Genomic DNA, 56,575 nt, shown 5'->3' on the forward strand with positions numbered 1-56,575 from the left:
TGCTCGTCATCTCCTTTGCCTACGGCATCTTCCACGCCGCAGGGCCCGGCCACGGCAAGGCGGTGATCGCCTCCTATCTCGTCGCCAATCGCGAGACTGTCAGGCGCGGCATCGTGCTGTCGTTTGCATCCGCGTTGATGCAGTCGCTGGTGGCGATCCTGATCGTCGGTATCTCGGCCTGGGTGCTGAATGCGACCGCCAGGACCATGTGCAAGGCGGAAGGCGCGATCGAGATCGCAAGCTACGCCCTGATCGCGCTTTTCGGCCTGCGCCTGGTCTGGGTCAAGGGCCGCACCTTCATCCGTGCGCTGCAGGCGGTTCAGCCGGTGTCGGCGATCGCGGGCGTGCCGCATGACCATCATGATCACGGTCACCACCATCATGATGCGCATGATCATCATCGTCACGATCATGCGCACGCCCATCATCACCACGCGCATCACCACGTCCATGACGAGCATTGCGGCCATTCCCACGGCCCCATGCCGAGCGAGCTCGCCGGCCTCGGAGGCTGGGGACGCGGCTTTACCGCGATCCTGACCGTCGGCATCCGTCCCTGTTCGGGCGCGATCCTGGTGCTGGTGTTCGCGTTGGCCCAAGGCCTGTTCTGGGCCGGCATCGCCGCAACTCTGCTGATGGGGCTCGGCACCGCGATCACCGTCGCGGTCATTGCCGTGGTCGCCGTCTCCGCCAAGGACATCGCCGCCCGCCTGAGCGCCGGACGCGACGGCAACGGCGCGCTGTTCATGCGCGGCATCGAATTCGCCGCCGCCGGCCTCGTGCTGCTGTTCGGTGCAGGCCTGTTGTTGGGTTACATCGCGGCCGAACGGACGACGTGTTTCTGAGTTTTTCCCTCTCCCCTTGTGGGCGAGGGTGGCTCGCCGCGTAGCGGCGAGACGGGTGAGGGGTTGTCTCCGCGAGCGATCCTCTTGCAGCTGCGTTCGCCGATAGAACCCCTCATCCGGCGCTTCGCGCCACCTTCTCCCACAAAGGGAGAGTCACACCGGCAAGAACTGCTTCAACGCCGGCATGAAGAAGATCCCGAGATTGATCGCAAAGCCGATGCTCCAGAGGATGGAGCGCAGCGTCGGGCGGTTCCCGAGATAGGTCAGCACATAGGCGATCCGTACGATCAGGAACAGCACCGCGAGCTCGTCGATCATCCGCTGCGGCGAGTCCCGGAATTCGGCCAGCAGCACCGCGAAGGCGAAGAACGGAAAGGTCTCGATACCATTCTGGTGGGCGCCGAGCGCGCGCTGCGCGATGGCCTCTTCGTAGAAGGCGGGATCGCGCGGGCGTGAATTGTCGAACCCGCGAAACCTGATCCATTTGACCGAGACGATCGTCACCAAATAGAGCAGCAACGCTCCGGAGACGCACCATTCCGCGAGTGTCATCTTTCCTCCCCCGCCTCGGTGCGACCCTAGCGAAACCGGCCTGATCTTGACAAGCTCGGGGCAACGCGCGACCCAACGAGCATGACAACCCTAGCCCCTCTCAAGACCACGAAGCCGCTGCCTCAGTCCGGCCAGCCGCGCGTCGGCGTACTCCTGGTCAATCTCGGCACGCCCGATACCGCCGACGCGCGCGGCGTGCGGGTCTATCTGAAGGAGTTCCTCTCGGACGCCCGCGTCATCGAGGATCAGGGCTTGATCTGGAAGCTGGTGCTGAACGGCATCATCCTGCGCACCCGCCCCCGCGCCAAGGCGCGCGATTATCTCAAGATCTGGAACACCGAGAAGAACGAGTCGCCGCTCAAGACCATCACGCGCTCGCAGAGCGACAAGCTCGGAGCCATGCTGTCGGACCGCGACCAGGTCACGGTGGAATGGGCTATGCGCTACGGCAATCCCTCGATCAAGTCGGGCGTCGATGCGCTGATTGCGAAGGGCTGCGATCGCATTCTTGCCGTCCCCCTCTATCCGCAATATTCCGCCGCGACGTCGGCCACCGTCTGCGATGAGGTGTTTCGCGTGCTTGCGCGGCTGCGCGCGCAGCCGACGCTGCGGGTGACGCCGTCTTACTACGAGGACGAAGCCTATATCGAGGCGCTCGCCACCTCGATCGAGACGCATCTGGTGAGCCTGTCGTTCAAGCCAGAGCTGATCGTCGCCTCCTTCCACGGCATGCCGAAGGCCTATGTCGACAAGGGCGACCCCTATCAGGACCAATGTGTGGCGACCACCGAGGCGCTGCGGCGCCGGCTCGGCATGGACGAGACAAAGCTGCTGCTGACCTTCCAGTCGCGCTTCGGATTCGACGAGTGGCTGCAGCCCTACACTGACAAGACCATGGAGCGTCTGGCGAAAGAGGGCGTGCGCCGTATCGCGGTGATCACGCCGGGTTTTTCCGCCGACTGCCTGGAGACGCTGGAGGAGATCGCGCAGGAGAATGCCGAGATCTTCAAGCACAATGGCGGGGAGCAGTTTTCCGCGATCCCCTGCCTCAACGACAGCGACCCCGGCATGGATGTGATCCGAACGCTGGTGCTGCGCGAGCTCCAGGGCTGGATATAGTGAGCCTGGATCCGAGGAGCGCCCCATGAACCGCCGCGAGGTTCTGGCGCTTCTTGGGGTGACCACGATGCTGCCGGCCTCGGTGCTGGCGCAAGCGAATGCGACGCGCCGGCTCGGCGTGCTCTCGGTCACTGCGGCGGACGATGCGATCGGGCAGACGCGTAGCGCGGTCCTGGTCGAGGCGCTTGCCGGCCATGGCTGGAAGGAGGACGGCAGCCTTGAGATCGATTGGCGCAACGGCGGCGGCGACCGCGCGCGGATCGCGCAACTCGCCGACGAACTCGTGGCGCTCAAGCCCGACATCCTGCTTGCGGTCGGCACGCCCTCAGTGGAGGAGCTGCGCCAGCGCACGACGACGATCCCGATCGTTTTCGCCGTCGTCACCGATCCTGTCAGCCAGGGCTTTGTCCAGAATCTCGCCCATCCCGGCGGCAATATCACCGGCTTCACCGATTACGACGGCCCGCTGGCCGGCAAATGGCTGGAGATGCTTACGCAGGTCGTGCCAAAGCCGTCACGCGTTTCCGTCGTCTACAATCCCGCCACCGCGCCGTTCGCGCCGCTGATGCTGCGGACGATCGAAGACGCCGGCCGCGCGCTCGATGTGACGGTGGTGCCCGCGCCGGTCCATGACACGGCCTCGATCGCCGCCCTGGCCTTGCGGAAAGACGGCGGCCTGCTGGTGCTGCCGGATTTCTTCACCATGTCCAACCGTGCGCTTCTCCTGGCAGCCATCAATGAAGCGCGCGTGCCGGCGGTGTTCTGGAGCCGGACCTTCGTCGACGAGGGTGGCTTGATGTCCTACAGCACCGACAGCGCCGAGCAGCTCCGCCGCGCCGCCACCTATATCGATCGCATCCTGAAGGGTGCGCGAGCGGCCGACTTGCCGGTCCAGAATCCGACCACGTTCGAGCTGGCGATCAACTTGAAGACGGCCAAGGCGATCGGCGTCACGCTTCCGCCAAGCCTGCTCGCAACCGCGAACGAGGTCATCGAGTAGGATTTGGCTGCGACCGCCGGATTCGTTAACGTCGTCGCTAGGTGTGCGCCAGCACGCTTTCAAGAGCGCCTCGCAAATACATAATCGCGACCATTCCCTCTCCCGGTGTCTTGTGTAGAATCCTACCGATGCCGAAATCAGGCACGACCGCTGAGCCTTGAATCCTTCTGAACTCTTTACTGAATACTTTACTGAACCCTTGGGGTCGTGATCCCGACCAATGACAGCGCGGAAAAGGCCTTTTCCCGCCAATCTTTTCCGCCTTGGAGGAAATATGAGCGGTTTCGACATTTTCGCGATTGTTCTGGTCTTGCTCGTCATCGTCACGCTGGTGGCCGGCGTGAAGACGGTGCCGCAGGGCTATGACTGGACCATCGAGCGGTTCGGCAAATACACCCAGACGCTGAGCCCCGGGCTCAATCTGATCGTGCCCTATTTCGATCGCGTCGGACGCAAGATCAACATGATGGAGCAGGTGATCGACATTCCCGAGCAGGAGGTGATCACCAAGGACAACGCCACCGTGACGGTCGACGGCGTCGCCTTCTTTCAGGTGTTCGATGCCGCCAAGGCGAGCTACGAGGTCTCTAACCTGACCCAAGCCGTCACCGTGCTGACCATGACCAACATCCGTTCGGTGATGGGCTCGATGGATCTCGACCAGGTGTTGTCGCACCGCGACGAAATCAACGAGCGCCTGCTGCGTGTAGTCGATGCCGCCGTCTCGCCCTGGGGCCTCAAGGTCAATCGTATCGAGATCAAGGACATTGTGCCGCCGGCGGACCTCGTCGAAGCCATGGGCCGACAGATGAAGGCCGAGCGCGTCAAACGCGCCGACATCCTTCAGGCCGAAGGTGCACGCCAGTCCGAGATCCTGCGCGCAGAGGGTGCCAAGCAGGGCCAGATCCTCCAGGCGGAAGGTCGCCGCGAGGCCGCCTTCCGCGACGCCGAAGCACGCGAGCGGTCGGCGGAAGCTGAGGCCAAGGCGACGCAGATGGTCAGTGAAGCCATTGCCAAGGGCGACGTCGCGGCGCTGAACTACTTTATCGCCGACAAATATATCAAGGCGTTCGGGCAGTTTGCGGACTCGCCGAACCAGAAGATCATCATGCTGCCGATCGAGGCCACCAGCATGCTCGGCTCGCTCGCCGGCATCGGCGAGATCGCCAAGGCGACGTTCGGCGAGAGTGCTGCATCCGCCGCTGCCGCCGCTCGTCGCGGTTCGGTGCCGACGACTGGGAGCACGCCCCCGGCGGTGCCGCCGCGGCAGGGGTAAAGCGCATGCCCCGGAAAAGTGGACACCGGTTTTCCGACAAGGGCATGCGCCATTTCAAAGAGGTCGTGTCATGACCGACATGTTCGTATCGCTCGGCACCTGGAACTGGCTGATCTTCGGCTTCATCCTGATGGCGCTGGAGGTGCTGGCGCCGGGAGTCTTCCTGTTCTGGCTCGGGCTCGCCGCGCTGCTGGTCGGGCTGATCTCGTTCGGAGTGGCGATATCTTGGCAGATCCAGCTCGTGATGTTCGCGATCTTCGCCGCCGCCGCCGTGCCGGTTTGGCGTCGGCTCGCCCGGCCGAAGCCGGATGCAATTGCCGCCAGCCCCTTCCTCAACAAGCGCGCGGATGCGCTGCTCGGCCGCGAGTTCACGCTGGAGAAGCCGATCGTCGACGGCAACGGCACCATGCGCATCGGCGACACCGTCTGGCGCGTCGCAGGTCCCGATACGCCGGCGGGCACGCGTGTGAAGGTGGTGCAAGTGGACGGCGCGAATCTGACGGTGGCGGCGGCTTAGTCCACCGTCATTGCGAGCGCAGCGAAGCAATCCAGACTGCTGCCGGTGGAAAGATTCTGGATTGCTTCGCTTCGCTCGCAATGACGAGCTAGTCGGGACGGCATCGCCAGACTTACGCGCCGCTCTTGCTGCGCCACCGCTCCGCAAACCTATGCAGCGGCATGAACGTCTCGCACAAGTCCCGCCCGAGCGCCGTCAGCGCGTAACCGCCGGCTTCGCCGAGCTCCACGAACCCGGCCTCGCGCAAATCGTCCAGCCGCGCCTGCAGCACCGTCGGCGAGGCCTCGTCGCAGGCGGTGCGCAATGCGCGCGAGGTGAGGGGGGCGTCGCGCAGCTCCCACAGGATTCGCAGGCTCCAGCGTCGTCCGAGGAGGTCGAGCAGCACCATGATCGGCCGCCCGCTGCGCGGGCCACGGACGCCGCGCGATCTCGAAGTGGTCTGTTTCGCCATCGTCGCCCCCTTGCGCGGTGCTACAAATAGTGTAGCTTCATGCTACGTTAAATGTAGCAAGAGAGGCGGCCAATGTCCCCGGTCACAGCGCGCATTGCCCCGCTCACCCCGCCTTATCCCCCGGAGATCCAGGCCCAGTTCGACCGCATCATGCGCGGCGCGCCGCCACTGCTGCTGTTCCGGGTCATGGCGGGCCACACCCGCGCCTGGGACAAGTTTCGCGCCGGCGGCTTGCTCGATCCCGGACCGCTGTCGCTGCGCCAGCGCGAGATCGTGATCGACCGCACCTGCGCGCTGAACAAATGCGAATATGAATGGGGCGTGCATGTCGCGGTCTTTGCCGGGCCGGCGAAACTCACCGAGGAGGAAGTGCGCGCCACCGTGCAGGGTGATGCGGCGTCGTCGTGCTGGTCCCCGGCCGAGCAGACGCTGATCGCCGCCGTCGACGCGCTGCATCACAGCGCGACGTTTGACGACGCTGAGTTCGCTGCGCTGTCGGCGCATTACGACGAGGCGCAGATCCTGGAGATCATGCTGCTGTGCGGCTTCTACCGCACGGTCTCGTATCTGGCGAACGGACTGCGGTTGCCGCTGGAGGAGACGGCGGCAAGATTTCCTGCGCCGCTCTAGCCGCCGTCGTTGCGAGCGTAGCGAAGCAATCCAGAGTCTTTCCGCGGTGGCACTCTGGATGTTTCGCTGCGCTCGCAATGACGGTGAGTGGCTCCCTACGCCACGCCTGCCCGCAGCAGATCGTGCAGGTGCACGATGCCCACCACCTTGTCCGCCTCGGTCACGACCAGCGTCGTGATCTTGCGGGTGTTGAGCACCTCGATCATCTCGGTGGCCAGCATCGAGGGCGGTACGGTTTTCGGCTGCCTGGTCATGACGTCGTCGACCGACGCCGTCAGCAGGTCGGGCCGCATGTGGCGGCGCAGATCGCCGTCGGTGATGATGCCGAGAGCCTCGTTCGCCTCGTTGACGATGCAGACGCACCCCAAACCCTTGGCGGACATCTCCATCACCGCGTCCGACATCTTGGTGCCGAGCGGCTTGACCGGGATTTCCGCACCGGTGCGCATGTAGTCGCGGACGAATTTCAGCATCGCCCCTAACTTGCCGCCGGGGTGGAAATGCGCGAACTCCAGCGCGGTGAAGCCGCGGCCTTCGAGCAGCGCGATCGCAAGCGCATCGCCTATCGCGGCCTGCATCAGGGTCGAGGTGGTCGGCGCCAGATTGTGCGGGCAGGCCTCGCGCGCCTTCGGCAGCTCGATCACGACGTCGGCCGCTTGTCCCAGCGAGGATGCCGCGTTCGACGTCACCGCGATCATCGGGATTGCGAATCTTGCGGAATAGTTCACGAGAGTCTTCATCTCCGGCTGCTCGCCGGACCAGGACAGCGCCATGATGACGTCGTCGGTGGTAATCATGCCGAGGTCGCCATGGGCGGCTTCGGCGGTGTGCACGAAGAAGGCGGGCGTGCCGGTCGAGGCCAACGTTGCCGCGATCTTGCGGCCCATATGGCCCGACTTGCCGAGCCCGGTGACGATGACGCGGCCCTTCGCGTTGCGGATCAGATCGACCGCCTGGGCGAAGCTCGCGCCAAGCGGGCCGCGCAGGGCGGCGGCGAGCGCGTTGATACCGCCGCTCTCCGTTTCCAGCGTGCGGAGTGCGGATTCGACGCTGTCGGGAATGGGGCCGGATGATTGGGTCATCAGCGGTTTCGAACTCGGCATGTTCTGGTCCAGGAGGAGGGGCCTTCGCCCGTTGGCGCCTGCTTAACACGCCGCGGCCTTCGAGGCGACGAGCCCGACCCGACCCTCAACCGGTCGTTAACCATAATTGTTTTAACTCCATTAACGATAGTTCCCGCCGATCGGTGGGGACAATCGCGAAAGTGTTTGATTTCGTTGGAGTTCTTCCATCGTGGGGTCGTCTCCAGGCACGAGCCGGAGCAAACGCGCGCATTTCCTGCGCGCGGCTTTGCCGTGCTTTGCGCTGACGGTCCTCGGAAGCGCCCCCGTGGCCGCCCAGAGCCTCACCCCCGACCTGTTCAGTCCCAACCGCGGTGGCTTCGCTTCGCCCGACACGCTGCCGACGCGCCGCACCGCGGGCGTTCCGCAGGCACCGTCGGATGCGCTGCCGGCGCTGCCCGATCCCAACTCCGACTTTCGCAAGCGCCAGCAGACGCCGGCGCGCCCATGGCAGAACCCGACGAACCAAAACGCGACCAGCCAGGTCCCGACCTATGGCCTGCCGGCCGCCAACGGTGCGAGCAGCTCCGGCTACGACTCGCTGAACCGCAAGCGGCAGCAGCCGAAGTTCTATCCGGGTCAGCCCAAGCCGAAGCGCCCTGCTGGTCCCGGCTCGCGGGCGCCGACCACTACGCCGCCGCCATCCACGCTCGGTTCGCCGAAGATCGCGCCGCCCCCGTCCGCCTCCGCCAACAAGGCGCCCGTGCCGGCGGCGATGGCGGGCACCGTGCCCGGCCAGCCGCTACGCCGCCGCCTCAAGGCCGATGACGATGCGTTCGGCGCGGTCGGCGACTATGCCGGCAGTTTCCTGATCAAGGGCGGGCTCGAGCTCTCCACCGGTTACGACACCAATCCGGCGCGTCTGAACAAGCCGGTCGGCTCGCCGGCCTATGTGGTTGCACCCGATCTCCTCGTGGCGTCCGATTGGGAGCGCCACGCGCTGGTCGCGGATCTGCGCGGCTCGTTCTCGGGCTACACCAACAACATGCCGGCGACGATCGACGGCTTTGCCTCGCCTTCGCCGGTCGAGGTCGACCGCCCCGACTTCAACGGCCATGTCGACGGCCGCCTCGACGTCAATCGCGATCTCAAGCTGACCACGCAGCTGCGCCTGCGGCTCGCCACCGACAATCCCGGCAGCCCGAACGTGCAGGCCGGCCTGCAAAAATATCCTGTTTATGCCGCCTATGGCACGACCGTCGGCTTCGACCAGAGCTTCAACCGCTTCCAGATCGCGGCCGGCGCCACTGTCGATCGCACCGCCTACACCAACTCAAAACTGACCGACGGCTCGACCTTCAGCAACGACGATCGCGACTTCAACCAGTATGGCGGCGTCGGACGCTTCTCCTACGATCTCAAGCCGGGGCTGAAGCCATTCGTCGAGATCCAGGGCGACACCCGCGTCCATGACCTGGCCGCCGACCGCAACGGCTATTTCCGCGATTCGAACGGCGGCTACGCCAAGGTCGGCACGTCCTTCGAGTTCTCGCGGATCCTCATCGGCGAGGTCTCGGTCGGCTATTCCGCGCGCAACTATGTCGACCCGCGCCTGAGCCAGCTCGCGGGCTTCCTGACCTCGGGCTCGCTGATCTGGAGTGCAAGCGGCCTCACCACGGTGAAATTCGCCACCGACACCCAGATCGCCGAGACCACCGTCCCCGGCTCCTCCGGCGTGCTGGTGCACACCTACGGGGTCGAAGTCGATCACGATTTCCGCCGCTGGCTTACGGCAGTGGGCAAATTCACCTACGGCACCTACGACTATCAGGGCCAGAATCGTAACGACAAGACCTACTCGTTCGAAAGCAATCTGATCTACAAGCTCAACCGCAACATCTGGATCAAGGGCACGCTCCGCCACGACATCCTGGATTCGAACCAGCCGGGGTCAAGCTCGCAGGCGACGGTGGTGATGGTCGGGGTGAGGTTGCAGAATTAGAGGGGAGGCCCCGTGGCGGCTCGGATTACTTTGGACATCAACTCGGCTGGAGTATTCGAGCTATGGCTCAATCCCGAAGGCCGAGACCTTCTCGTCAAGGAACTGCTCGCCCTGAGCGAGACCAACGACCACTTTCACCTGATGCCCAGTGAAGTAGCCTCGGACGTCGAAGTTTCGGCGCGTCCCTATCGGCCGAACGACAAGCTTCTCGAATACGGTAAGGTGCTGTTCCGGCTTGACGAGTGGGACGCACAGCACTTTCCGCACGTCTTGGGCTAAGGCCCCGTCGCTCTCGCCATCTACTCCGCCGTCATGCCCCGCGAAGGCGGGGCATCCAGTACGCCGCGGCTTCTCGGTAAATCACAACTGTTTCGGAATACTGGATCGCCCGCTTTCGCGGGCGATGACACCGTTTGTAAATCTGACAGCGAGCCAAGCAACTACCGCGGCAGATCCGTCTTCCCCATCAGGAACGTATCGATCGACCGGGCACACAGCCGGCCCTCGCGGATGGCCCAGACCACCAGCGACTGGCCGCGGCGCATGTCGCCGGCGGTGAACACGTTGGGGCGTGAGGTCTGATAGTCCAGCGTGTTGGCCTTGACGTTGCCGCGGGGGTCGAGCTCGACCGAGAGCATCTTGAGCAGGCCCTCGTGCACGGGATGGACGAAGCCCATCGCGAGCAGGACGAGGTCGGCGTCGAGTTCGAACTCGGTGCCGGCGATCGGCTTGAACTTGTCGTCGACGCGCACGCAGTGCAGCTTCTTGACCTTGCCGTTCTCGCCGGTGAACTTCTGCGTCAGCACGGCGAATTCGCGGATCGCGCCTTCGGCCTGGCTGGAGGACGTCCGCATCTTCAGCGGCCAGTTCGGCCAGGTGAGGCCCTTGTTCTCGTGCTCCGGCGGGGCGGGCATGATCTCGAGCTGGGTCACGGAGAGCGCGCCCTGGCGCAGCGAGGTGCCGATGCAATCGGATCCGGTGTCGCCGCCGCCGATGACGACGACATGCTTGCCACCGGCCAAAATCTCCTGGACGCCGTTCAACGGTTCCTCCGACACGCGGCGGTTCTGTTGCGGCAGAAAGTCCATGGCATAGTGGATGCCGGCAAGGTCGCGGCCGGGAATCGGGAGGTCGCGCGGGGCTTCGGCGCCGCCGGTCAGCGCCACGGCATCGTACTCGTTGAGCATCTCGCGTGGGTCGACATTGCCGTCGGCGCCGACATGGCTGTTGTAATGGAAGGTGACGCCTTCGCCTTCCATCTGCGCGACGCGGCGGTCGATGATGCCCTTCTCCATCTTGAAGTCGGGGATGCCGTAGCGCAGCAGGCCGCCGGCCTTGGCGAACTTCTCGAACAGATGCACGTCGTGGCCGGCGCGCGCGAGCTGCTGCGCGCAGGCCATGCCGGCCGGACCGGAGCCGATCACCGCGACCTTCTTGCCGGTCTTATGGGCGGCGATTTCGGGCTTCAGCCAGCCATTGTCCCAGGCGCGATCGACGATCGCGCATTCGATGGTCTTGATGGTGACGGGGTTGTCGTCGATGTTGAGCGTGCAGGACGCCTCACACGGCGCCGGGCAGATGCGCCCCGTGAACTCCGGGAAATTGTTGGTCGAGTGCAGATTGCGCGAGGCTTCTTCCCAGTTGCCCTGATAGACGAGGTCGTTCCAGTCCGGGATCTGGTTGTTGACCGGGCAGCCGGGCGTGCCGGGCGAGACCGAGCCGGTGCCGTGGCAATAGGGAATGCCGCAATTCATGCAGCGCGCGGCCTGGTCGCGCGTTTCCTTCTCGGAGAGGGGAACGACGAACTCGTGGAAATGCTTCACGCGCTCGGCGACCGGGGTGTACTTGCGGTCATGCCGTTCGATTTCGAGAAAACCCGTGATCTTGCCCATTAAACCCGAAGTCCCTGCCGCTTAAATTCGTTGTGTTTCTCTCTCGTCGTCATTGCGAGGAGCGTGAGCTTCGAAGCAATCCAGTCTGCATCCGAGGAGAAAGTCTGGATTGCTTCGCTACGCTCGCAATGACGGGCGCTGATATTTCTTACGCCCCGATCGCGATTTTCGGCTCGGCGTCCGCGTTGGCGGCCATCTCGCGCAGCGCGCGCCGGTATTCGACCGGCATCACCTTGCGGAATTTTGGCAGCCAGTCCTTCCAGTTGGCCAGGATGTCGGCGGCGCGCCTGGAGCCTGTCGCCTTCGCATGGCGCGTGATCAGGACGTGCAGCCGCTCGACGTCGGAGGCGAGCAGGTCCTTGAACACGTCGACCCGGCCGTGCGCTTCGAGGTCACCGGAGTGGTGATAGGTGCCGGCGTTGATCAGCTCTTCCGACAGCACCGGCTCGAGCTCGACCATCGCCATGTTGCACAGCCTGTCGAAGTCGCCGGTCTCGTCCAGCACATAGGCGATGCCGCCGGACATGCCGGCCGCGAAGTTGCGTCCGGTCTTGCCGAGCACGACCACGATGCCGCCGGTCATGTATTCGCAGCAATGGTCGCCGGCGCCCTCGACCACCGCCACGGCGCCGGAATTGCGCACGGCAAAACGCTCGCCGGCGATGCCTCGGAAGTAGCACTCGCCTTGAATGGCGCCGTACATCACGGTGTTGCCGACGATGATGCTCTCTTCCGGCACGATGCCGCTGTTGGCCGGCGGCTTGACGATGATCTTGCCGCCCGAGAGGCCCTTGCCGACATAGTCGTTGGCTTCGCCTTCGAGCTCGAAGGTGACGCCTTGCGCCAGCCAGGCGCCGAAGGCCTGGCCGGCGGTGCCCTTGAGGCTGACATGGATGGTCTCATGCGGCAGGCCGGCATGGCCGTAGATCTTGGCGACCGCACCCGACAGCATCGCGCCCGCGGAGCGGTTGGTGCTGTTGATCTTGGCCTCGATCTTCACCGGCGCACCGCGGTCGAGCGCAGGCGTCGCCTGCTCGATCAGCGTGCGGTCGAGCACCGCTTCCAGATGATGGTTCTGGCGCTCGGAGTGATAGATCTTCTGGCCCTTCTCTTCCTTCTGCTTGACGAAGAGCTTGGAGAAATCGAGCCCCTTGGCCTTCCAGTGCGCGACCAGCTTGGTCTGGTCGAGCAGCTGCACCTGGCCGATCATCTCGTTGAAGCTGCGGAAGCCGAGCGAGGCCATGATCTCGCGGACCTCCTCGGCGACGAAGAAGAAGTAGTTGATCACATGCTCGGGCTGGCCGGTGAAGCGCTTGCGCAGGACGGGGTCCTGGGTCGCGACGCCGACCGGGCAGGTGTTGAGATGGCACTTGCGCATCATGATGCAGCCGGCCGCGATCAGGGGCGCGGTGGCGAAGCCGAACTCGTCGGCGCCGAGCAGCGCGCCGATCACGACGTCGCGGCCGGTGCGGAAACCGCCGTCGACCTGGACCACGATGCGGCTGCGCAGCCGCTCGCGCACCAGCGTCTGGTGGGTTTCGGCGAGGCCGATCTCCCACGGCGAGCCGGCGTGCTTGATCGAGGTCAGCGGCGAAGCGCCGGTGCCGCCCTCGAAGCCCGCGATGGTGACATGGTCGGCGCGCGCCTTGGCGACGCCCGCGGCTACGGTTCCGACGCCGATCTCCGAGACGAGCTTGACCGAGACCGCGCCGTCCGGGTTGACGTTCTTGAGGTCGTAGATGAGCTGCGCCAGATCCTCGATCGAGTAGATGTCGTGGTGCGGTGGCGGCGAGATCAGGCCGACGCCCGGCGTCGAATGCCGGACCTTTGCGATGGTGGCATCGACCTTGTGGCCGGGCAACTGGCCGCCTTCGCCGGGTTTTGCACCCTGCGCCATCTTGATCTGCATCATGTCGGAGTTGACGAGATACTCCGTGGTGACGCCGAAGCGGCCCGAGGCGACCTGCTTGATTGCCGAGCGCATGCTGTCACCGTTCGGCATCGGCTTGAAGCGGTCGGCTTCCTCGCCGCCTTCGCCGGTGTTCGACTTGCCGCCGATCCGGTTCATGGCGATCGCGAGCGTGGTGTGCGCCTCGCGCGAGATCGAGCCGAAGCTCATCGCGCCGGTGGCGAAACGCTTGACGATGTCCTTGGCCGGCTCGACCTGGTCGAGCGGTACCGGCTTGCGCTTCTCTTCGTCCGCATTCTTGATCCGGAACAGGCCGCGCAGCGTCAGGAGACGCTCCGACTGCTCGTTGAGGATCTTCGCGAAGGCGCGGTAGCGTTCCAGCGAATTGCCGCGCGCGGCGTGCTGGAGCAGCCCCACCGACTCGGCGGTCCATGCATGGTCCTCGCCGCGGCTGCGATAGGCATATTCGCCGCCGACATCGAGCGAGGTCTTGTACACGAGCGCGTCGCCGAACGCGTCGGCATGACGGCGCACCGCCTCTTCGGCGATCTCGCCAAGACCGACGCCCTCGACGCGGGTGTGCGTGCCCGCGAAGAATTTTCCGACGAATTCCGCCTTCAGGCCAATGGCGTCAAAGATCTGCGCGCCGCAATAGGACTGGTAGGTCGAGATGCCCATCTTGGACATCACCTTGAGCAGGCCCTTGCCGATCGACTTGATGTAGCGCTTGACGATCTCGTAGTCGTCGAGCGAGCCGGGCAGGCGGTCCTTCATCGCGATGATGGTCTCGAACGCCAGATACGGATTGATCGCTTCCGCGCCGTAGCCGGCGAGACAGGCGAAGTGATGCACTTCGCGCGGCTCGCCGGATTCGACGACGAGGCCGACCGAAGTGCGCAATCCGGTGCGGATCAGATGATGATGCACGGCGGCGCAGGCCAGCAGCGACGGGATCGGAACCCGGTCGGTGCCGACCATGCGGTCGGACAGGATGATGATGTTGACGCCCTCGCGCACCGCGCTCTCGGCGCGCGCGCAGAGCTCGTCCAGCACCTGGTCCATGCCGGCCGCGCCGAGGCCGGCGTGGAAGGTGGTGTCCAGCGTGCGCGACTTGAAGTGCGACTCGGCGACCTCGGAGATTGAGCGGATCTTTTCGAGGTCCGCGTCGGTCAGGATCGGCTGGCGCGCTTCGAGGCGCTTGGTAGTGGCTAGGCCTTGCAGGTCGAACAGGTTCGGCCGCGGTCCGATGATGGAGACGAGGCTCATCACCAGCTCCTCGCGGATCGGATCGATCGGCGGATTGGTGACCTGCGCAAAGTTCTGCTTGAAGTAGGTGAACAGCGGCTTGGCCTTGGCCGACAGCGCCGAGATCGGCGTGTCGTTGCCCATCGAGCCTGCGGCTTCCTCGCCGGTGGAGGCCATCGGCGTCATCAGGATGGTGATGTCTTCCTGGCTGTAGCCGAACGCCTGCTGGCGATCGAGCAGCGACAGGTTGGAGCGCACGCCGGTGGTCGGCACCTTCGGCAGCTCTTCCAGCACGATCTGGGTCCGCTCCAGCCACTCCGTGTAGGGATGGCTCCTTGCGAGCTCGGCCTTGATCTCGTCGTCGGGGATGAGGCGGCCCTGCTCGAGGTCGACCAGCAGCATCTTGCCGGGCTGCAAGCGCCACTTGGTGATGATCTGGTCCTCGGGAATCGTCAGCACGCCCATCTCGGACGCCATCACGATGCGGTCGTCCTTGGTGACGAGATAGCGCGCCGGCCGAAGGCCGTTGCGGTCCAGCGTGGCACCGATCTGGCGGCCGTCGGTGAAGGCGATCGCGGCGGGGCCGTCCCACGGCTCCATCAGGGCTGCATGATATTCGTAGAAGGCGCGGCGCTTCTCATCCATCAAGGGATTGCCGGCCCACGCCTCCGGAATCATCATCATGACGGCGTGCGGCAGCGAGTAGCCGCCCTGCACCAGGAATTCGAGTGCGTTGTCGAAGCAGGCGGTGTCCGACTGGCCTTCGTAGGAGATCGGCCAGAGCCGGTTGATGTCCTTGCCGTACAGCTCGGAGCTCACCGAGGCCTGGCGCGCCGCCATCCAGTTGACGTTGCCGCGCAGCGTGTTGATCTCGCCATTATGCGCGATCATGCGGTAGGGATGCGCCAGCGACCACGCCGGGAAGGTGTTGGTCGAGAAACGCTGGTGCACGAGCGCCAGCGCGCTCTCGAAATCCTTCTCGTGCAAATCGGGATAGTACTTGCCGAGCTGGTCGGCGAGGAACATGCCCTTGTAGATCACGGTGCGGCAGGACATCGAGCACGGATAGTAGCCGGCGAGGCCGCGGTCGCGGCGCTGATAGATCGCTTGCGAGATCGACTTGCGCAGGATGTAAAGCCGGCGCTCGAAATCGTCCTCGGTCTTGGCGGTGCCGTTGCGGCCAATGAACACCTGCATGCAGGCGGGCTCGGTCGGCTTTACGGTGACGCCGAGCGAGGAATTGTCGGTTGGCACGTCGCGCCAGCCGAGCAGCGTCAGGCCCTCTTCCTTGATCTGGTCGGCGATGATGCTCTTGATGACGTTGCGCCAGGCAGTGTCGCGCGGCATGAACAACGCGCCGATGGCGTATTCGCCCGGATTGGGCAGCACGAAGCCGAGCTCCTTCGCCTTGCGGCTGAAGAAAGCATGCGGGATCTGCACCAGAATGCCGGCGCCGTCACCGGCGCGCGGGTCGGCGCCGACGGCGCCGCGGTGCTCGAGGTTACAGAGGATGCTGAGCGCGTCCGCGACGATCTCGTGCGACTTCTGGCCCTTGATGTTGGCGATGAAGCCGACGCCGCAGGAATCTTTTTCCAGGCTCGGATCGTACAGGCCTACGGCCGGCGGCCGTGAATTGTGTTCCTGAATCGGATCGGTCGTTTTCGAGGCGACCGTCGCCGACAGTTGTTCTGCCACGATGTTTCCGCGCTCGACTTGCGACCCGTTCATGTTCTCGTCCTCTCCATGCGGCAAGCTGCCTCACCGCCATCTTCGGCGCACCTTGGGCGTCCCGCGGCACCCGCTTCTGGGTCACCGCTCGTCCGCTCGCGAGCCGCATTTTCTTAAATTCAGGCCAAGGCGTTCTTCGTCCCCGAGAACGGCTTTGCCTGTTGCCTTCTTGGCGCTCGAAAGCACCGACTTTCGTTGCAATCCCTATGCCGGAACCGCAAGCAAAATTGAGACAGTCTTCCTGTCCTAACCATCACCTTGCCAAATTTTTGTCTATCACACAAGCGCGCGCAAGTCCCGATTCCCCATATGTCAATCAATCGCTTTCCAAAAGTTGCGCGGCCCCGGTTTTGAAGCAAACGCGCCCTGATCCGGCCCTGCCGACGCCGGAATCCCCAATGAAGCTTCGGATCAACCCTTTGGAAGACCCGCCACGCCGCAAGAAGCAAAAGAGCGCGATCCATCCGGGGGCCTGACAGGAGCGTCTCGACCATGAAGTTTTTCACAGGATGTGTGGCCGCCGCCACGCTGGCGCTGGCCGCGACCGCGGCTCAAGCGCAGGTTCCAGCGCGAGGGGCGATGATCGCGGTCTCGGATTTCGACGCCCCCTATGCGCCGTCGGAGGCCGCGCCGCCGCCGCGCTACGGCTATGGCTACGAAGAACGCGGGCCGGCCCCGGTGCTGCTGCCATCGACCGAGGTCTACGCGGTGCTGCGCGAGAACGGCTTCTCTCCACTGGGCATCCCGCGCCTGCGCGGCGGCGTCTACACCATCGCGGTGATTGACCGCCGGGGGGAGGACGGCCGGCTCGTGATCGATGCCCGCGACGGAAGGATTTTGCGCTTCATGCCGGCTGCCGACGCCTACGGCATGGCACCCGGCTACGAGCAGCCTGCGGTTGCACCTTACCGCCCGCAAAGCGCGCTGCCGCCGCCGACCATGGTCCGCAGTGGTCCGCCCCGCCCTCCGGCCCCGATCCCGCATGTCGCCAGCCGTTCCGTGCCGCTGCCCAAGGCGGCTCCGCCGCGCGAGGCCCCGGGCGTCCCCGCCAAGCCGGCCGAGCCTGCGACGCCGCAGGCCCAGGTGCCGCAGGCACAACCTGTGACGCAGACCGCGGCCGCCGTGCCGTCCAAGCCCGCTGAGGTCGCACCGCAAGCCGCCGCGCCAACCGTAGGTCAGGTCAAGCCTGCCGCGACTATCCTGCCTACGCAGGAGATGCCGGCGGCACAGGGGCTGGACTAAGCGCGGGCGTTTGAGGCGATGGCCCGCATCACCCCAACGGTGTCGTCCTGGCGAAGGCCAGGACCCATACCGCGAGGTGCATCATATGAGTGACGCGGGAGTACCGAACTCCGAATCTTCGCCAAACTCCTCCCTGTGGTGATGGGTCCTGGCCTTCGCCAGGACGAGGTTGGGGAGAGAGTTAGCGCAAACAGAAGGCGTCTCAGCACTCAGGCGCCTTCTGAACCATGACGAGCGCGGCTCAGCTCCGGCCATACCCCGCCGCTTCCAGGATCAAATTCGCCACCTCCTTCGGATGCGACATCAGCGACAGATGGCCGGCGTCGAGCTCGATCGTGGTTGCGTTCATGCGCTTGGCGAGGAAGCGTTCGAGATCGGGATTGATGGTGTAGTCGTTCTTCGACACCGCGTACCAGCTCGGCTTGGAATGCCATGCCGCCTCCGTGGTGCGACCGGCGAAGATCGAGGCGGCCGTCGGCCATTGCACGGCGTAGAGCTCCTTGGCCTGCTCCGGCTTAACGCCATTGGCGAAGTACTTCAGGAAGGCGTCTTCTGACAGCTTGGTGTAGCCGTCGCGCTCGACGACGCCGGCGCGTGCCGGTCCCGCCGGAAACTGCTTCGACAGCGCGACAAAATCCTCGTTGGCATCGGGCGCACGGGCGGCGACATAGACGAGGCCGGTGACCTTCGGGTCGGTGCCGACCTGGCTGATCACGGTGCCGCCCCAGGAATGCGCGACCAGCACGGTCGGACCATCCTGTTCGGCCAGCACGCGCTTGGTCGCCTCGACGGAATCCGCAAGCGACGACAACGGATTTTGCACGGCAGTTACGTTGAGCCCTGCGGCCTGGAGGATCGGGATCACTTCCGACCAGCTTGAGCCGTCGGCCCAGGCGCCGTGCACCAGCACAACGTTCTTGGCCTTTACGGTCTGCGGCGTCTGCGCGTGAGCGAGGCTGAGAGGGGCCGCCAGCAGGCTCGCGGCGACGAAAAGGCTGCGCCAGAAAGTCATGATTGTTCTCCGTCTTGTTTTTGGGTTCGATATCCAAAAGACGATGCGCGGGGCGGCGGTGTTACGCCATTTCACCGCTCTGTGATGCGGCGCAACAGTCCAGCACGGCCGTTCAGCAATCGGTGACGTCCCGGCGACGACCGAGACCATCCTCTCTGGTAAGGTATGGCAGATCCGTCGTTCGGTATTTCTTCCGTGCACGATTGATCGATCTCGCGGCAGGATTCCCCGGCTCTCGCCGGGACGAGGAGAGCCCAACAAAAAAACGCCCCGGGGCACCGGGGCGTTTTCGCAACCTGGAAGCGGCCGACGTGATTTACGCGGCTACCGAGTTCTCGATCACCTGTGCGCCTTGCGCACCGGTGTTGATCGCGATGTGGCGGGGCTTCTTCGCTTCGGGAATCTCACGGACGAGGTCGACGTGAAGCAGCCCGTTCTCGAGCGAGGCGTTCTTCACCTGCACGAAGTCGGCAAGCTGGAAGGCGCGCTCGAAGGCACGCGCGGCGATGCCACGGTACAGCACTTCGGCCTTCGAGTTCTCGTTGGCGACTTTCTCGCCCTTAATCGTCAACGTGTTTTCCTTCGCGACGATGGAGAGCTCATCCTTGGCAAAGCCCGAAACCGCAACGGTGATGCGGTAGTCGTTCTCACCGGTACGCTCGATATTGTAGGGGGGATAACCGGGGCTGCCGTCCGAACCGGCCTGGTCGAGCAGGTTGAAGAGACGGTCGAAGCCGACGGTGGAACGGTAGAAGGGGGTCAGGTCGTAGGTACGCATGGTCAAGTCCTCCATTGAGCGACTGTTGAGTAACCCGCCCGCCAATCGGGCCGGGCTTTCGTCTGTGTGCAGCCTGATGTTCCGGTTCCGAAACACTGGTAGCGGCCTGCACCAAGGTGATATGGGTTCAGGGGAACGGCGTTCAAGAGGGCGGATACTCAGCCTTTTCGGCGCTCCCGCCCCTGATTTGCAGCTCTTCGTGCCCAAGCCCTCCCCATCATGACGCTGGTCTCGATACCGTCCAATCCCGTTCCCGAAGACGTCGTCAGCGGCACCATCAAGACCCCTGATGGCGTCGAGCTGCGCTTTGCGCGCTGGGCACCGCCGGCGAACCGCAAGGGCACGGTCTGCGTCTTCACCGGACGCAGCGAGCAGATCGAGAAGTATTTCGAGACCGTGCGCGACCTGCGCGACCGCGGTTTTGCGGTGGCGATGATCGACTGGCGCGGGCAGGGCCACTCCTCGCGCCGCCTGCGCGATCCGCGCAAGGGCTATGTCCGCGACTTCGCTGATTTCGAGATCGACGTCGAGACCTTCGTGCAGCAGGTGGTGCTGCCGGATTGCCCGCCGCCCTTCTTCGCGCTCGCCCACTCCATGGGCGGCACCGTGATGCTGCGGGTGGCGCATGCGGGCAAGCGCTGGTTCGACCGCATGGTGCTGTCTGCGCCGATGATCGACCTCCCCGGCCGCGCCACCTCGTTTCCGGCGCGGGCTCTGCTGAAGACGATGCGCGTGCTGGGGATGGGCGGCCGTTATGTCCCCGGCGGCAGCGACCAGATCACCGGGCTCAATCCCTTCATCAACAATCCGCTGACCAGCGACCCCGTGCGCTATGCGCGCAATGCCGCAATCCTGGAGGAGGATCCGACCCTCGGGCTCGCGTCACCGACGGTCGCCTGGGCCGATACCGCCTTCCGCGCGATGAACACCTTCAAGGGCAAAAACTACCCGTCCGAGATCCGTCAGCCGATCCTGATGCTGGCGGCCTCCAGCGACACCGTGGTCTCGATCGCGGCGATCGAGGAGTTCGCCTATCATTTGCGCGCAGGCTCCCATCTCGTGATCGCCGGTGCCAAGCACGAGATTCTCCAGGAGCAGGACCGCTACCGTTCCCAATTCTGGGCAGCCTTCGACGCCTTCGTGCCAGGCACGCCGCTGTTCAAGTGAGGGGAGGCGATGCTGCCCTGCGACCACACGCCGGCATGCCGGGACAAGCCCGGCCATGACGAGGAAGTAGCATCACCCACTACAGCGTCTTCAGATACTCGATCAGATCGTAGCGCTCGTTGTCGTCCTTGAACACGCGGCCGATGACACCGGGACGTTTTTCCTCGCCCGGCTTGCGCTCGAAGGAATGGCCGAGCACGCTGTTGCCCTGGATCGGATCCTTGTCCGACCCGGCCGAGAACTCGGTTTCACCCGTCTTGCACTTCTCGTTGGCGGTGACCGCAAAGCCGACGGTCACGGGATCATAGTCGCGGCGGCCCATGCAGAATTTTTGCGGGCGCTCGCTTGCAGGCTTCAGCAACCAGTAGAGAGAGGGCACCGAACCGTTGTGCAGATAGGGTGCCGTGGCCCAGACGCCGTTCAGCGGCCGTGCCCGATAGCGTGCTCCCCCCACCGGATTGAGGCAGTTCTTGCGCGCGAGATTCCACAATTTCGACCGCTCGGCGTCCGGAGTCTTCTCGTCGTCCATCCATTTGCGGGCGACGAGATCCACCACCGTCATCAACCCGAGCGCATAAACCATCTCGGTCGGCGAGCTTGCGGTCGAGACGTCGCATTGCCACCATTTCTGGAGGTCGGCCGTATTCACCTTCAGGAAGCCGGGCAGATCGACGATCCTGTTGCTGAGCACGAGCGACTGTTCGGGATCCGTCTTGATCTCGTCGAGGGGGATCGTCACCGCGTTCAGCACCTTGCTGTCGCCGCTCGGCTCCCAATGTCCCGACGACCAGAAAGCCGGGGTGTCGATCGCCGGCAGATGGCATCCGGAGCACATCTCGGCGTAGATCTTGCGGCCATTGTCGACCTTCTTTTGATCGAGCCTCCAATTGTCGCCAAGGATCTGCGAGGGCCATTTCGGCGCCAGCAGGCCGCCGAACTTCGGGCCGGTGGAGGGATCTGCCGTCTTGAACGGGTCTGGCCCCCTGAGCATGTCCTCGATCCAGCCGAGCGTGTTGATATGAACCGAGGAGCGCCACAGCCTGTCCTCCGGGTAGGCGTCGGACAGGTTGAGCAGCGCCGTCACGCCGAGGGCTTCGCCGGCGTTGCGGATCAGCGGCTGCTCGATCGAGGCGTCGTACTGGGCGAACTTGAACCAGGGCACGGTCCAGATCGGGGGATAGCTGACCGGCGCGTCCTGGGCGTGCAGGTTCTTCTCGAATCCCTTGATCCCGCTCAGCGCGAGATCCTGCGAAAAAACTTGATTGCCGATGCGATTGAGAGCGTCGAGGCGACCGAACCCTTCCTCGGTGTCCTGCTGCTGCCTGCCGTTCCAGGTCTTCTTGCCTTCAATCGTCTTTTGCTGGGTTTGCGCCCAGTCGATCAGGAAGTTGCCGATCGCGCTGAGCTTCTGCTTGAGCGCGGCGCGGTCAGCCTTGCTGGCATCGGGGCCGAGCACGCGATCGGCGAAGCGCTGGAAGCGGAACGGCACGTAAAGCGTGTAGGCGATCGACAGGCCGGTGGAGACCTCGAGCTTCTTCAGGTCGGTCATGGCCGGGCCGCCGTCGAAACGCACGTCCACGCCCTGGTAGTGGATCTGGCCGGTATGGCAGGCCGCGCAGGTCAGCCCGATCTTGTCCTCTTCGCGACGGCCGGTCGCGGGATCGACGACACCGGTCATCCGTGCGAAGCCGACCGGCAGGCCGTCGACGTTCTCCGCCGGCGTCCACCTGGTCGACCAGTCCGGCACCTGTGTCGTCTCGTAGACATTGGCATAGCCGAAGCGGCGCAGTGACGTCGCGTCAGTCTGGATCGACTGCGGGCTCGGGATGAACCCGAAGCGCTCGAGATAGGTGCCGTCCGTCATCATGCCCGGCGCCGAGAACAGATGCAGGCGCGGCTGCTCCAGGGCCATGAACCATTCATAGGGCACCGGGAAGGTCGCTGTGCCCTGGCTGGCATGGTGAAACCAGTGCCTGTCCTTCAGCGACCAATTCTGTTCGAGCCAAAAGGCCGCCTTCGTCTCCGGGACCGTGGGCAAGGGTGGCGGCAGGAGATTCACGAGAATTCCCTTTTGCGGCAGCATGGCGCGCACCTGGTCGGGAAATTCGGCGACCGCAACGAGCAAGGCGAGACCGAGGGCGAGCAGCAGGGCCGCAACCTTGAGGGCGCCCCGCACCACACGCTGGCAGGTGGACAGCACCGGCTGCGATACCAGCCGCTGGTTGATGCGAGCAGGGAATTGCCGCTCGTTGAACAGAGTGCGCACGTCGGCCACGCTGAGATAGCGGTCCTCACCCGCGCCCTTGCCCATGATCTTCAGGAGGATCGGCCACTCGAACTTCATCAGCAGGGGGTAGTACCAGCGCGCGGCGCTGCCGGCGCGCTTGAGGTTGTCGCGCATGAAGACGCCGATTTCCGAGGCGTTGAGACCGGGCTCAGAGCCGCCGCCGTTCGGATCCCGGTAGTCCCGGCCGAAGCTCGCAAACCGCGCAAGCTCGTCCTCATCGACCTTGCCGTCGACGCCGAGGACGCGCGAGCCGGCACCGCGCTTGTCGAGAGGGCCGCCACGCAACGCGTCGAGCTGTGCGCCCGAAAATATGCTCTTCAGGATGTGACCGAGCCCGTTGGCGATAAGCGCAACGCCGCGGACCTGGATGCGGGCCGAGACCTTCTTCAGCCCGGTCTCGCCGCTCGCATTCGCGATCGTTTGCGACAGCGTGCCGAGCGGAACGGTTCTGCCGTCAACAAACCCCTCGCCGACGAGGCCGCGGAGGAATGGACAGGGATTGTTCGGGGAGACCTGGATCGAAGGGTCTAAGGAGGGCTTCGGAGCGGAGTCATGCATGGCCCAAATCCTGAAAACGGCGAATCGTGAAATACAGACGCGGCGATAGAGCGCGGAAAGTCCTGACAAACCGACAACACGTTATACTACTTCAGCGTGTAGCCGAGTGTGGCTGAATTCACTGTCGTGTCAATAAAGGCGGAGGGGACATTGCCGCGTGGCCGCGGCTGGCTCTCAGGATTCGGCGACGCGTTTGACGTCGCTCGAAACCAGGGTCAGTTTGCCGAGCGGCACGCCCGCATTCAAGAGTCCGGCGCGGTAATGGGCGAGGTCCTCGGGCCGCTTCCAGTGGAAATTGCGCAAATGGCGGTCGACATTGAGAGTCGGGTAGTTAGCCATGAGCACGCGGGTCGCCTCGACCGCCTCGTCGCCGCGTCCCAATTGCGCCAGCGCCGCGGCGCGGATTGCCAGCGCCTGCAAATGGTTCGGGTTGATGTAGAGCTGTTCTCGAGCCCATGACAGAGTCGCGTCATATTGGCCCAGCAGATAATGGCTGAAGGCGTTCAGTGCGGCCCATTGGTAGCGCGGATCGCTGTTGTCGCGCTGTGCGGCCATCGAGAACAGCTCGATCGCCTCGCGGTGCTCGCCGATGACGAAATGGCAGATGCCGAGCACGCCGCGCGCGCCGTTGTCGTAGGGGTTGAGCGCGACGGCGCGCTTGGCGGCGTCCATCGCGGCCTCGTAATGCCCCTCCAGCGCGTGGGTCCAGGACAGGATCGAGAACGCAAATGACGAGCGCGGATCGAGCCGAACGCTGGTTTCGGCAAGCTTCATCGCCTCGGCCCACATCTCGCGCGTGCCCTTGACCCAGCCGAACTGGATGCTCTGGATCTGAATCGTGGCGAGATAGGCGTGCGCAATCGACAGCTTGGGCTCGAGCCTGATGGCCTCCCGGAACAGGTCGACGGCGATGGCCAGGTCTTCCTTGGTTTGCCGATAATAGTGCGACAGTCCTTTGAGGAAGCGGTCCCAGGCGGTGACGTCGGTCGAGAGCCGCGCCGGCGCCGAGGCTTCGGCCCGGACGATCTCGGTGGCGATGGCGGCGGACAGGTTGGTGGTGATCTCGTCCTGCATCGCGAAGAGATCGCCGATGTCGCGGTCGTAGCGGCCAGTCCAGAGCTGCTCGCCGGTCTCCGGCGCGATCAGCTCTGCGGTCACGCGGATCTTGGCTCCGGCACGCCGCACCGAACCCTGGATCAGATAGGTGGCGTCGATCTCCCGCGCGATCAGGCGGGTGCTGGCGTTGTTGCCCTTGAACACGAACGTCGAGTTGCGGCTCAGCACGCGATAGAAGGATTGCAGCGACAGCGCGTGGATCAGATCCTCGGTCAGGCCGTCGGAGAAATACTCGTCCTGTGCGTCGCTGAGATTGGCGAAAGGGAGCACGCCGACGATCGCGGTGCGATACTGCTGCGAGAGGGCGGATGCCTCCCTCAGCGCGGGCGCAAGCGCCGGTGCACCTTCAGGCGTCCAGGTCCAGACCCCGATCGGATCCTTGATGTTCTTGAAGCGGTGGTTGCCGGCATCGACCAGCGGCACGGTGAGATGCTTGCTGGCCTCCTTGTAGGCCTTGGCCGAGATGGCGAAGCCGCCGGGGCTCGCCACGGCTTCGAGGCGGACGGCAATGTTGACATCGTCACCGAAGACCTCGTCCTCGTCGGCGATGACGTCACCCATATGGATCCCGAGGCGGAACTGCATGGCGCGATCGGCGGGCAGATGGTGATTGCGCTCCGCCATCAGGGTCTGCATCGCGATCGCGGCCTCGGTGGCGCCGACGATCGAGGGGAATTCCAGCAGGAAGCCGTCGCCGGTGTTTTTGACGACGCGGCCGCCGTGATTGAGGATGATGGGATGGATCGCGCTGCGATGGGCCTTGAAGGCGGCATGGGTGCCGGCCTCATCGGTGCCCATCATGCGCGAATAGCCGGCGACATCGGCGCAGACAATGGCAGCCAGACGTCTTTCCATATTCCGGAGCTCCAAGAGACTTGCAAGAGACTTGGAAGAGATCGAGGACCGGCCACGGCGTGGCAGTCGCCTCGAATCCCGCATTCAAAGAACCCGTTCCTTATAGAGCAGATGAGGCCGAGCGAAAGTATGATCCGCATTGCAAATTCGAGGTAAATCCTCGGCAATCCGGCAGTGGACGGGGACGAGCGAACGCACTAAGCCGACCTCTTGGGCTACGGTTGGGCGGCGGAGGCACGTCACACATGCTGGGCATTCACGAAATCTGGCTCTTCGTCCTGTCGGGCGTGCTGCTCAACATCACGCCGGGGCCTGATACGGTCTATGTGATCGGCCGCAGCATGCAGCTGGGCTGGCGAGGTGGCGCCGCGGCCGCGCTGGGCATCAGTTGCGGCTGCTTTTTCCATGTCGCGGGCGCGGCAATCGGCCTTTCGGCCCTGCTGATGGCCTCATCGACCGCGTTCTCGATCCTGAAGCTGGTCGGAGCGGCCTATCTCGTCGTGACCGGGCTTCAGATGCTGTGGTCGCGCCCGGTGCTGGCCTCGGCCATCGACGAGCCTGTGCAGAGCTCGCTGCGGCGGGTTTTCCTCCAGGGCGTCTTCACCAACGCGCTCAATCCCAAGGTCGCGCTGTTCTTCCTTGCCTTCCTGCCGCAATTCGTCGCAGCGGACTCGGCGCACAAGCCGCTCGCCTTCCTGATGCTGGGCCTGATCTTCATCTGCACGGGAACGCTGTGGTGCCTGGTGCTGGCGGCGTTCGCGGCAAGGGCCGCCCACCGCTTGCGGAGCTCCGAAGGCGCGGTCGCCTGGGTCAACCGTACCCTCGGCGGCCTCTTCATCTATCTCGGCATCCGCGTCGCCATGCTGGAGACGCGGTAACGTCCTTTACGCGAATTCCTTCAGCAGCGCGCTGCCGGCGAGATAGAGGCCGAGCAGGATCATCGCGATCAGGAACCAGCGGCGAAACGCTTCCGCCGGCATCCGCGCCCGCACCGTTTGGCCGATATACATGCCGGCAAACGCGCAGGCCATGCCCACGGCGCCCGGCACCGCGTTGGCCGGCGTCAGCAATCCCCCCGCGGTGAGATTGAAGGCGAGCGCCAGTGTCGCTGTCGTGAAAAACACGCCGAGCGCCTGCACCAGCTCGTCCTTCTCCATGCCGATCGCCTGCATGAACGGCATCGAGGGGATCACCTGCACGCCGGTCGAGGCCGAGATCACGCCGGTGACCACGCCGACCACGCCGCCGACCCATTTCTCGTTCTTTGGCGCAACATGAAACTGGAATTTGTTCAGCCCGATGATCGCGTAGATGACCAGGAGCACGCCGAGCACGATCGTGCCGTAGCGCGCATGCGGGCCGGTGAGCGCGCCGGCATTGAGCCAGCACCCGATCACGGTGCCGATCATCAGCGGCCACAGCCGCCTCAGGATATCGCGCAAATGGGGGCCGACGAAGGTCTGCCAGATGTTGGTGACGATGGCGGGGACGATCACGATGGCGATCGCGCGGCTCGGCGCCATGCTCACCGCGAGCAGGCCCATGGAGACAGTCGGCAGGCCGAGCCCGACCACGCCCTTGACGAATCCGGCGATCAGGAAAACGGCGGCGATGAGAATGAGGAGCGGGTCGATCATATCTGCACATTGACCGATGCAGCGCGCCGGCACAATCTGTAGCTTACGGAGAAAGCCTTCGTTTGGAACGAAGGCTGAAGGGACCCCCGATGCGCTTCGACCTCGTCGACCTCCAGCTGTTCATCGCGGTCGCCGACCAGCGCAGCATCACCCGCGGCGCGGAGCGGTCGCATCTGGCGCTGGCCTCAGCCAGCGCGCGCATCAAGGGGCTGGAGGATGCGCTCGGCGTCGCGCTGCTCAAGCGCGGGCGCCGCGGCGTTGAGTTGACCTCGGCCGGCGAGAGCCTGCTCGATCACGCCCGTCTCGTCATTCACCAGATCGACGCCATGCGCGGCGATCTCGCCGGCTTTGCCAGCGGCGTGCGCGCCAGCGTGCACTTCCTCGCCAATACCTCGGGGCTTTCGGAGCATCTGCCGAAGGCGCTCGCCGGCTTCCTGCGCGAGCATCGCGACGTTGCCATCGACATCGAGGAGCGCGAGAGCACCGACATCGCGGCCGCGATCATTGCGGGCGCGGCCGATCTCGGCTTCGCCGCCGAGCACGCGCTGCCCGATCATATCGAGCGATTCGCCTTCAGCGAGGATCGCCTGACGCTGGTGACGTCTAGGCGCGGCCCGTTCGCCGGCCGCCGCGCGATCGATTTCCAGGAGGCGGGCGCTTGCGACTTCGTCGGGCTGACCAGCGCCACCGCGCTTCAGGTGCATATTTCGAAGCACGCCGCCCGGCTCGGCATGCGGCCGCATTACCGCGCACGCTTGCGCGACTTCGATGCGATCTGCCAGATGGTCGCCGCCGATGTCGGCGTCGCGCTGGTGCCCGAAGCCGCGGCCCGCCGCTGCGCAAAACTGATGCCGCTCGCCATGGTCCGCCTGCGCGATAGCTGGGCCAACCGCAAACTCGTGATCTGCGCGCGAAGCTTCAAGACACTACCGCGCCCGGCGAAGATGCTGGTGGAGCATTTGCGGTCTGCGGCGGTGTGAGTTCTGGGATTTCCCCTCCCTTTAGAAGAGGTTAAGACGCAGCTACTTCGCCGTCTCCACGCCAGCGTCCTTGATCACCTTCGCCCATTTCTTCGTCTCGTCCGCGATGAATGTGCGAAAATGCTCCGGCTCATCGCCGACCAGCGTCGCGCCCTGGGCAGCGAGCTTTTCCTTCACCGCCGGATCCGCCATCGCCTTCGTGGCCAGATCATGTAGCGCGGTGACGATCTCCTTCGGCGTGCCCTTCGGCGCGACCATGCCGTACCAGTTCTCGATGCGCAGATCCGCAAAGCCCGCTTCCGCGGTGGTCGGCACGTCAGGCGCCGTCGGCGAACGCTCGGCGGAGCCGACCGCGATCGGTCGCAGGGCGCCCGCCTTGACCTGCGGCAGCAGCACGGGGAGGTCCAGGAACGTCATCTGCACCTGCTGGCCCAGCAGATCGTTCACGGCGGGCGCCGCGCCGCGATAGGGCACGTGCACGATGTCGATCTTGGCCGTCAGCTTGAACAATTCACCGGCGAGATGCGGCAGGCTGCCGGGTCCGGAGGAGGCGAAGTTGAGTTTTCCCGGCTGCGCCTTGGCGAGCGCGATCAATTCCGCGATGTCCTTTGCGGGGACGTTGGTGGCGACCACCAACATTTCCGGCACGGTTGCGACCAACGTCACGGGCGTGAGGTCGTTGAGCGTATCGTAGGCGACCCTTTCCATGCTCGGGCTGATCGCCAGCGCGCCGGCGCTGGAGATCGCGATGGTGTAGCCGTCAGGTGCAGCCTTGGAGACGGCATCGGTGCCGAGCACGCCACCCTGGCCGCCGCGATTGTCGATCAGCACCGGCTGCCCTGACAGTTCCGACATGCGCTGGCCGATCACCCGCGCGATGATATCGTTGGGGCCGCCGGCCGGAAACGGCACGATCAGCTTGATCGGCTTGGCCGGGAAATTCTGGGCGGAGGCGAGCGTCGGAAAAAGAAGCAAGGCCGCGAGAAGGAGCGTACGCCGGTTGGTCATGCAGGCTCCTAGATCGCCTAGCCGTTGAGCAGTTTCAGTGCTTCTTCGTGAACCCTGGCGTCGCCGGCCGCGACGATGCGGCCGCCGCCCTGGGCCGGCTTGCCTTCCCAGGTGGTGACGACGCCGCCGGCACCGGTCACGATCGGGATCAGGGCTGCGATGTCGTAAGGCTTCAGCTCGGTCTCGACCACGAGATCGACGTGACCTGCCGCCAGCATGCAATAGGAGTAGCAGTCGCCGCCATAGCGCGACAGCCGCGCGCCCGTTTCGATGCGGCCGAAGATGGCGCGGTCGCGCTCGCTCATCAGCAGCGGGCTGGTGGTGTAGGTCGTCGCCTCCGACAGCAAGGCGCAGCGCCGGACCTGGAGCCGGCGCTCGCCGGACGGGCCTTTATAATGAGCCGAGCCGCTGTCGCCGGAAAAGCGTTCGCCGATGAAGGGCTGGTGCATCATGCCGTAGACCGGCGTGCCCTTGTGCAGGAGCGCGATCAGCGTGCCCCAGATCGGAAAGCCGCCGATGAAGGATTTGGTGCCGTCGATGGGGTCGAGCACCCAGACATAATCCGAATCCTCGCGCTCGTTGCCGAATTCCTCGCCGACGATGCCGTGCTGGGGAAAGTTGGCCTTGATCAGACGCCGCATCACCGCCTCCGCGGCGCGATCGGCCTCGGTCACGGGGTCGAAATCCTTGGTCTTGCTCTTGTCCTCGATCGACAGCGAGGTGCGGAAGAACGGTAGGATGGTTTCGCCGGAGGCGGTGGCGAGCCGTCCGATGAAGGCGGAGAAATCGATCACCGTCACGGCGTATCCTCAAAAAAGCGAAAGTCGGGTGAAGCTCACTCCTGCCTAGCTCAAATCGGAAGAATCGTGCAGCGCTGTCTTGCTTTTGCACCCTGGTATTTTGGATGCCGGATGCGTCCCTCCTTCAAAGAACTTGGCTGGCCAAAAATCGATCATTGAGTTGAAACCTTAGTTCCGGATCTGCCTCGTTCGTATGCAAATGACTATCAACCCATTGAATTTCCTTATCAAAGGAACTGAATCTGGGTTTCTCTAGAAGCAACCGAGCTATGTCCTCATTGCATGGGAAACCGGTCGAAAGCCCTTGCACTTTGTGCGTCGCGGCCGCATATTGTTGCGGTGCGGTAGCGCTTCTCGCGTTACTGCTGCCCTCCTTGGGCGTTTCCTCCCTAGACTTGGGCCGCTTCTTCATTAGAAGCGGCCCTTTTTTCTTTCAGCCTCTGCTTTCTCTCGGCATCGGCTTTCATTTCGATGCTCGCCGCGAAACGCATTCGCGCTGATCGCACCCAACACAATTGTTCGAAGAAAACGTCGCGCCTATTCAGCCGCGGCCTGGAACGGGCCGAGATCGCCGAACGGGACCGTGGTCGCCAGCACGTCTGCGAGCACGCCGAAGTCCGACGCCACTTGTGCAAAGCGCGGACTGCGCTCGCGCCGCCGCTCGTCCATGTAGATTGCGCGGTTGAGCTCGAGCTGCACGGCATGCAGGCCACTGGCCGGGTTACCGTAATGCTCGGTGATGAAGCCGCCGGCGTAGGGCTTGTTGCGGCCGATCGAATAGCCGAGGCCGGCCATGGTCTCCTCGACCCGGTCGGGCAATAGCGGCGTGCAGCTCGTGCCGTAGCGGTCGCCGATGACGATGTCGGGCCGGCGCGGCTCGTCGCGGGAGACGCCGACCGAGGGCATCGAATGGCAGTCGACCAGCACGACGGTGCCGAACATCTGGTGCACCTTGTTGATCAGCCGGCGCAGCGCGCGATGATACGGCTTGTACAGCGTCTCGATCCGCCCCAGCGCGTCGTCGACCAGGATGCGCTCGCGATAGATCTCCTGGCCGTCGCCGACCACGCGCGGAATGGTGCCAAGTCCGCCGGCAACCCGCATCGAGCGGGTGTTGGCAAAGCTCGGCAGGCGCCCGGTGAACATCCGGGGATCGAGCTCATAGGGCTCGCGGTTGACGTCGACATAGGAGCGCGGAAAGTTGACCCGCACGGTCGGAAAGCCGCGCTCGCTGAGATGGCCGATCAGCTCGTCCATGAAGGAATCTTCGGAACGCCGCAGCGTCGGCAGGTCGATCCTGGAGGCGCTGAGGAATTCGTCCGGATAGGTCGAGCCGGAATGGGGCGAGTTGAAGATAACCGGCGCGCGCCATTGCGCGGGCTCAACGATCTCGAAGGCTGGCGACTTGTCGCCGTCAAACCGGGTCATCTTCTCAGGCTTCGTCCCTTGGTGTCAGGCTTCGCCCTTGGCAATCAGGCTCCGCCTCTCGGTATCAGGCTTCGCCCTTGGCGCATTGATTCGGCCGATCGGGCGGCTCTTATGTGTCGTCATTGTCCGGAATCGCAACCATCCTGCCAAGCGAAAAGATGAGATCTGCGCTGGAACATGTCTTAACCCTGCGGGCAGCGAGGTGGGGACCGGCAGGTACGGCTCGATTGCTTCGTGCCGTATTCCGGTTCACAAGAGTCCGGCAGCGCGAGCTGCGGAGGGTAAAGATTTTCACCCCAAATTTACCCTCCGTCGGGCTTAGTGACCTCCGCTGATATCCTCTGGGGATTCGACATTTCCGCCATGCCAAAGATCCTGCTCGCCGAAGACGACAACGACATGCGCCGTTTCCTGGTCAAGGCGCTGGAAAACGCCGGTTTTCAGGTCTCGTCCCACGATAACGGCATGGCCGCCTATCAGCGGCTACGGGAAGAGCCGTTCGAGATGCTGCTCACCGACATCGTGATGCCGGAGATGGACGGCATCGAGCTCGCCCGCCGGGCCTCGGAACTCGACCCCGACATCAAGATCATGTTCATCACGGGCTTCGCCGCGGTCGCCCTGAACTCCGATTCGGATGCCCCCAAGAACGCCAAGGTGCTGTCCAAGCCCGTGCATTTGCGCGAATTGGTCAGCGAAGTGAACAAGATGCTGGCGGCCTAAATCGGCCCCCTTCCGTCCTTGCACCGGCTCCCGTGAGCCGTTATAGGGACCCGACCCGATCTAGAGACATCTAGGGCGCGTAGCTCAGCGGGAGAGCACTACCTTGACATGGTAGGGGTCACAGGTTCGATCCCTGTCGCGCCCACCATCCTTCGCTCGCGATAGCCGAGTGAAGGATGCCACGCCGAAGCCCAACGGGCGCAGGCGGGCTGCCGCCGCGAGGTTCGGCTCGGCAAGCCACCAATCTCATTTCGGCGAAGCGTGTCCGGTGTAGCTCGAAGAGCGTAGACGGACTGGAGCGGCAGCCTCCTTCGCCGACACACCGCCGCTAAATCCCCTATTTCAGTTCCGTGTTTGCGACCGGAAGGATGGAGGCGACGTGCCAGCCGTCCGCATCCTGAACGTAGGTCTGGCTGATCAGAAACGTATTTTGTTGTGGCGGCTTGCCCGGAAGGCCGCGCGTAAAGACGATCGGCACGAGGATCTGCATGATCTCGTTCGAGATCACGGCGACGCGGAATTTCGACATGTCGGGTTCGAGGTGCCAGGTGCCCTCGTAATAGGTCTTGAACCGCGCGGCGACCTCATCGCGACCGCGCGTCTCGATGTTTCTGGCAAACAACAGCGTTCCGGCTGAATTCAGGAGCATGGCCTTCATGGCGTCCGCATCATGCGCATTCTGCGCCGCGATGAATTTCTCGAAGATGGTTCGTGCTTCGGCATCATTTGCGGCAGCCTGCGCGCCTCCGGCCGGCCAGAACGTTGCGGCGAGAAACAGCGCTGCGGCAAACGCCGCAACTTGAGGGCGCCGTGAAAACACTCGTGGCGTGAAATTGCCTGAAGGCATTTTAGGTCGGATCATGGTCACCTCTGGTCATTTGCCGGCGGAATTTGAATGGTGAGCGTCATACCATTGTGGCCAGGTCGATGTTTTCAGGATTGCACGATCGGCGATGACCCCGATATCACGGAAACGTAGGCTTCCGGATGCCACGGGACCAGGCAAGCAAACCCTCGCCGCGAGCAGCGAGTTGAGTTATCGTCTTGTGGTGTGAAGTAACCCGGATGAAGGTTGCCCATGAGCGTGTCCGTCATCGAGCAGGCAAAGATCCAGGCGCAGGTGCTGGTGCCCCTGGTTAAGGCGTTGCAGGCCGAACTCGGCGAGGCGCGCGCCAATGCATTGGTGCGCAAGGCGCTTGGCGACCTCTATCGCGGCTTCGGCGAGGAATTCTGGAAGGCAAAGAACAGCACGAACAACGAAGCCGATCTCGGCAAGGCCGTCGCGTCGGCGTTCAAGACCTATGCCCGAGACGACGCGCTCGCCTATGACATCATCGAGCAGACCCAGGACGCCTTTGCGTTCGACGTGACGCGATGCGCCTATGCCGAGTTCTACAAGGCGCTGGGCGAGCCGGAGCTCGGTTTCCTGCTGGTCTGCACCGCCGACTTCGCGACCGCTGATGGATTTGGCGCCGACGTCAGGCTCACGCGCACGCAAACCATCATGCAAGGCGCGTCCCATTGCGATTTCCGCTACTGGCGCGACGAGCGCGGATCAAAATGAAGGGAATGCGGGTGATGCGGGCGAGCTATGTTGCCCTGATGGTGCTGGCGCTGATGTCGTCGCGCGCCGCTGCTGCGGTCATCGACTGGCAGGCCGAACTGCAGCGCTGCCGCGCATTGCGCGAAAGCGTGGCGCCGCTGCTTCAGGCCGGCGAGGGCATCTCGGCCGTCGGCCGCTCCAACAGATCCATCCGCCGCTGCATCTGGATCCAGCGCATCGCGGTGCGCAGGAAGATTCCCGGCGCGGAGGTTTGGTAGCGTAGCTGGTCATGCAGCGCTGCTGTCTCACACTCCGTCATCGCGAGCGCAACGAAGCAATCCAGACTGTTTCCGCGGAGGGGTTCTGGATTGCTTGGCCGCGCTCGCAATGACGATGTGGAAGCAGCAACGTGTTCAGCTCATCGCCTTCACGATGGAGATTCCGATACCGAGCTCCTCGTGGAACTTACGCACCAGCGCGGCCTGCCAGCTCTCGCCGAACTCGATCTCGCCGCCGATCGCGACGACGCGATGTGCGAATGAAGGCGCCATGTGGTCATGGGGGATCGTTATCGTGCACCACCTCGGTGCAATGCGCAGCTTGATCCGCGACTCCCCGCCTGCCATTGTCCGCCCACCACGCCAGCGAGAAATGAAGGCAGGTTATCGATATGAGCAGCGTGAACAAACCAGGTGGCAACTACTTGCCGGTGATCATCCATGGTGGAATTGCGTATGTCAGTGGTCAGCTGCCGCGTCGCGGCGAAGCCCTGCTGTGCTCCGGTAAAGTCGGCGCAGGTGTCGATGTCGCCGCCGCACAGGGGGCGGCGGCCCTCTGCGCAGATCTCTGCATTTCGGCCATCAATCACGCAACAGGTGGAGAGGACAAGATCGTCCAGGTCTTGCAGCTCGTTGGATACATCGCCTCGGCCCCTGGATTCACTCAGCAATCGCAAGTCATGAACGGCGCTTCCGACCGGTTGATCGAGCGCCTAGGCGATCGCGGTCGTCACACGCGTACATCTGTCGGCGTCGCCGAGTTGCCGCGGGGTGCACCGGTCGAGCTGAGTATGATTGCCGCTGTTCAGTCGTAGGAAGGCATGCCGTTCGCTGATCGTCAGCTTCGACGTTCGCACTTCGATACGTCGCGACGACACGCGGTCTATTCGACCAGATACTTCTTCACCGCAGCCTCGTCCCACGCGATCCCGTTGCCGGGCTCCTCGTTCGGCAGGGCAAAGCCGTCCTTGATGATCAGCCGCGTTGAAAGCACTGCGTCGGCCCAGTCGACATATTCGAGCCAATGCGCGGTCGGCGTCACGCACAAAAGATGCGCGCTGACTTCCGAGAACAGATGCGTCGACATCTCGATCCCGGCGGCATGCGCCAGCGCGGCGGCGCGCAGCCAGCCGGTGACGCCGCCGATGCGCTGCACGTCGGGCATCACGTAGTCGCAGGCTTCGGCTGAGAGCGCGGTCTGCATCGCGAAGGCGCTGTCGAAATTCTCGCCGATCTGGACCGGCGTGCGCAGCGCATCCGCGATGCGGGCGTTACCCTCATAATCGTCGTGACGGATCGGCTCCTCGATCCAGGTCAGGCCCTCATCGTCGAGCATCTCGCCACGGCGGATCGCCTCGGTGGCCGTCAGCGCCTGGTTATAGTCGCACATCAAGGTCACGTCGTCGCCGACGGCCTTGCGCACCGCGCGCACCACCTTCAGGTCTTCCCGTGCATCGGGACGGCCGACGCGGATCTTTGCGGCCTGAAAGCCCTCGGCCAGCAGCTTGTGGGCTTCCTCCACCGCGGCACCCGCCGGCATGATGCCGAGCCCCTTCGAATTGTAGGCCCTGACCGGTCTTGGCGCGCCGCCGAGCAGCCGCGCTAGCGGCAGGCCGCGTGCGCGCGCCAGTGCGTCCCATGCCGCCATGTCGATGCCGGATTGTGCCAGCCGCTGCAGGCCGGCGAGCCCCAGCAGGGTGAAGCGCTGGGTCAGCTTGCGCTCGATCTCGAACGGTAGCAGCTCGTCGCCCGCAAGCAGCTCCGACATTTCCGCGACCATCGCCGTCAGCGGCTTCAAGGCCGATGGCGTGATCGAGAACAGATAGGCGTGCCCCTGGACGCCCTGGTCGGTCTCGCAGTCGATCAGCACCAGCGGTGCCTTTGCGACAGCCCCGGTCGAGGTCTGGAGCGGGAGGTTCATCGGCACGATGACGGAGCGCGCATTGAAGCGCTTGATGCGGATGGTCTCGGCCATTTGGTGGATCTCCTGGCGGAGTGAATGCAGATAAATGCCGATCTTAAACATTCGCCATGAAACGAAAAGCCGCTTGGCGCGACCACCATAAAATGGGGTTGCGCGGGAGCGCGTTTATTGGCTCTGTTCCGCAAATCGCCCCGAGTTCGAGACAGGAACGCAATCACGGAGCCAAAGAGTGAAGCAAGAGATCTCCGAAGAACAGCGCAAGAGCGGCATCCTGACCGGTGCCGCGATCGCCTTCCTGCTGCTCGCCTTGCCGCTCGCGGTGTGGCTGGACCTGACCGAACTCAGCAAGACCGCGCTGCGCCGGCAGGCGATCGACCTGAATTCGGTGATCACGAGCGTGCGCAGCTACTACGCGACCAACGTGGTCGGGCGCATCATCGCCAATCCGAACGGTACGACCAGGGTGATTCACAACTACGAATCCATCCCCGGCGCGATCCCGATCCCGGCGACATTGTCGCTGGAGCTAGGGCGGGTGATCGGGGCGCAGCAGGAAAACATCACCTACCGTTTCGTCTCGGACTTCCCGTTCCAGAACCGCGCCCCGCACCAGCTCGACAAGTTCGAGAAGGACGCGCTCGAATCGCTTCGCAACGATCCCGAGCAGAAGATCGTCGACACCGAGACCTCGCTGTTCAACGACAAGGTCCGGCTGATTGCTCCGGTGACGATGGGCCCGGCCTGCGTCAGCTGCCACAACAGCCACCCCGAGAGCCCGAAGAAGGACTGGAAGGTTGGTGACGTCAGAGGCATCCAGGAGGTGATCATCGCCCAGCCGATCGCCGCCAACATCTTCTCGTTCAAGTTCCTGCTGGCCTATTTCCTGATCGCCGCCGGCAGCGGCCTGTCGTTTCTCTCGCTGCAGCGCCGCCAGGCGAGCCGTATCAAGGGCATGAACAAGGAGCTCGAATCCGCCAACGACTTCCTGGCTTCGCTGTCGATGAAGATCTCGCGCTACATCCCGCCGCAGGTCTACAAGAGCATCTTCTCCGGCCAGAAGGACGTCACCATCCACACCGAGCGCAAGAAGCTCACCATCTTCTTCTCCGACATCCAGAATTTCACCGCGACGGCGGAGCGGCTCCAGCCGGAGTTGCTGACCCAGCTCCTCAACGAATATTTCACCGAGATGTCGGCGGTCGCCCACGAATTTGGCGGCACCATCGACAAGTTCATCGGCGATGCCATGCTGATCTTCTTCGGCGACCCCGAGACCAAAGGCGACCGCGCCGACGCGCAGGCCTGCCTTCAGATGGCCTGGCGCATGCAGCACCGGCTCACCGAGCTCAATGCGAAATGGCGCGCCTCCGGCATCGAGCTGCCGTTCAAGGCCCGCATGGGCGTCAATTCCGGCTATTGCAATGTCGGCAATTTCGGCAGCAGCGATCGCATGGACTACACCATCATCGGTGCGGAGGCGAACCTCGCCGCGCGCCTGCAATCGATCGCCGAGCCCGGCGGCATCGTGCTGAGCTACGAGACCTTCGCGCTGGTCAGCGACATCGTCCGCGCCCACGCGCTGCCCGCGATCACGATGAAGGGCATCAGCCGCGAAATCATTCCCTATTCGGTCGACGCGCTGAACGACGCGGCCGCCGAAAGGAGCGGGATCATCACCGAGCGAGCGCCGGGGCTGGAGCTCTATCTCGACCCCGCCGTGGTCAAATCCGGCGACGCGGCGCGGGTGCGCTCGCTGCTGGAGAATGCGCTGGCCTCGCTGAACCCGGCGTGAGGAGCACGCGCGTTGCCGTCTCCCATCGAGAGAGTGTGCCGTGTGGCACCCCCTCCCTAGCCCTCCCCCACAAGGAGGGAGGGAAACACATCTTTAACGTGGCGACGTTGTCCAACTTCGCGGAAAGTCGATCATGGTGCGACGCTGCTCCGTTCTCCGCTCGGCTCCCTCCCCCCCCTTGTGGGAGAGGGCGGGGGAGAGGGGTAGCCCAGCAATAGGTGGGCCCGAGTCAACTCACCGCGCCGCGCCTTCCGTGAAGGCGGTGTCGATCACGTCGCCGAAGGGTTGCCAGGAGCGGCCGTCGAACTGGACCAGCCGCATCTGCCGGATCGGCAGGTAGCTGTTCGGCGAGGTGTTCATCCTGATGTTGGGCAGGGCGACCGAAGGCTGATAATTCCTCAGCGAAGCCGCCTGACGCATGATGTTCTCGCGCGAGAGGTCGTCGCCGCATTGCTTCAGCACCTGCGTCAGCGCCTCTGCCGCGGCGTAGCCATAGAGCGCGGCGCTGCTGTTGGTGCTTTCGTCGTGATGGTATTTGTCCATGAAAGTGAACCAGTCCTTCATGGCGGGATCGTCCTTCCATGCGGGATCGCTCGGGTCCTTCAGAAAGGCCGCCGAGATCACGCCGGAGGAATTCTCCAGGCCTGCGGGCGCCATCGCATTGGCGATTGAGGCGGAGGCGTCGTTGACGATGAAGACCGGGCGCCACTTGAGCGACGCCGCCAGCTTGATCACCTTGGACGCCGTCGACGGTACACCGAGAAAGACGAAGATATCGGCGCCGGCGCGCTTGAGGATCGAGACGTGTCCGTCGAGATGCTCATCGGCAATGTCGAAGGCGATGTCGACGAGGACGAGACGGTTCAGATCGCCAAGACCTTCCTCCAGGCCCTTGAGAAGCGCACGCCCGAACTGGTCGTTCTGCCAGAGCACCACGATCTTCTTCCTGGGATAATAGGCCTGGAGATAGTTGGCGTAGATGCGCCCCTCCGACCGGAACGACGGCTGCCAGCCCATGGTCCAGGGAAACGCCTTGGCCTGGCTCAGCTCCTCGTCGCCGGAGGCGACGAACAGTTGTGGGATCTTCTTCGCGTTCAGATACCAGCGCGTGGCGAGATTACCGGGCGTGCCGAACGATCCGAACATCAAATGCACGTCGTCCGTCTCGACCAGATTGCGCGTCAGCTCCAGCGCGGTCGTCGGATCGGAATTGTCATCGCGCGTGATGAAGCGGATCTTGCGGCCGTTGATGCCGCCGCGCGCGTTGACCATGTCGAAATAGGCCGCTTCCGCCTGGCCGATGGCGCCGAATTCGGACAGCGGTCCCGAATACGGCATGACATTGCCGATACGGATTTCGTTGTCGGCGGTGGGTTGATCGGCGCGCTCCTGCGACATCGCCCCGAGCGATGCCAGGGCAACCATCAACACGAACAGCATCCTGCCGGAGACGCGCATGCCCGATACCTTGACGTTGGCCCCTCATCGAGGTCGGCTCAATCCGCACCAAGGCTGCTTGATCTAGGTCAAGCGTTTGTCAAAGCTGTGGCGCGGTGCGCAGCTGGAGGGCCGGACGAAACGGCAGGCGTGCTGACGCGCCGACTGGGGCGCGCCGCTAGGGCAGCCCGCGGACTTTGAACTCCATCTCGACCCGGCGGTCGTGAAATCGGGCGATATAGCCCGGGTGCGCTCGCTGTTCCGCACTCGTCCGATGAAAAATGAATCGATCTGTGAAAGATCATGTTTGGGATAGCGGGCCGTAATTTGGATGGTGGTCTATATTGACCGGTGGCGGCAGAGCTCTCGGTTCCATGATGGTCCATCACCGCCCGCATCGGCGCCCATCGGTGACTGAGAGTATCGCGCTCCCGCCGGATTCAGGCGAGCCTCATGGCCATTCAGCGACCACCTTGTCCTACATGCCGGATAACAACGACGCTGGCGCGCATCACGCCAAGCTCCGCCGGTTCTGAGATTTGGACCTTCGAATGTCCCGCTTGCGATTTCGTCGACCAGATCGCGGTCGTGCTGGTCGACCCAATGAGATCGTCTGATACCTTGGCTTGGTTTCAGGGCGAATTGCGGGCGCCTACATAGGGCGCGCGCTACCTGGAACGATCGAGCGCCGAAGGCCTGGACGTAGGCATTGGTCGAGAAGAACCGGTTGCAGCGCTCGGCTTGGCAACGACGGTGACGTTCAGCGAGCTTGGTGCTGCGCTTCATCAGCAGAGGTAGTCACCCGAAAATCCGCATCATTAATGCTTTGCCGATCGGGGCGGCGTGGATGCCGCTGAATGCGCTGACGTAGTCACCGGAATAGAAAGCGCGAATGAGAGCGATGCGGGTGTTGAGGGTTTCATCAAACCGGATTGCAAAGCCATTCCCCGTGCGTCGCACGACCAGGGCCGCGACGTTTCTCTCCTGGAGGGTGCAGCGAACCGCGGTCCCGACAGGTGGTGGATTGTCGCTCACGAAGCGAGCGCCCGTGATCGACATGTCTGCCAAACGGTAGATGCACTGCCGGGAACCGATATTGAAAAGGACAGGCTCATCTCGCTCGAACCGCTCGGCCTTCCGTCGCCGCGGCTGCTCGATGGACACCAGGCAGACGATCAACAGAATGATGGCGTTGTACAAACTCCAGGCGAGCGCCAGACCGCCATAGGCGATCATGTCACCTTGCACATGAAGCACGAAGGCATAGACGATACCCGCGAGCGTAATCGCCAATGCGGTGCCGTATATCCTGAGCAGTGGCCATTCGACGAAGCGTTGGTCGCGATCCCCGCCCTTCGCCGTGACCTTGAATGTGTGTCCCTGCGTCTGGAGCAGTCCCGCCGCCACGGCCTTGAGAACCGCCGGCAGTGCAATGTATTGAGCGACATCCGACATCACCGCCATGGAGCGTCCGCGGGAAATCCAGGCCATGGTGAGCGAATACCAGACATAAAAAGGCAGGAAATATCCGAGGAGTTCGAAAAGATCGGCCTGGACCGCTTTGATGCCGAAGAGAAGATAAAGGCTTGGAACGACGAGACCGAAGACCTTGACGACATAGGTCGAGGTCCAACTCATGAATGCTTCGATGAGAGAAAGCCTGTCGACAACGTCCAGCTGCGATCTTCGGGAAAAGGGACCACTGCGCCCCCGAAAGATTTGCATGAAGCCAAGACACCATCGGCTGCGCTGAGTGATGTACTCCTTGAGTCCCTCCGGGGCCAGCCCCAAGGTCAGACGCTCGTTCAGGTACACCGTGCGTGATCCAATTTCCGTCAGCCGCAGCGTCAGCAAGTAGTCCTCCGTCACGGAATCGGTCGGAAAGCCGCCGATCTTCACGAGGGACGAGAATCGGATGACCGACGACGTGCCGCAACAAAACGCCACGCCCCAAGCGTCCTTCGATGGCATCAGGATATCGAAGAAAAAGCGCTGCTCGTCCGGCCAGACCTTGGTCGCGGCCAAATTGGTTTGGATCGGATCCGCATTGATGAAATGCTGAGGTGTCTGTACCACGCCTACGCCCTGGTCGCGGAACAGGCACGTCGCGCGGCTGAGAAATTCGGGCATAGGCACGAAATCGGCGTCGAGAATCGAAATGAAATCTGGGGGATCGGCGAGCTCCGCCACATGCCACAGGGCGTGATTGATGTTGCCGGCCTTGGCGTCCTTGTTGTCCGGGCGCGCCAGATACCGGCAGCCGAGCTGGCCGGCAAGCTTTTCGAGCCAGTCACGCCGTCCGTCGTCCAGAACCCAGACGCGGTAGTTGGGATAGTTCATTCCCGTGGCGCCGATGATTGTGCGCTCCAGAATCGACGTTTCCTCGTTGTAGGTGCAAATGAATACGTCGATCAGCGGAGCTTGCCGTCCGGCAAGCCACCGCCTGTTGACTTCGACTTGCGGCGTTCGATTGGTCGAGCGGCTGAGAAACACCAGTGTCAGTGCACCCGCCGCAAGCGATACAGCCTCGACGAAGAGGAACACGGATCCCACGGCGAAGTCGGCGGTCCAGCCGACGGGCGGCACCGTGGCTGTCATGCGCCATCCAAAATAGCGGATCATGAGCAGCAATGCGATTGAGATCATCAGCGAGCGCGCCGTGGAGTTCTCGTGCCGCAACCAGGGAAGGACGGCAACGCAGAACCCGAGCGCAATAAGGCCCGGTGTCAGCGCGGCGATCATGGCTTTCTCGCAGTGTCTGGCGAGAAGATGACGCGTCCGGTTCGCCCGACTGGACAATCGTTGGAGCCATCGTTGAGGTCGGGGACCGAAATCGTCGCACGATACGGTTCCTTGCTCAGCGCATCGGGATTAATGGCGAGGTTCGCTGCGACCCCTGCGGAGCCGGTGAGATTGACGACGGTGCCAGTCAATTCGGGGCCGCCGGCGCTCGGCCGGAAATGTGCGAGAGATCCCAGTTGCAGCCCGTTATACACGCTCTCAGTGACGTTCGCCGTCACTACGGCGCCGGAACAATCGAGTAGACGAATGAGCGGTTGTCCGGCCCGGACGTCCTCTCCAGGTGCCGTCATGACCTCCCATATTCGGCCGGCGACGGGGAACTTGATGTCCGCCTCGGAGCGGCCGATGTAACGAGATCGCTCTGATTCTATCTCGCCGACGAGCCACGAGATTTGCGCATCGGCGTGCGCTACGTCCGCGGTGAGGCCTTCAGCCCGCTGCCGCATTTCCTCCTCACGCTGCACCGAGCTCGGACGATCGTTGTAGCTGTCGCCGAGGAAAGTGCCCTCGCGCGCGGCGGTGAGCTCGACCTGGGTTGCATCCAGACGGCGTCGCGCGCCGATTTCGGTCTGCTGAGCAATGGTTTGATCCCGCGTCAGGCGCCCAAGCTCGACAGACGAAACGCTGCCCGATTTGATGAGCGATGATGCTCGTTCCACCGCGGCTGCCGCCTCTTCACGACGCGCTGCGGCCGCTTCGATTGATGTTTGGATTTCTGCGATGCGCGCCTCGAGCTGACGAATGCGCCCCGCTGTGAACAGGGCCGCCTGACGCGCCAGATCCTTCTGCCCCGCCTGGGCTGAAGCTATCTTCGAAACGAGGCTCGGCCTTTCGTTTTCGAGGCGAGACATCTGACTGCGCAGGTCATCGAGCCGCACGCGGTCGCCGCGCGGATTGACGACACGGAGGATGAAAGTGCCCTCACCGACGGTGCCTAAATCGCCTGACAGACTGGCCCCGGCTGAAATCTTCCCGTCAATCGGCGACCTCAACGTCACGAGCCTCGAATTGACGACGGCTTCGACGCTTGACGTCTGGAAAAGCGCTCTGAGCGGCAGCCAGCCGAATACTGCGACGATGGCGATGCCCGCCGCGGCCTTCACAAATCGGAGAAGCGTCCGGCTCGGCTTGGATTGCGCTACATCCGCGGCGGCATCGCCGCCGGTTGCGGGGGTATCGGCATTGCCGGGACTGAGACGCGCATCCAACGCGCGTTGCAAACCGTGCGCGTCATGGTTTCCGTCCACCGCGAGAGGTTTTGCGATATCTGGACCGCCGCCGCCTTCGAATGTCGAATCGAAACGCGTTTTGTTTTGCATCATACACCTGAGAGTCAACGCGCAACCTCCGCGCGAGATACGGCCGGCCGAATCCAAATGCGATGTTGGTGTTGCAAAGGCTAACTGAAACATGAGAATTGTCTGCGATAGCGGATCGCCAAGAGTCGCATTGGGCCGATAGAGGCACGGGTCCGTGCTACCGTTCAGCCGATGTGTTGACGAGGTGCAGCTTGGTCGCGGGCGAAGCCCGCGGCATTGCTTTCTCAAACTCCGCGAGAATGCTGGCGCCGAGCTCTGAGGCGGGGATCGGCCGGCCGAAGAAGAAGCCCTGGACCTGATCACCGTTGGCCGCGTCGAGGAAAGCTGCCTGGTTGGCGGTCTCGACGCCTTCGACCGTCACCCGCATGCGCAGTTCCCGTCCGAGCGCGATGATCGCTTTTACTACTGTCCCGACCTGACAATGAGGGCCGTCGAGGCTCTGCATGAAGGCTCGATCGATCTTGATCTTGTCGAACGGAAAGCGCCACAGATAGCTGAGGCTCGAATAGCCAGCCCCGAAATCGTCCATCACGATGGCAACGCCCATCGTCTTGAGCGTCCGGAGCTGAGCCATGATCGTTTCGGTGTTGCCGAGCAGCAGGCTTTCGGTGATCTCCAGTTCGAGTCGGTGCGCCGCGAGTCCGGCGTCTTTTAGTGCGGCGGCGACGATGTCACCGATGTTGCCCGCCACGAACTGCACGGGTGACAGGTTCACTGCAACGGTCAGGTGCGCCGGCCAGGTCGCGGCCGTGCGGCATGCCTCCCGCAACACCCACGCCCCGATCTTGTCGATAAGCCGCAAGTCCTCGGCGACCGGAATGAAGGTCAATGGCGGAATGAGGGTTCCGTCCGCCGCGGGCATCCGGATCAGCGCTTCGAAGCCGGCAAGGCGGCGCTGGGATATTTCGAAGAGCGGCTGATAATGCAATTCGAAGCGATCATTCAGTACCGCGTCGCGAATCGCCCTCTCGAGCTCGATGCGCGCTTGTAGCTCAGTGTCCATTTCAGGCAGGAAAAACCGGATGCAGTTGCGGCCGGCTGCCTTGGCCGCGTAGAGCGCGAGGTCGGCACTCTTGAGCAACCGCTCGGCGGTGGTGTCTTCCCCCGTCGCCAGCGCTACGCCGATGCTAGCGGTGGTGAGGATCTCGTGCTGCTTGAATTTCACGGTCGCATTTACCGCGGCGGCGAGATGGCTCGCAAACGACTCGGCCTGAGCTTTGCCGGCGATCCCGCTCTGCACGACCACGAATTCGTCGCCGCCGAGCCGCGCCACCACGTCGTCGATCCTGGCCGCGGCGCGAAGACGCTTGGCGATGGACTTGAGCAGAAAATCGCCACTGTCGTGACCAAGCGAATCGTTGACCTCCTTGAAACGGTCGATGTCGATGAAGTGTACGGCAAGGCTGCCGCCCCGCATCGGCAGGCGAGCGATGGCGCTCTCCAGTTTTTCGATCAGCTGCGGGCGATTGGTCAGCCCGGTCAACGCGTCATGATGGGCGAGAAACCGGATGCGCCGGTCAGCGTGCTTCACCTTTGTTTCCCGATACCAGGCAATTGCGGGAATGGAGAAGGCGAGACCTGACAGCAGGCAAAGGAACACGGCCGCGGTCAGGAACGTATTGTGGACATTCTTGCGTTGCTCGGTTTCATCCACGTAGGCCGCAACGACAGCGGTGAGGCGACCGTCGGTCTGGACCGGGACATAGGCGCGGGCGAAGAATGCCGGTCGGTCGGGCGAATTTCCCTCCCTGACGTCGACGATCGGGAGACCGTCAACCGCTGATCGCGCCGCATCGGGGCTATATTCAGACAAGTCGACGAGCGCGATCTTTTCGCGGGTCGAAACGAACTGGGAGTAGCCATTACGGTTGAATATTTCGTAGTGAAAGACCTCGCCGGAATTTCGCGCCGACAGGAAGAACGCCATGCTCGCGGCGGAAGGCTGCTCGCCGCCGGCGATCTGCTCGAGATCGGTGACACTGGCCGCCAGGAACCTCGCCCAGCTACGAGCGGTCGACGTCGCATCTTGACGGAGAAGATGATCGGTCGTGATCTTCAGGGTCGTCCCGGCGCCCAGCAACAGAATGGCAAGCGCGGCGACGATGGTGACGATGTTTCGCTGAGGCCAGATACTGGCGAGTGACGGCATCAGTGCTACCGGGTCGATCGCATTTTCGTGAGCTCGGCCCGAACCGTTTTTAGCAGTTCGGCATTGCGCTCACTTTTCGAAGCCCAATCGTCGGCAACGGCCGCGAACACGGCATTGGCCGCATCGAGGTCCGACGGCGTGGGTATGGTCACCTGGCGTTTGGGATCGGACTTCAGCTCCCCCATAATGCTGTTTTCAACGGCTTCGTAGGTATCCATGAAACGTCCGGCAGACCACGCACCGCTGTATTTGAGGATGGTCGCCTGTGCAGGTTTCGGCAGCCGGTTGAATATTTTCCGGTTCATCAAAACCATCAGCGGTGCGCCGCTGATGCCAAGAAGGTAATGATAGGTCGCAACGCGTTTGATGCCGTAATCGACCAATGGAGATGGTGGTACCAGGGCGCCATCGATGCTGCCGCTGCCAATGGCTTCGGAGATCTTGGTGACCGGCAGAAATACGGGCCGCGCTCCGAGCTTTTCGAGCGCTGCGGCTTCGCCCGGATTGTTGACGCGAATTCTCTTGTCCTTCAGATCATTCAGCGACGTGATCGGAATGTTGCTGTGGATCGTCTCGGGCTCGGTGACATAGGCGCCGATCACCACGTAGTCGTCGTATCCTTGCAGCGCGCCGGCGGCCATAAGCCGGTTGAACACCGCAACGGACTCCCGCATGTTCGTAAACAGGCCGGGCATCTCGATGATTGCATTGTCTGCGAACCGGTTGCGAGTCAGTCCCGTCACGACGTAGGCGATGTCGGCCGTACCATCGAGCACGAGCTGGGGTTGCTCAGCCGGATCCTTTCCAAGCACGCCGCTGAAATAGGTCTCGATTTCGATCTGGCCTCTTGCCTCGGCGTTGACCGCGTCGACGAATGGCTTGACCGCAGCGAGATAACTCGTCGAGCGGTCGGAACTGGGGAAGGCCAATTTGAGCTTGACCGGTTCGGCGGCGGAGGCCGAAATCAACGCAAAAGAGATCACCGCGCATCGTGCAAGCAAACTAAGCATCGGTTTTCCGATCGTGGCGGCGGCGCGTCGAAACGCCGATTTGCTCGGTCCCTAACGAACCCCCATAGATAGAAATGCTTCAGAGAACTCTCCTAGATAGCACGCGGCGATCCGGGCGGCGACCAGATCGCGAATCGTAGTTTGAAGCGTGCTAACGCCGGCGAGACAATTGTCTGAGAGCGCGCGGCCGCGAGAGGGCAACCCAGCTAAAGGTGGACGTTATCAGCGCGCTGCCGGCAACACGCCGCTACGGCAGACCGCGCGCCTCGAGCTGATGCACCAGCAGCAGTGTCGGCTCGGCGAGGCTGTCGCCGGAGCCGTCGAGGCCGAAGGCGCTCGCGATGCCGTCGCGGCTGCGCAGCAGCGCGCTACGCGGACAATGGCCGGCGCCGCAGAGCGTCTTCTTCAGGGTTTCGCCCTGCGCCGTGATGCCGGCGGAATCATCCGCGGCCCAGGCCAGCACGATCGGGACGTCCACATTGAGGATGCCGGGGAAGACCGAGCGCTTGTTGTACTGGCTGGCGTCCCTGCCGAGATAGGCCTTCTCGCTGTCGCTGGCGTCCTTGCCGGCGCGGTAGATCCCGGACACCAGCACGACCGCCGCGACATCGGCGCGGTCGGTCTGGAGTTCGGGATGGGCCAGCAGGGTGGCGACGTGGAAGGCGCCGGCGCCGTAGCCGACTGCGACGATCTCGCGGGCATCGCCGTTGAATAGGTCGATATTGCCGTAGACCCAGGACAGCGCCGCCGCCACGTCGCTCGCACCCGCCGGCCACGTCGCCGAGGGCGCCAGCCGGTAGTTGACGCGCACGCCGATCATGTCGTTGCGCGCGGCAAAGCACATGGCCTGGTCCTGGATCTGGCGCGACAGCTCCGGCGCGGCGCGGTCGCCAGTGAAGGTGTCGCCGGTCACGAACAGCAGCACCGGCCGCGGCGTATCCGCCTTGGTCGTGGCGGTGGCGACATCGAGCACATTGGCTTCGCTCTCGCCGTAGCGCAGGCCGCGCGAGAAGGTGACCTGCTCGCATAGCCGCGCGGTGCCGCCTGCGGTGGTGTCGCTATCTGTGAGGCCGACCTGGACAAGATCGGACGGCGCAGCCGGCCGCGGCGGCAAGGGGCCGTGCGCGGAGGCTGCCGTCAGGCCCAGAATCAGAAAAAATGCGAGAAAATTCTTCATGTCGGTGGTGGCCCTGCGTGCCCGATATGGGCTCGCGCGTTTGGCCCGTCTTTTCAATTCGCCTTATTAGTTAGTTGGTCATGAGGCGATTTCGCGGCACCCATGGTTCTCTCGGCTCGTCCTCCACGCGTGGTTCAATTCCCCGGCTGGAACGTGCAATCCGCCCCGCTGCCGTCCTTCCGGCGGATGGCATTGGGGTCGATCGTGCAGCTCAGCTTGGTCAGGCTCTCGAAATTCGATCCTGCGGCGCCGTCGGCCGGAATGCCGGCCAGAGCTTCGGTGGCGAAGATCTCGTTGGCCGTGGAGCCATTCACCGTCCGGGTCTTCTTGCCGAAGGTGACCTCGCAGTTCCGGACGGTGATGTCGACATTGCCGGCGCGACAGACGATTCGATCGGCGGTCACCATGATCGGCTTCTTGTAGGGAATGTCGCTGTTGGCGGCGAACAGCATCGCCATTGCCTTCTTCTCGGCGCCAGACAGGACCGACGACAGCGGCGCGATCACCCCCGCGAGCGCCAGCGCCGTCGCGCCCGAGACTTTTGCGGGCGTCGCGTCGGAGGCTCCCGCGACGCCGGAGGCGGCTGCGAGGACGAGGGTGCAGGCGAAGATCAATCGACCGGCTTTCATCTTCCCTCCCTGGACCTGCAATCGCGGCTTCCCTCCGAGAAGCGCGCGGAACCAGATTAGCATGTAAATCCGAATTGGAAGGCAAGTTCGCCTCGCCTCGCGCCTTCGCGCGCTACGGCTGTTTTGCTCCGAGGTGTCAAACGGTTACGCCGCGGGGCCGAGCCCCGCGCCGAGACGGCCGTTCTACTGTGCATGGGGTTGTTTTCGCGTTTTTTTGTTTGGCCGACCTGTCAGGCCTGCTTCATCGTCCGGAAGGTGATGGAATAGCGGCGCGCCTCGACCGGCGGGATGCTGTGCTCCCATTGCGACCGCGCCTCGCCGTCCATCATGTAAAGCGAGCGCGGCCGGGCTTCGAGCGTGTGGCGCTCCCATTTGTCGCCGCTACGGCGGCGGAAACGGAATTTGCAGGACGAGCCCAGCGACATGCCGAGGATTTTGTCGAAATGCGGCTTGTCGCGATGCCAGCCGATGCCGACGCCGGCCTCGTATTCGGTGCAGAGCACCTGCCGCACGCTGCCGCCGGCAAGCCCAGCCCATGCCTCGACCTGCCGCGCGACGGGCAGGACCCAGTCCGGGATCGGCTCGGCCTCGGCCAGCCGCTGCAGCGAATAGTCATAGCGATAGCCGAAGGACGCCACCCGGCGGTTGCCCTCGAAGGCGCCGAACTGGAAGCGCTGGAGCGGCAATGCTGCGATGCGGCCGATGAGCGCCTGCTCGACGGCGGTCTCGACGAAGTCATCGGCATAGCGAAGGCCGGCGGGCCCTGCGTGCGGATCGTCGAACAAGCCAAGCTGCGTCATTCCTCGCATTTCCGTGATGGAACCTAATGGTGGCTGATGCGACTTACATATGACGCGGAAAGTAACATGCGAGGCTGTCATGGCAGAGAAGCATACCGCCGATCCGGCAGAGATCATGCGGGCGACCGGTCATCCTGAGCTGGAATACGCAGCCGGCTGGACCATCGCCGGTCTGGTCACCATCGGCACCATCGTCGCCGCCTGGGTGTTCGCGATCTAGCCATTGGAAACTGCAGCTCGAACGCCGCGCCCTGATCGGTCGGCGTGAGCCTGATCGAGCCGCCATGGCTCGCCATCACCGCGCGCGCGATCGCCAGCCCCATCCCGGTGCCGCCCTGGTCGCGGCGCGTGGTGAAGAACGCGTCGAAGATCCTGTCGCGGTTCGGCGTCGAGATCGGCTCGCCGTCATTGCTTACCGTCACACGCAGGGTCGTACGCTCGTCGATCGCTTTCAGCCTGATTGTCCCAGCCTTGTGTCGCATCGCATTATCGGCGAGATGCGACAGCACGATGAGCGCCTTCTCGGCCGACATGCCGATCATCAGGTCGAGGCTGCCGCTGGCCTCTATCGAGCTCGCCGGAAATCGGCTCCTGAGGTCGGCAATCACCGGCGCCAATTCCGTGCGCTCGTTTTGCGGCAGGCTTTCGGCACGCGCGAGTTCGCGCAGCCGCTGCGCCATCGCTTCCAGCCGCTTTGTGTCGGACAGGATGTTGGCGATGAACGTCTCCTGCTCGGCCGGCGTCAGGCTGCCCGCTTTGCCCTGAAGCGTCCGCGTCGTGTAGATCACCCCCGCGACGTGGTTGTTGACGATGACAGGCATTGCCGAAAACACGTGGACGCCGAGGCCGCGGCCATCAATTCTACGGCGTCACCGCTCCGCGGGGCACGGCGCGTGGGGCGGTCAGCTCCTTCCACGTCGAATTGGCGACATGCACGGGCGAGAACGCCGGGCGCTCGACATAACGGCCGTCGCCGGCCTCGGCGCGCAGATCGCCGTCTTTCCAGACGATTCGGCCGCGCGACAGCGTCGCCGCCGGTCCGCCGGTGCAGGAAAACCCCTCGAACACGTTGTAATCGATCCGGCTCATCTGCCGCTTCGCGCTGATGGTCTTGCTCGCCTTGGGATCCCAAACCACGATATCTGCATCCGAGCCGACGGCGACCGCGCCCTTGCGCGGATAGATGTTGAGGATGCGGGCGATATTCGCCGAGGTGACTGCGACGAATTCTTCCTTCGTCAACCGTCCCGTGGCGACGCCCGCGGTCCACAGCAGGGCGAGGCGATCTTCGAGGCCGCCGGTGCCGTTCGGGATCTTTCTGAAATCGCCGAACCCGAACCGCTTCTGCTCGGTGGTGAAGGCGCAGTGGTCGGTCGCGACCACCTGCAGCGAGCCGGCTTGCAGACCGGCCCAAAGACTATCCTGATGCGACCTGTCGCGGAACGGCGGCGACATCACGCGCTGCGCGGCATGATCCCAGTCCTTGTTCTGATATTCACCGGCGTCCAGCAACAAGTGCTGGATCAACGGCTCGCCATAGACGCGCTTGCCCGCCGCACGTGCGCGCGCGATCGCCTCATGCGCTTCGCGGCAGCTCGTGTGCACGATATAGACCGGCGTCCCCGTCATGTCGGCGATCATGATGGCGCGGTTGGTGGCTTCGCCCTCGACCTCCGGCGGCCGTGAATAAGCGTGTCCCTCGGGCCCGGTGACGCCGCCCGCGATCAGCGCCTCCTGCATCAGGGCGACGACGTCGCCGTTCTCCGCATGCACGACAGGCATGGCGCCGAGATGGGCGCAGCGGGCGAACGAGTTGTAGAGCTCGTCGTCGTTCACCATGAGCGCGCCCTTGTAGGCCATGAAGTGCTTGAAGGTGTTGATGCCGTAGGTTTTGACCACGGTCTCCATCTCGTCATGGATCTGCTTCGACCACGACGTTACCGCCATGTGGAAGCCGTAGTCGGAGGCCGCCTTCTCGGATTTGTGTCGCCACTCCTGATAGGCCGCGAGCATCGGCTGGCCTGGATCGGGCAGGCAGAAATCCACCACCATGGTGGTGCCGCCGGCCAGCGCCGCCTTGGTCCCCGATTCGAAATCGTCGGCGGTGACAGTGCCCATGAACGGCATTTCGAGATGAGTGTGCGGATCGATGCCGCCCGGGATGACGTAGGCGCCGCCGGCATCGATGACCTCGCACCCCGTCGGCGCATCGAGCGATTGCCCGACCGCGACGATGGTCTCGCCGTCGATCAGCACGTCCGCGCGGCGCGAATGATCATGATTGACGACGGTGCCGCCGCGGATGAGGAGGGGCATTGGATGCTCCGGAGAGGAAAGTGGACCTCGCGAAGCTAAGCGCGCGGCACACGACGCGACAGGTGAAATTTTAGTCAGGCACGCCGACAGTTGAGCCGTGCTCTCTCGGCCCCTACGCCGCCCGCGCGATCAGCCCGTCAATCATCGCGCGCACCAGGCCCGCGATTTCCTTCCGGAGCGCCGGCAGCGGCACCGCGACCAGTTTCTGCTCCAGTCCCAGCGCCACCATGCCATGCACCGCCGAGAACAGGCTGCGCGCGGTGATGCCGAGCTCCTCCCGACTGCGTTTTGGAAATAGCGCGGCCAGCGGCTGGTAGACGTGGCGAAACAGCTGCAGCTGGTCGTCGATGGACCAGTCGGGGAGGGGCTTGTCGGCTGCCATGCGGTGCTCGAACAGAGCGCGCCACAGTTCGAGATTCTCCGCGGCGAAATCGCAATAGGCGAGAGCAATGCGGACCAGGGTCTCCTGCGGCGACGGCTCGCGCGCGCTTTCCGCCGCGCTCAGGGCCCGGTCGAGCCGAAGCAAAGTGCGCGAGCCCACGCGCAGGATCAGTTCATCGACATCGGCGACGAGATTGTAGACCGCGCCGTTGGCGCAGCCGATCTCGCGGGCGAGATCGCGGGTCTTTAAACCCGCCAATCCCCTGTCGGCGATCATTCGTTCCGCCGCCAGGATCAAATCGGATCGAAGTTTCTCTCGGCGTTCCAATGGCTTAGTCATCTGCAAACCAAATTCTTGAGCGTCGCTCAAATATTCCTTGAACGATGTTCAAGTTTCTTGCTACAAACCATCCGTGAGCAACGCTCATAACAGGGAGCTTCAGATGTTCAAGACCGTAGTGACACTTTTCCGCGGCAGCGTGGCCGCCGCCAGCGAGGAGCTGGAAGACCGGACGGCCCTTCTGATCCTCGATCAACAGATGCGCGACGCGGCCGCGGCCGTCGAGCGCGGCAAACGGACCCTTGCGCTGGCGATTGCGCAGGACCAGCAGGAAGCTCGCAAGCTCGAGGCGACCGTCGCCCGCATCGCTGATCTCGAGATGCGCGCGGTCGCGGCGCTCGACGGGGACCGCGAGGATCTCGCCAACGATGCTGCCGAAGCCATCGCGGGCCTGGAGGCCGATCGCGATGCGGCGCTGACGGCCCGCGCACTGTTCGCAACCGAAATCGCGCGGCTGAAGCGGCACGTCGCAAGCGCGCAGGCCCGCATCACCGAGCTCGACCGCGGCCGCCGCGTCGCCCGTGCCTCGGAAGCGGTGCGCTCGCTTCGCCGCAGCGGCATCGAGGCGGCACGCCCCTACGAATCCACGCTGCCGGAGGCGGAGAGCACTTTGAGGCGTCTTCGTGAGCGGCAGATGGAAGCCCAGGCCGCCGACGACGCGCTGGTCGAGCTCGATGCGGCCACCGGTCCGCTCGCCACCGCCGAAAAACTCGCCGAGCAGGGTTTTGGCCCCAGGCTCAAGACGACCGCGGACGACGTGCTGGCACGGTTGAAGTCCAAGCGCACGCCGACGGTCTGATCCCAAACCCATCATCATTCGAACCAACAGGAGACCATCATGAACCAGAATGGCCAGCCCCACAGCGGCGCCTGGGTGACTTTCACTTACGTGTCCTTCGCAGCCTCCGCCTTCCTCATCGCCATCGGCATCTTCTTCCTGCCGATCGACCTCTGGATGAAGGGTTATCTCACCATGGGCATCGTCATGTTGATCCAGACTTGCATCACCCTGACCAAGACGGTCCGGGACAACCATGAAAGTAGCCGGATGGTGAACCGCATCGAGGATGCCAAGGCGGAACGTCTGCTGATGGAAGTCTCCAAGGCGGCCTGAGAGGCATGACAATACGCAAGGAAGCAGCGGAGCAATTTGTTCCGCTGCTTCGCGCCGGATGCATTCCGTCAAACCTTATCGCGCCAGCGAAATGCAACCGAGCCATGACGGATCGCGCGGGCGTGCGCTCTTGCGCACCGGCAGCGGCCGGAGCACTCTGCACGAGCGGCACACAAAGAATGCCGCCAAAAAGATGTGCTTACAAGATCTCGGCGAGGAACTTCATGGCGGTGACGCGGATCGACTGCGACATCCACCCGGCGGTTGGTGGCACGCGCACGACGCTGCTGCCGTATCTCAGCGATCACTGGAAAGAGCAGGTCGTGAGCCGCGCCATCGACGGGCTCGATCTCACCTCCTATCCGCCCAGCATGCCGCTGGCGGGCCGCGCCGACTGGCGTCCGGCGAACGGCGCAAAGCCTGGTTCCGATCTTGCGATGGTACAGAAGGGCGCATTCGAGCAGTTGGGTGCCAGCCACGCGATTCTCAACGTGCTCTACGGCGCTCAGGCCGTGTTCGATCCCTACATGGCGGCCGACTTCTGCAGGGCGATCAACGACTGGATCGCGACTGAGTGGCTGTCGCGCGATGCGCGCTTGCGTGCCTCGATCGTGGTGCCGATGCAGGATCCGGATCTGGCGGTCGAGGAGATCGAGCGCCGCGCCGGCGATCACCGCTTCGTGTCGATCCTCGTGCTGGCGCAGGGCGAGACGCTGCTGGGACGCCGGCATTTCTGGCCGGTCTATCGGCTCGCGGAAAAGTACAAGCTGCCGCTCGCGATCCACGCCGGCACGCAATATCGGCAGGCGCCGAGCTCGGCCGGATGGCCGTCGCACCGCTACGAATATTACTTCGTCGAGGCGCAGGCATTTCAGGCGCAGATCCTGAGCCTGATCTATGAGGGCGTGTTCGGCAAGTTTCCGGACCTCAAGGTCGTGCTGATGGAATCCGGCGTGAGCTGGCTCCCGGCTTTCATGTGGCGCGCCAACAAGACCTGGCGCGGCGTGCGCGTCGAGGTGCCCTGGGTCGAGCGCGAGCCGGCAGCGATCATCCGCGACAGTTTTCGTGTCACAATGCAGCCGTTCGACGCGCCGGGCGACGCCAAAAGCGTCGAGGAGATCATCGACCAGATCGGCTCGGACAAGATGTTCCTGTTCGCGTCCGACTATCCGCACTGGCAGTTCGACGGCGACGATCCGATCCCGCCGGACCTGCCGAACAGCATCATCTCGAAGATGTGCGTCGACAACCCGCTGGAGACGTTTCCGCGGCTGTCGCTCGCCAACTAGACCGGAGTTTCGCATGAGTGACGTCATCGACCGCCCACTACGAGAAGACGAAAAGCCTGCCGCTTCGCGGCTGCGCATCGTCGATTGCGACGTTCATCCGAGCCTGCATTCGTTCGACGATCTCAACGAGTTTCTGCCAAAGCGCTGGCAGCAGCATCTGAAGGAATATGGCAGCCATTTGCGCACGCCCTATCTGTTCACCACGCCCTATCCGCGCTCTTCGCCGCTGATCGCGCGGCGCGATGCCTGGCCGCCGACCGGCGGGCCGCCCGGTTCGGATCTCGCCTTCATGCAGAAGCAGCATCTCGATCCGCTCGATGTCGAGTTCGGGATTTTGCAGGTGCTCGATCTCTTCATCTTCTCGCAGCAGAACCTCGAATTCGGCGCCGCGATCCAGCGTGCCATCAACGACTGGCAACTGGCGTTCTGGTCGCATCGCGACCCGCGCCTGAAGGCTTCGATCCTGGTCGGGCAGGACGGCGTCGATCTCGCCATTGCCGAGATCGAACGCTGCGCGAAAATCGGCGAATACGTCCAGATCAACGTCTCGCCGCGCGCCAACGAGCCGTTGGGCCGCCGCCGCTACTGGCCGATCTACGAGCGTGCCCAAGAACTGGACCTGCCGCTCGGCATCCATGTCGGCGGCTATGGCGGGCATGCGCCGACCGGTGGCGGCTGGCCGTCCTATTATGTCGAGGAGCACCAGTCCAACGCGCACACCATTGCGGCGCAGCTTGCCAGCCTCGTGATCGAGGGTGTGCCGGAGCGTTTTCCGAAATTGAAGTTTGTCTTTATCGAGGGCGGCTTCGGCTGGATCCCGTCCGCGGTGTGGCGAATGGACCAGCATTTTGAGCGGTTTCGCAGCGAGGTGCCGCATCTCAAGGCAAGCCGTCGGAATATGTCCGCGAGCATTTCTGGTTCACGACGCAACCGATCGACGAACCTGACGAAGCCCGGCACCTGCGCTCGTTGATCAAATGGGTCGGCATCGACCGTCTCCTGTTCTCGTCGGACTATCCGCACTGGGATTTCGACGATCCGCGCTTTGCGTTCAAGACGCCACTGACGGAGGCCGAGCGAAGGAAGATCTTCAGCACCAATGCCCGCGCGGTCTACAAGTTCTGAGAAGGTCTGCACGGATGGCCCGTCACATCGTCGCGTCCACCTCGGAGATCCCACCCGGTGGCAACAAGGTCGTCGATGTCGCCGGCCGCGACATTGTCGTGTTCCACGTCAATGGCGAGTTCTTCGCTTTGCTGAACCGCTGCCCGCACGAAGGCGCGCCGCTGGAGAAAGCGGCCTGTGTCGCGCGACTGACCTCGCCCGAGCCCGGCATCTATCAGCGCTCGCGCGTCGGCGAGATGCTGCGCTGTCCCTGGCATGGCTGGGAGTTCGACATGCGCAACGGCCAATCCTGGTTCGACCCGAAGCGCGTCAAGATTAAGTCATATCCGGTCGCGGTGGAGCGAGGCGAGGAACTCCAGAAAGGCCCGTATGTTGCCGAGACCTTTCCGGTGCATGTCGAGGACAGCTACGTGATTGTCGAGGTCTGAGCAGCCGTTTCGGATTGTGATTTCGCCGCAGGTGGGATAAGCCTCGCCCGCATTTATGGCGGAGACGAGCTTTGTCGAAACAATCACTGCGTGAGGAGGCCGAGCGCCTGATCCGCGAATCGATGGAAAAGAAAACCGTCGTCGTCAAGCAGGGCGATACTCGCATCGAGGCCGTCTGTGGTAAATGCGGCGCCCCGAACCGTGTGCAGGCGCCAAAGGGCCAGACCCGCATCAAGTTCGCCTGCAAGAATTGCGGGCATCAGCAAGAGACGCTGTAGGTTTCTTCGCCCTCTCCCCCTGTGGGAGAGGGTGGCTCGCCGCATAGCGGCGAGACGGGCGAGGGGTTTCTCTCTGCGAGAGACACTGCTCCTGAATTTGCGGATGCAACCCCTCATCCGGCGCTTCGCGCCACCTTCTCCCACAAGGGGAGAAGGAAAAACGCCTAATCCCCCTTCACGAACTTCGCGAATGCATCCGCATGGTCCGGGTGCCAGCGTGACAGCGGCGGGCGGTTCTCCACGATGTCGCCGGCGGCCCACAGCATGCGCTTTTCATCGAGCGCGCGCGGGACATCGTTGTCCGGGCACAGAATGTAGAAATCCCCGGCCTCCAGCCGCGCCAACATGAAATTCACGGTCTGCTCGGCCGTCCAGGCGCCGGCCGGCTTCTCTGTGCGGCCCTTCGCGGTAAGGCCCGTAAAGACGAAGCCGGGAATCAGCAGATGCGCGGTGATGCGGCAACCCGCAGTGTTGCGCAGCTCGTGCTGGAGCGCTTCCGTAAAAGCTTTCACGCCTGCCTTGGAGACGTTGTAGGCGGGATCGCCGGGCGGGGTGGTGATGCCCTGCTTCGACCCGGTGTTGATGATGAGCCCCGCGCTGCCGCGCGCGATCATGTTGGGCGCGAA

50 protein-coding genes, 1 tRNA gene and 2 pseudogenes (2 of these 53 running past the window's edge) are annotated in these 56,575 nt (G+C 63.7%); 25 read left to right on the top strand and 28 right to left on the bottom strand.

Annotated features, from left to right (window positions below; translation table 11 throughout):
- A protein-coding gene (locus IVB19_RS04210; RefSeq protein ID WP_018453325.1) for a nickel/cobalt transporter crosses the window boundary here: on the top strand, window positions 1-845 show its 3' portion. 256 nt of this gene lie to the left of the window's left edge; the window shows 845 of its 1,101 coding nt (coding positions 257-1,101); its start codon lies off the left edge, out of view; it ends in the stop codon at window positions 843-845.
- Between the two features lie 153 nt (window positions 846-998).
- On the opposite strand, the gene IVB19_RS04215 is transcribed toward IVB19_RS04210, so the two are convergent.
- Window positions 999-1,397 (bottom strand): MAPEG family protein, encoded by a 399-nt coding sequence (locus IVB19_RS04215; protein WP_018453326.1) that lies wholly within the window; start codon window positions 1,395-1,397, stop codon window positions 999-1,001.
- Window positions 1,398-1,478: 81 nt separating this feature from the next.
- Between IVB19_RS04215 and hemH the strand changes: the two genes are divergently transcribed.
- The 4 genes from hemH (at window position 1,479) to IVB19_RS04235 (ending at window position 5,309) form a co-directional block, all read left to right on the top strand.
- On the top strand, window positions 1,479-2,516 hold the full coding sequence (gene hemH / locus IVB19_RS04220; protein WP_018453327.1) for a ferrochelatase: 1,038 nt from the start codon (window positions 1,479-1,481) through the stop codon (window positions 2,514-2,516).
- 25 nt (window positions 2,517-2,541) lie between these two features.
- Entirely contained in the window at window positions 2,542-3,516 is a 975-nt protein-coding gene (locus tag IVB19_RS04225; protein ID WP_018453328.1) for an ABC transporter substrate-binding protein, read from the top strand.
- Window positions 3,517-3,790: 274 nt separating this feature from the next.
- Complete coding sequence (locus tag IVB19_RS04230) at window positions 3,791-4,792, top strand: SPFH domain-containing protein (RefSeq protein ID WP_007615156.1); 1,002 nt, start codon at window positions 3,791-3,793, stop codon at window positions 4,790-4,792.
- A gap of 70 nt (window positions 4,793-4,862) precedes the next feature.
- Entirely contained in the window at window positions 4,863-5,309 is a 447-nt protein-coding gene (locus IVB19_RS04235; protein WP_007597152.1) for an NfeD family protein, read from the top strand.
- 112 nt (window positions 5,310-5,421) lie between these two features.
- Here the strand turns inward: IVB19_RS04235 and IVB19_RS04240 are convergent, their stop codons facing one another.
- Window positions 5,422-5,760, bottom strand: coding sequence for a winged helix-turn-helix transcriptional regulator (locus IVB19_RS04240; RefSeq protein WP_204512442.1), 339 nt, complete (start codon window positions 5,758-5,760; stop codon window positions 5,422-5,424).
- 72 nt (window positions 5,761-5,832) lie between these two features.
- Between IVB19_RS04240 and IVB19_RS04245 the strand changes: the two genes are divergently transcribed.
- Window positions 5,833-6,390, top strand: a complete 558-nt coding sequence (locus IVB19_RS04245; RefSeq protein WP_018453330.1) for a carboxymuconolactone decarboxylase family protein — start codon at window positions 5,833-5,835, stop codon at window positions 6,388-6,390.
- A gap of 95 nt (window positions 6,391-6,485) precedes the next feature.
- Here the strand turns inward: IVB19_RS04245 and IVB19_RS04250 are convergent, their stop codons facing one another.
- Window positions 6,486-7,493 carry a KpsF/GutQ family sugar-phosphate isomerase gene (locus tag IVB19_RS04250; protein ID WP_166520846.1) on the bottom strand — a complete coding sequence of 336 codons (1,008 nt, stop codon included), beginning with the start codon at window positions 7,491-7,493 and terminating at the stop codon, window positions 6,486-6,488.
- A 190-nt stretch (window positions 7,494-7,683) separates the two neighbouring features.
- Between IVB19_RS04250 and IVB19_RS04255 the strand changes: the two genes are divergently transcribed.
- The gene (locus tag IVB19_RS04255; RefSeq protein WP_247299314.1) at window positions 7,684-9,453 is read left to right on the top strand and encodes an outer membrane beta-barrel protein; all 1,770 of its coding nucleotides are present in this window, start codon (window positions 7,684-7,686) and stop codon (window positions 9,451-9,453) included.
- Between the two features lie 12 nt (window positions 9,454-9,465).
- Window positions 9,466-9,732 (top strand): hypothetical protein, encoded by a 267-nt coding sequence (locus IVB19_RS04260; RefSeq protein ID WP_018453333.1) that lies wholly within the window; start codon window positions 9,466-9,468, stop codon window positions 9,730-9,732.
- A gap of 161 nt (window positions 9,733-9,893) precedes the next feature.
- On the opposite strand, the gene gltD is transcribed toward IVB19_RS04260, so the two are convergent.
- Together gltD and gltB are read right to left on the bottom strand one after the other, a co-directional pair.
- Entirely contained in the window at window positions 9,894-11,345 is a 1,452-nt protein-coding gene (gltD, locus tag IVB19_RS04265) for a glutamate synthase subunit beta (RefSeq protein WP_018453334.1), read from the bottom strand.
- Window positions 11,346-11,493: 148 nt separating this feature from the next.
- Complete coding sequence (gene gltB, locus IVB19_RS04270) at window positions 11,494-16,227, bottom strand: glutamate synthase large subunit (protein ID WP_026232514.1); 4,734 nt, start codon at window positions 16,225-16,227, stop codon at window positions 11,494-11,496.
- 492 nt (window positions 16,228-16,719) lie between these two features.
- On the opposite strand from gltB, the gene IVB19_RS04275 reads away from it, so the two are divergent.
- Complete coding sequence (locus tag IVB19_RS04275) at window positions 16,720-17,469, top strand: hypothetical protein (protein ID WP_018453336.1); 750 nt, start codon at window positions 16,720-16,722, stop codon at window positions 17,467-17,469.
- A gap of 241 nt (window positions 17,470-17,710) precedes the next feature.
- Here the strand turns inward: IVB19_RS04275 and IVB19_RS04280 are convergent, their stop codons facing one another.
- Together IVB19_RS04280 and IVB19_RS04285 are read right to left on the bottom strand one after the other, a co-directional pair.
- Window positions 17,711-18,481, bottom strand: a complete 771-nt coding sequence (locus IVB19_RS04280; protein ID WP_247821044.1) for an alpha/beta fold hydrolase — start codon at window positions 18,479-18,481, stop codon at window positions 17,711-17,713.
- Between the two features lie 316 nt (window positions 18,482-18,797).
- Complete coding sequence (locus IVB19_RS04285) at window positions 18,798-19,259, bottom strand: Hsp20 family protein (RefSeq protein WP_026232515.1); 462 nt, start codon at window positions 19,257-19,259, stop codon at window positions 18,798-18,800.
- Window positions 19,260-19,478: 219 nt separating this feature from the next.
- Between IVB19_RS04285 and IVB19_RS04290 the strand changes: the two genes are divergently transcribed.
- A complete protein-coding gene (locus tag IVB19_RS04290; protein WP_018453339.1) occupies window positions 19,479-20,426 on the top strand; it encodes an alpha/beta fold hydrolase in 948 nt (315 codons plus the stop codon).
- A 79-nt stretch (window positions 20,427-20,505) separates the two neighbouring features.
- On the opposite strand, the gene IVB19_RS04295 is transcribed toward IVB19_RS04290, so the two are convergent.
- Window positions 20,506-23,271, bottom strand: a complete 2,766-nt coding sequence (locus IVB19_RS04295) for a di-heme-cytochrome C peroxidase (protein WP_085350689.1) — start codon at window positions 23,269-23,271, stop codon at window positions 20,506-20,508.
- Between the two features lie 174 nt (window positions 23,272-23,445).
- On the bottom strand, window positions 23,446-25,242 hold the full coding sequence (locus IVB19_RS04300; protein ID WP_162496403.1) for an adenylate/guanylate cyclase domain-containing protein: 1,797 nt from the start codon (window positions 25,240-25,242) through the stop codon (window positions 23,446-23,448).
- A gap of 245 nt (window positions 25,243-25,487) precedes the next feature.
- Between IVB19_RS04300 and IVB19_RS04305 the strand changes: the two genes are divergently transcribed.
- Entirely contained in the window at window positions 25,488-26,120 is a 633-nt protein-coding gene (locus IVB19_RS04305; RefSeq protein ID WP_018453342.1) for a LysE family translocator, read from the top strand.
- Between the two features lie 6 nt (window positions 26,121-26,126).
- Here the strand turns inward: IVB19_RS04305 and IVB19_RS04310 are convergent, their stop codons facing one another.
- A complete protein-coding gene (locus IVB19_RS04310) occupies window positions 26,127-26,879 on the bottom strand; it encodes a sulfite exporter TauE/SafE family protein (protein WP_018453343.1) in 753 nt (250 codons plus the stop codon).
- 89 nt (window positions 26,880-26,968) lie between these two features.
- Between IVB19_RS04310 and IVB19_RS04315 the strand changes: the two genes are divergently transcribed.
- Window positions 26,969-27,859, top strand: a complete 891-nt coding sequence (locus tag IVB19_RS04315; RefSeq protein WP_247821045.1) for a LysR substrate-binding domain-containing protein — start codon at window positions 26,969-26,971, stop codon at window positions 27,857-27,859.
- A 42-nt stretch (window positions 27,860-27,901) separates the two neighbouring features.
- Here IVB19_RS04315 and IVB19_RS04320 read toward each other — a convergent pair whose 3' ends face one another.
- The 3 genes from IVB19_RS04320 to IVB19_RS04330 all read right to left on the bottom strand — a co-directional run bounded on the left by IVB19_RS04320 (window position 27,902) and on the right by IVB19_RS04330 (window position 31,095).
- The gene (locus tag IVB19_RS04320; RefSeq protein ID WP_018453345.1) at window positions 27,902-28,867 is read right to left on the bottom strand and encodes a Bug family tripartite tricarboxylate transporter substrate binding protein; all 966 of its coding nucleotides are present in this window, start codon (window positions 28,865-28,867) and stop codon (window positions 27,902-27,904) included.
- A gap of 17 nt (window positions 28,868-28,884) precedes the next feature.
- Window positions 28,885-29,667 carry a histidinol-phosphatase gene (gene hisN, locus IVB19_RS04325; RefSeq protein ID WP_018453346.1) on the bottom strand — a complete coding sequence of 261 codons (783 nt, stop codon included), beginning with the start codon at window positions 29,665-29,667 and terminating at the stop codon, window positions 28,885-28,887.
- A gap of 537 nt (window positions 29,668-30,204) precedes the next feature.
- Window positions 30,205-31,095, bottom strand: coding sequence for an N-formylglutamate amidohydrolase (locus IVB19_RS04330; protein WP_018453348.1), 891 nt, complete (start codon window positions 31,093-31,095; stop codon window positions 30,205-30,207).
- A 363-nt stretch (window positions 31,096-31,458) separates the two neighbouring features.
- Here IVB19_RS04330 and cpdR point away from each other — a divergent pair, with 363 nt between their 5' ends.
- Together cpdR and IVB19_RS04340 are read left to right on the top strand one after the other, a co-directional pair.
- Window positions 31,459-31,818, top strand: a complete 360-nt coding sequence (gene cpdR, locus IVB19_RS04335) for a cell cycle two-component system response regulator CpdR (RefSeq protein WP_007597092.1) — start codon at window positions 31,459-31,461, stop codon at window positions 31,816-31,818.
- 73 nt (window positions 31,819-31,891) lie between these two features.
- Window positions 31,892-31,966 (top strand) — tRNA-Val (locus IVB19_RS04340).
- 189 nt (window positions 31,967-32,155) lie between these two features.
- Here IVB19_RS04340 and IVB19_RS04345 read toward each other — a convergent pair.
- A complete protein-coding gene (locus tag IVB19_RS04345) occupies window positions 32,156-32,680 on the bottom strand; it encodes a Cif family virulence factor (RefSeq protein ID WP_026232516.1) in 525 nt (174 codons plus the stop codon).
- 216 nt (window positions 32,681-32,896) lie between these two features.
- On the opposite strand from IVB19_RS04345, the gene IVB19_RS04350 reads away from it, so the two are divergent.
- Both IVB19_RS04350 and IVB19_RS04355 read left to right on the top strand, forming a co-directional pair.
- A complete protein-coding gene (locus IVB19_RS04350; protein ID WP_018453351.1) occupies window positions 32,897-33,382 on the top strand; it encodes an L-2-amino-thiazoline-4-carboxylic acid hydrolase in 486 nt (161 codons plus the stop codon).
- Window positions 33,379-33,639 (top strand): hypothetical protein, encoded by a 261-nt coding sequence (locus tag IVB19_RS04355; RefSeq protein WP_018453352.1) that lies wholly within the window; start codon window positions 33,379-33,381, stop codon window positions 33,637-33,639. The genes IVB19_RS04350 and IVB19_RS04355 overlap by 4 nt, the downstream gene beginning before the upstream one ends.
- Before the next feature lie 135 nt (window positions 33,640-33,774).
- On the opposite strand, the gene IVB19_RS04360 is transcribed toward IVB19_RS04355, so the two are convergent.
- Complete coding sequence (locus tag IVB19_RS04360; protein ID WP_018453353.1) at window positions 33,775-33,912, bottom strand: NUDIX hydrolase; 138 nt, start codon at window positions 33,910-33,912, stop codon at window positions 33,775-33,777.
- 119 nt (window positions 33,913-34,031) lie between these two features.
- Here IVB19_RS04360 and IVB19_RS04365 point away from each other — a divergent pair, with 119 nt between their 5' ends.
- Window positions 34,032-34,454 (top strand): RidA family protein, encoded by a 423-nt coding sequence (locus IVB19_RS04365; protein ID WP_018453354.1) that lies wholly within the window; start codon window positions 34,032-34,034, stop codon window positions 34,452-34,454.
- A gap of 68 nt (window positions 34,455-34,522) precedes the next feature.
- On the opposite strand, the gene IVB19_RS04370 is transcribed toward IVB19_RS04365, so the two are convergent.
- A complete protein-coding gene (locus IVB19_RS04370; RefSeq protein ID WP_026232518.1) occupies window positions 34,523-35,614 on the bottom strand; it encodes an enolase C-terminal domain-like protein in 1,092 nt (363 codons plus the stop codon).
- 178 nt (window positions 35,615-35,792) lie between these two features.
- On the opposite strand from IVB19_RS04370, the gene IVB19_RS04375 reads away from it, so the two are divergent.
- Entirely contained in the window at window positions 35,793-37,355 is a 1,563-nt protein-coding gene (locus IVB19_RS04375) for an adenylate/guanylate cyclase domain-containing protein (protein ID WP_018453356.1), read from the top strand.
- Window positions 37,356-37,589: 234 nt separating this feature from the next.
- Here IVB19_RS04375 and IVB19_RS04380 read toward each other — a convergent pair whose 3' ends face one another.
- The 8 genes from IVB19_RS04380 to IVB19_RS04415 form a co-directional block, all read right to left on the bottom strand.
- On the bottom strand, window positions 37,590-38,813 hold the full coding sequence (locus IVB19_RS04380) for an ABC transporter substrate-binding protein (RefSeq protein ID WP_018453357.1): 1,224 nt from the start codon (window positions 38,811-38,813) through the stop codon (window positions 37,590-37,592).
- Window positions 38,814-39,590: 777 nt separating this feature from the next.
- Complete coding sequence (locus IVB19_RS04385) at window positions 39,591-41,534, bottom strand: glycosyltransferase (protein WP_247299319.1); 1,944 nt, start codon at window positions 41,532-41,534, stop codon at window positions 39,591-39,593.
- On the bottom strand, window positions 41,531-42,913 hold the full coding sequence (locus IVB19_RS04390; protein WP_524536760.1) for an HlyD family secretion protein: 1,383 nt from the start codon (window positions 42,911-42,913) through the stop codon (window positions 41,531-41,533). Before IVB19_RS04390 ends, IVB19_RS04385 begins: the two co-directional genes overlap by 4 nt.
- Window positions 42,914-43,070: 157 nt before the next feature.
- Entirely contained in the window at window positions 43,071-45,062 is a 1,992-nt protein-coding gene (locus IVB19_RS04395) for a putative bifunctional diguanylate cyclase/phosphodiesterase (RefSeq protein ID WP_018453360.1), read from the bottom strand.
- A gap of 5 nt (window positions 45,063-45,067) precedes the next feature.
- On the bottom strand, window positions 45,068-46,045 hold the full coding sequence (gene dctP / locus IVB19_RS04400; RefSeq protein ID WP_247299323.1) for a TRAP transporter substrate-binding protein DctP: 978 nt from the start codon (window positions 46,043-46,045) through the stop codon (window positions 45,068-45,070).
- A 274-nt stretch (window positions 46,046-46,319) separates the two neighbouring features.
- The gene (locus IVB19_RS04405; RefSeq protein ID WP_018453363.1) at window positions 46,320-47,249 is read right to left on the bottom strand and encodes an alpha/beta hydrolase; all 930 of its coding nucleotides are present in this window, start codon (window positions 47,247-47,249) and stop codon (window positions 46,320-46,322) included.
- 134 nt (window positions 47,250-47,383) lie between these two features.
- Window positions 47,384-47,878: a hypothetical protein gene (locus tag IVB19_RS04410; RefSeq protein WP_018453364.1), complete on the bottom strand. Its 495-nt coding sequence runs from the start codon at window positions 47,876-47,878 to the stop codon at window positions 47,384-47,386.
- Window positions 47,879-48,108: 230 nt separating this feature from the next.
- Entirely contained in the window at window positions 48,109-48,678 is a 570-nt protein-coding gene (locus IVB19_RS04415; RefSeq protein ID WP_018453365.1) for an alpha-ketoglutarate-dependent dioxygenase AlkB, read from the bottom strand.
- A gap of 79 nt (window positions 48,679-48,757) precedes the next feature.
- Between IVB19_RS04415 and IVB19_RS04420 the strand changes: the two genes are divergently transcribed.
- Window positions 48,758-48,898 (top strand): hypothetical protein, encoded by a 141-nt coding sequence (locus IVB19_RS04420; protein ID WP_007597071.1) that lies wholly within the window; start codon window positions 48,758-48,760, stop codon window positions 48,896-48,898.
- Here IVB19_RS04420 and IVB19_RS04425 read toward each other — a convergent pair.
- The 3 genes and pseudogenes from IVB19_RS04425 to IVB19_RS04435 all read right to left on the bottom strand — a co-directional run.
- Window positions 48,855-49,529: pseudogene (locus IVB19_RS04425) on the bottom strand (sensor histidine kinase); the annotation flags it as partial. The gene IVB19_RS04420 and the pseudogene IVB19_RS04425 sit on opposite strands and share 44 nt — an antisense overlap.
- 10 nt (window positions 49,530-49,539) lie before the next feature.
- On the bottom strand, window positions 49,540-50,994 hold the full coding sequence (gene hydA, locus IVB19_RS04430) for a dihydropyrimidinase (protein WP_018453367.1): 1,455 nt from the start codon (window positions 50,992-50,994) through the stop codon (window positions 49,540-49,542).
- Window positions 50,995-51,106: 112 nt separating this feature from the next.
- Window positions 51,107-51,715 carry a TetR/AcrR family transcriptional regulator gene (locus IVB19_RS04435; protein WP_026232519.1) on the bottom strand — a complete coding sequence of 203 codons (609 nt, stop codon included), beginning with the start codon at window positions 51,713-51,715 and terminating at the stop codon, window positions 51,107-51,109.
- Window positions 51,716-51,818: 103 nt separating this feature from the next.
- Here IVB19_RS04435 and IVB19_RS04440 point away from each other — a divergent pair, with 103 nt between their 5' ends.
- The 6 genes and pseudogenes from IVB19_RS04440 (at window position 51,819) to IVB19_RS04465 (ending at window position 55,949) form a co-directional block, all read left to right on the top strand.
- On the top strand, window positions 51,819-52,514 hold the full coding sequence (locus IVB19_RS04440) for a PspA/IM30 family protein (protein ID WP_018453369.1): 696 nt from the start codon (window positions 51,819-51,821) through the stop codon (window positions 52,512-52,514).
- Window positions 52,515-52,553: 39 nt separating this feature from the next.
- The gene (locus IVB19_RS04445; protein ID WP_007615098.1) at window positions 52,554-52,829 is read left to right on the top strand and encodes a YiaA/YiaB family inner membrane protein; all 276 of its coding nucleotides are present in this window, start codon (window positions 52,554-52,556) and stop codon (window positions 52,827-52,829) included.
- A 224-nt stretch (window positions 52,830-53,053) separates the two neighbouring features.
- The gene (locus IVB19_RS04450; protein WP_018453370.1) at window positions 53,054-54,118 is read left to right on the top strand and encodes an amidohydrolase family protein; all 1,065 of its coding nucleotides are present in this window, start codon (window positions 53,054-53,056) and stop codon (window positions 54,116-54,118) included.
- 13 nt (window positions 54,119-54,131) lie between these two features.
- A pseudogene (locus tag IVB19_RS04455) lies at window positions 54,132-55,243 on the top strand (amidohydrolase family protein).
- Between the two features lie 14 nt (window positions 55,244-55,257).
- Entirely contained in the window at window positions 55,258-55,671 is a 414-nt protein-coding gene (locus IVB19_RS04460) for a Rieske (2Fe-2S) protein (RefSeq protein ID WP_018453372.1), read from the top strand.
- A 71-nt stretch (window positions 55,672-55,742) separates the two neighbouring features.
- Window positions 55,743-55,949 carry a hypothetical protein gene (locus IVB19_RS04465; RefSeq protein ID WP_007615092.1) on the top strand — a complete coding sequence of 69 codons (207 nt, stop codon included), beginning with the start codon at window positions 55,743-55,745 and terminating at the stop codon, window positions 55,947-55,949.
- A 164-nt stretch (window positions 55,950-56,113) separates the two neighbouring features.
- Here the strand turns inward: IVB19_RS04465 and IVB19_RS04470 are convergent, their stop codons facing one another.
- Window positions 56,114-56,575 carry the 3' portion of an SDR family NAD(P)-dependent oxidoreductase gene (locus IVB19_RS04470; RefSeq protein WP_018453373.1) on the bottom strand. It continues 384 nt past the right edge of the window, so 462 of the gene's 846 nt are visible here — the last part of the coding sequence; the start codon falls outside the window, past its right edge; it ends in the stop codon at window positions 56,114-56,116.

This window comes from Bradyrhizobium sp. 187 (genome assembly GCF_023101005.1).
Taxonomy (GTDB): Bacteria; Pseudomonadota; Alphaproteobacteria; order Rhizobiales; family Xanthobacteraceae; genus Bradyrhizobium; species Bradyrhizobium canariense_D.

Bases quoted from the DNA above. Each gene is read 5' to 3' on its own strand.
- hemH (WP_018453327.1), top strand. From the start codon at position 1,479: ATGACAACCCTAGCCCCTCTCAAGACCACGAAGCCGCTGCCTCAGTCC.
- IVB19_RS04360 (WP_018453353.1), bottom strand. From the start codon at position 33,912: ATGGCGCCTTCATTCGCACATCGCGTCGTCGCGATCGGCGGCGAGATC.
- IVB19_RS04355 (WP_018453352.1), top strand. From the start codon at position 33,379: ATGAAGGGAATGCGGGTGATGCGGGCGAGCTATGTTGCCCTGATGGTG.
- IVB19_RS04280 (WP_247821044.1), bottom strand. From the start codon at position 18,481: ATGACTTTCTGGCGCAGCCTTTTCGTCGCCGCGAGCCTGCTGGCGGCC.
- IVB19_RS04225 (WP_018453328.1), top strand. From the start codon at position 2,542: ATGAACCGCCGCGAGGTTCTGGCGCTTCTTGGGGTGACCACGATGCTG.
- IVB19_RS04245 (WP_018453330.1), top strand. From the start codon at position 5,833: ATGTCCCCGGTCACAGCGCGCATTGCCCCGCTCACCCCGCCTTATCCC.
- IVB19_RS04435 (WP_026232519.1), bottom strand. From the start codon at position 51,715: ATGACTAAGCCATTGGAACGCCGAGAGAAACTTCGATCCGATTTGATC.
- cpdR (WP_007597092.1), top strand. From the start codon at position 31,459: ATGCCAAAGATCCTGCTCGCCGAAGACGACAACGACATGCGCCGTTTC.
- IVB19_RS04330 (WP_018453348.1), bottom strand. From the start codon at position 31,095: ATGACCCGGTTTGACGGCGACAAGTCGCCAGCCTTCGAGATCGTTGAG.
- IVB19_RS04300 (WP_162496403.1), bottom strand. From the start codon at position 25,242: ATGGAAAGACGTCTGGCTGCCATTGTCTGCGCCGATGTCGCCGGCTAT.
- IVB19_RS04415 (WP_018453365.1), bottom strand. From the start codon at position 48,678: ATGACGCAGCTTGGCTTGTTCGACGATCCGCACGCAGGGCCCGCCGGC.
- IVB19_RS04310 (WP_018453343.1), bottom strand. From the start codon at position 26,879: ATGATCGACCCGCTCCTCATTCTCATCGCCGCCGTTTTCCTGATCGCC.
- IVB19_RS04350 (WP_018453351.1), top strand. From the start codon at position 32,897: ATGAGCGTGTCCGTCATCGAGCAGGCAAAGATCCAGGCGCAGGTGCTG.
- IVB19_RS04370 (WP_026232518.1), bottom strand. From the start codon at position 35,614: ATGGCCGAGACCATCCGCATCAAGCGCTTCAATGCGCGCTCCGTCATC.
- IVB19_RS04440 (WP_018453369.1), top strand. From the start codon at position 51,819: ATGTTCAAGACCGTAGTGACACTTTTCCGCGGCAGCGTGGCCGCCGCC.
- IVB19_RS04250 (WP_166520846.1), bottom strand. From the start codon at position 7,493: ATGCCGAGTTCGAAACCGCTGATGACCCAATCATCCGGCCCCATTCCC.
- IVB19_RS04230 (WP_007615156.1), top strand. From the start codon at position 3,791: ATGAGCGGTTTCGACATTTTCGCGATTGTTCTGGTCTTGCTCGTCATC.
- IVB19_RS04235 (WP_007597152.1), top strand. From the start codon at position 4,863: ATGACCGACATGTTCGTATCGCTCGGCACCTGGAACTGGCTGATCTTC.
- IVB19_RS04385 (WP_247299319.1), bottom strand. From the start codon at position 41,534: ATGATCGCCGCGCTGACACCGGGCCTTATTGCGCTCGGGTTCTGCGTT.
- IVB19_RS04365 (WP_018453354.1), top strand. From the start codon at position 34,032: ATGAGCAGCGTGAACAAACCAGGTGGCAACTACTTGCCGGTGATCATC.
- IVB19_RS04420 (WP_007597071.1), top strand. From the start codon at position 48,758: ATGGCAGAGAAGCATACCGCCGATCCGGCAGAGATCATGCGGGCGACC.
- IVB19_RS04290 (WP_018453339.1), top strand. From the start codon at position 19,479: ATGACGCTGGTCTCGATACCGTCCAATCCCGTTCCCGAAGACGTCGTC.
- IVB19_RS04240 (WP_204512442.1), bottom strand. From the start codon at position 5,760: ATGGCGAAACAGACCACTTCGAGATCGCGCGGCGTCCGTGGCCCGCGC.
- IVB19_RS04305 (WP_018453342.1), top strand. From the start codon at position 25,488: ATGCTGGGCATTCACGAAATCTGGCTCTTCGTCCTGTCGGGCGTGCTG.
- IVB19_RS04460 (WP_018453372.1), top strand. From the start codon at position 55,258: ATGGCCCGTCACATCGTCGCGTCCACCTCGGAGATCCCACCCGGTGGC.
- IVB19_RS04345 (WP_026232516.1), bottom strand. From the start codon at position 32,680: ATGATCCGACCTAAAATGCCTTCAGGCAATTTCACGCCACGAGTGTTT.
- IVB19_RS04285 (WP_026232515.1), bottom strand. From the start codon at position 19,259: ATGCGTACCTACGACCTGACCCCCTTCTACCGTTCCACCGTCGGCTTC.
- IVB19_RS04395 (WP_018453360.1), bottom strand. From the start codon at position 45,062: ATGCCGTCACTCGCCAGTATCTGGCCTCAGCGAAACATCGTCACCATC.
- IVB19_RS04445 (WP_007615098.1), top strand. From the start codon at position 52,554: ATGAACCAGAATGGCCAGCCCCACAGCGGCGCCTGGGTGACTTTCACT.
- IVB19_RS04315 (WP_247821045.1), top strand. From the start codon at position 26,969: ATGCGCTTCGACCTCGTCGACCTCCAGCTGTTCATCGCGGTCGCCGAC.
- hydA (WP_018453367.1), bottom strand. From the start codon at position 50,994: ATGCCCCTCCTCATCCGCGGCGGCACCGTCGTCAATCATGATCATTCG.
- IVB19_RS04320 (WP_018453345.1), bottom strand. From the start codon at position 28,867: ATGACCAACCGGCGTACGCTCCTTCTCGCGGCCTTGCTTCTTTTTCCG.
- IVB19_RS04405 (WP_018453363.1), bottom strand. From the start codon at position 47,249: ATGAAGAATTTTCTCGCATTTTTTCTGATTCTGGGCCTGACGGCAGCC.
- IVB19_RS04380 (WP_018453357.1), bottom strand. From the start codon at position 38,813: ATGCGCGTCTCCGGCAGGATGCTGTTCGTGTTGATGGTTGCCCTGGCA.
- gltB (WP_026232514.1), bottom strand. From the start codon at position 16,227: ATGAACGGGTCGCAAGTCGAGCGCGGAAACATCGTGGCAGAACAACTG.
- IVB19_RS04215 (WP_018453326.1), bottom strand. From the start codon at position 1,397: ATGACACTCGCGGAATGGTGCGTCTCCGGAGCGTTGCTGCTCTATTTG.
- gltD (WP_018453334.1), bottom strand. From the start codon at position 11,345: ATGGGCAAGATCACGGGTTTTCTCGAAATCGAACGGCATGACCGCAAG.
- IVB19_RS04390 (WP_524536760.1), bottom strand. From the start codon at position 42,913: ATGCAAAACAAAACGCGTTTCGATTCGACATTCGAAGGCGGCGGCGGT.
- IVB19_RS04450 (WP_018453370.1), top strand. From the start codon at position 53,054: ATGGCGGTGACGCGGATCGACTGCGACATCCACCCGGCGGTTGGTGGC.
- IVB19_RS04275 (WP_018453336.1), top strand. From the start codon at position 16,720: ATGAAGTTTTTCACAGGATGTGTGGCCGCCGCCACGCTGGCGCTGGCC.
- IVB19_RS04295 (WP_085350689.1), bottom strand. From the start codon at position 23,271: ATGCATGACTCCGCTCCGAAGCCCTCCTTAGACCCTTCGATCCAGGTC.
- IVB19_RS04410 (WP_018453364.1), bottom strand. From the start codon at position 47,878: ATGAAAGCCGGTCGATTGATCTTCGCCTGCACCCTCGTCCTCGCAGCC.